This window comes from Paenibacillus sp. 01T442, from assembly GCF_056398345.1.
The window spans coordinates 1-57,671 of record NZ_JBFTPF010000013.1 but is presented as its reverse complement, the minus strand read 5'-3'; the positions used below and the strand labels follow the sequence as shown (position 1 = coordinate 57,671).

47 protein-coding genes and 2 pseudogenes (1 of these 49 running past the window's edge) are annotated in these 57,671 nt (G+C 42.4%); 6 read left to right on the top strand and 43 right to left on the bottom strand.

All coding sequences use genetic code 11. From position 1 onward, the window contains the following. A protein-coding gene (locus AC1DLM_RS13270) for a V4R domain-containing protein (RefSeq protein ID WP_477570212.1) crosses the window boundary here: on the bottom strand, positions 1 to 800 show its 5' end (the start). The gene continues 1,021 nt to the left of window position 1, outside the view; 800 of the gene's 1,821 nt are visible here — the first part of the coding sequence; it begins with the start codon at positions 798 to 800; the stop codon falls past the left edge of the window. Positions 801 to 941: 141 nt separating this feature from the next. Next, on the bottom strand, positions 942 to 2,129 hold the full coding sequence (locus tag AC1DLM_RS13265; RefSeq protein WP_441990654.1) for an MFS transporter: 1,188 nt from the start codon (positions 2,127 to 2,129) through the stop codon (positions 942 to 944). Positions 2,130 to 2,665: 536 nt separating this feature from the next. Between AC1DLM_RS13265 and AC1DLM_RS13260 the strand changes: the two genes are divergently transcribed. Then, positions 2,666 to 3,277, top strand: coding sequence for a TetR/AcrR family transcriptional regulator (locus AC1DLM_RS13260; protein ID WP_441990733.1), 612 nt, complete (start codon positions 2,666 to 2,668; stop codon positions 3,275 to 3,277). A gap of 209 nt (positions 3,278 to 3,486) precedes the next feature. Here AC1DLM_RS13260 and AC1DLM_RS13255 read toward each other — a convergent pair whose 3' ends face one another. The 9 genes from AC1DLM_RS13255 to kynU all read right to left on the bottom strand — a co-directional run bounded on the left by AC1DLM_RS13255 (position 3,487) and on the right by kynU (position 14,587). After that, on the bottom strand, positions 3,487 to 4,470 hold the full coding sequence (locus AC1DLM_RS13255; RefSeq protein WP_477570211.1) for an ABC transporter ATP-binding protein: 984 nt from the start codon (positions 4,468 to 4,470) through the stop codon (positions 3,487 to 3,489). Next, complete coding sequence (locus tag AC1DLM_RS13250; RefSeq protein ID WP_441990652.1) at positions 4,451 to 5,470, bottom strand: ABC transporter ATP-binding protein; 1,020 nt, start codon at positions 5,468 to 5,470, stop codon at positions 4,451 to 4,453. The genes AC1DLM_RS13255 and AC1DLM_RS13250 overlap by 20 nt, the downstream gene beginning before the upstream one ends. Positions 5,471 to 5,529: 59 nt before the next feature. Then, on the bottom strand, positions 5,530 to 6,441 hold the full coding sequence (locus AC1DLM_RS13245) for an ABC transporter permease (protein ID WP_441990651.1): 912 nt from the start codon (positions 6,439 to 6,441) through the stop codon (positions 5,530 to 5,532). A 14-nt stretch (positions 6,442 to 6,455) separates the two neighbouring features. Beyond that, entirely contained in the window at positions 6,456 to 7,406 is a 951-nt protein-coding gene (locus tag AC1DLM_RS13240) for an ABC transporter permease (RefSeq protein ID WP_477570210.1), read from the bottom strand. A gap of 102 nt (positions 7,407 to 7,508) precedes the next feature. After that, positions 7,509 to 9,065 carry an ABC transporter substrate-binding protein gene (locus AC1DLM_RS13235; protein WP_477570209.1) on the bottom strand — a complete coding sequence of 519 codons (1,557 nt, stop codon included), beginning with the start codon at positions 9,063 to 9,065 and terminating at the stop codon, positions 7,509 to 7,511. A 192-nt stretch (positions 9,066 to 9,257) separates the two neighbouring features. Beyond that, complete coding sequence (locus AC1DLM_RS13230) at positions 9,258 to 10,490, bottom strand: amidohydrolase (RefSeq protein ID WP_477570266.1); 1,233 nt, start codon at positions 10,488 to 10,490, stop codon at positions 9,258 to 9,260. A gap of 194 nt (positions 10,491 to 10,684) precedes the next feature. Further along, entirely contained in the window at positions 10,685 to 11,815 is a 1,131-nt protein-coding gene (gene ald, locus AC1DLM_RS13225; RefSeq protein ID WP_477570208.1) for an alanine dehydrogenase, read from the bottom strand. A gap of 30 nt (positions 11,816 to 11,845) precedes the next feature. Then, positions 11,846 to 13,207 (bottom strand): amino acid permease, encoded by a 1,362-nt coding sequence (locus tag AC1DLM_RS13220; RefSeq protein ID WP_477570207.1) that lies wholly within the window; start codon positions 13,205 to 13,207, stop codon positions 11,846 to 11,848. A gap of 93 nt (positions 13,208 to 13,300) precedes the next feature. Continuing rightward, the gene (gene kynU / locus AC1DLM_RS13215; RefSeq protein WP_477570265.1) at positions 13,301 to 14,587 is read right to left on the bottom strand and encodes a kynureninase; all 1,287 of its coding nucleotides are present in this window, start codon (positions 14,585 to 14,587) and stop codon (positions 13,301 to 13,303) included. Between the two features lie 208 nt (positions 14,588 to 14,795). On the opposite strand from kynU, the gene AC1DLM_RS13210 reads away from it, so the two are divergent. Then, positions 14,796 to 15,410 carry a TetR/AcrR family transcriptional regulator gene (locus AC1DLM_RS13210; protein WP_477570206.1) on the top strand — a complete coding sequence of 205 codons (615 nt, stop codon included), beginning with the start codon at positions 14,796 to 14,798 and terminating at the stop codon, positions 15,408 to 15,410. A gap of 61 nt (positions 15,411 to 15,471) precedes the next feature. Here AC1DLM_RS13210 and AC1DLM_RS13205 read toward each other — a convergent pair whose 3' ends face one another. Genes AC1DLM_RS13205 through AC1DLM_RS13150 form a run of 12 tightly spaced genes read right to left on the bottom strand, consistent with a single transcriptional unit; the run spans position 15,472 to position 25,365 of the window. Further along, entirely contained in the window at positions 15,472 to 16,257 is a 786-nt protein-coding gene (locus AC1DLM_RS13205) for a 2-keto-4-pentenoate hydratase (RefSeq protein ID WP_477570205.1), read from the bottom strand. Further along, positions 16,247 to 17,284: a 4-hydroxy-2-oxovalerate aldolase gene (gene dmpG / locus AC1DLM_RS13200; RefSeq protein WP_477570204.1), complete on the bottom strand. Its 1,038-nt coding sequence runs from the start codon at positions 17,282 to 17,284 to the stop codon at positions 16,247 to 16,249. The genes AC1DLM_RS13205 and dmpG overlap by 11 nt, the downstream gene beginning before the upstream one ends. Before the next feature lie 21 nt (positions 17,285 to 17,305). Beyond that, positions 17,306 to 18,190, bottom strand: a complete 885-nt coding sequence (locus tag AC1DLM_RS13195) for an acetaldehyde dehydrogenase (acetylating) (RefSeq protein ID WP_441990643.1) — start codon at positions 18,188 to 18,190, stop codon at positions 17,306 to 17,308. 24 nt (positions 18,191 to 18,214) lie between these two features. Further along, entirely contained in the window at positions 18,215 to 19,000 is a 786-nt protein-coding gene (locus AC1DLM_RS13190; protein ID WP_477570203.1) for a 2-keto-4-pentenoate hydratase, read from the bottom strand. Between the two features lie 31 nt (positions 19,001 to 19,031). Continuing rightward, positions 19,032 to 20,501, bottom strand: coding sequence for an aldehyde dehydrogenase (locus AC1DLM_RS13185; RefSeq protein WP_477570202.1), 1,470 nt, complete (start codon positions 20,499 to 20,501; stop codon positions 19,032 to 19,034). A 10-nt stretch (positions 20,502 to 20,511) separates the two neighbouring features. Then, the gene (locus tag AC1DLM_RS13180) at positions 20,512 to 20,973 is read right to left on the bottom strand and encodes a RidA family protein (RefSeq protein ID WP_477570201.1); all 462 of its coding nucleotides are present in this window, start codon (positions 20,971 to 20,973) and stop codon (positions 20,512 to 20,514) included. 14 nt (positions 20,974 to 20,987) lie between these two features. Continuing rightward, complete coding sequence (locus AC1DLM_RS13175; protein WP_441990639.1) at positions 20,988 to 21,983, bottom strand: amidohydrolase family protein; 996 nt, start codon at positions 21,981 to 21,983, stop codon at positions 20,988 to 20,990. Beyond that, positions 21,968 to 22,498: a 3-hydroxyanthranilate 3,4-dioxygenase gene (locus tag AC1DLM_RS13170; RefSeq protein ID WP_477570200.1), complete on the bottom strand. Its 531-nt coding sequence runs from the start codon at positions 22,496 to 22,498 to the stop codon at positions 21,968 to 21,970. Before AC1DLM_RS13170 ends, AC1DLM_RS13175 begins: the two co-directional genes overlap by 16 nt. Positions 22,499 to 22,543: 45 nt before the next feature. Continuing rightward, entirely contained in the window at positions 22,544 to 22,735 is a 192-nt protein-coding gene (locus AC1DLM_RS13165) for a tautomerase family protein (RefSeq protein WP_477570199.1), read from the bottom strand. After that, positions 22,736 to 23,284: an NADPH-dependent FMN reductase gene (locus AC1DLM_RS13160; protein ID WP_441990636.1), complete on the bottom strand. Its 549-nt coding sequence runs from the start codon at positions 23,282 to 23,284 to the stop codon at positions 22,736 to 22,738. Between the two features lie 13 nt (positions 23,285 to 23,297). Further along, positions 23,298 to 23,846, bottom strand: coding sequence for an FAD synthetase (locus AC1DLM_RS13155; protein WP_477570198.1), 549 nt, complete (start codon positions 23,844 to 23,846; stop codon positions 23,298 to 23,300). A gap of 40 nt (positions 23,847 to 23,886) precedes the next feature. Continuing rightward, on the bottom strand, positions 23,887 to 25,365 hold the full coding sequence (locus AC1DLM_RS13150) for a 4-hydroxyphenylacetate 3-hydroxylase family protein (RefSeq protein WP_477570197.1): 1,479 nt from the start codon (positions 25,363 to 25,365) through the stop codon (positions 23,887 to 23,889). A gap of 309 nt (positions 25,366 to 25,674) precedes the next feature. Here AC1DLM_RS13150 and AC1DLM_RS13145 point away from each other — a divergent pair, with 309 nt between their 5' ends. Both AC1DLM_RS13145 and AC1DLM_RS13140 read left to right on the top strand, forming a co-directional pair. Further along, positions 25,675 to 26,307: a Crp/Fnr family transcriptional regulator gene (locus AC1DLM_RS13145; RefSeq protein ID WP_441990730.1), complete on the top strand. Its 633-nt coding sequence runs from the start codon at positions 25,675 to 25,677 to the stop codon at positions 26,305 to 26,307. A gap of 29 nt (positions 26,308 to 26,336) precedes the next feature. Then, the gene (locus tag AC1DLM_RS13140; RefSeq protein ID WP_441990633.1) at positions 26,337 to 26,969 is read left to right on the top strand and encodes a Crp/Fnr family transcriptional regulator; all 633 of its coding nucleotides are present in this window, start codon (positions 26,337 to 26,339) and stop codon (positions 26,967 to 26,969) included. A gap of 125 nt (positions 26,970 to 27,094) precedes the next feature. On the opposite strand, the gene AC1DLM_RS13135 is transcribed toward AC1DLM_RS13140, so the two are convergent. The 13 genes and pseudogenes from AC1DLM_RS13135 to AC1DLM_RS13075 form a co-directional block, all read right to left on the bottom strand. After that, complete coding sequence (locus tag AC1DLM_RS13135) at positions 27,095 to 28,420, bottom strand: uracil/xanthine transporter (RefSeq protein ID WP_441990632.1); 1,326 nt, start codon at positions 28,418 to 28,420, stop codon at positions 27,095 to 27,097. Positions 28,421 to 28,622: 202 nt separating this feature from the next. Continuing rightward, positions 28,623 to 29,960 (bottom strand): MFS transporter, encoded by a 1,338-nt coding sequence (locus tag AC1DLM_RS13130; RefSeq protein WP_441990729.1) that lies wholly within the window; start codon positions 29,958 to 29,960, stop codon positions 28,623 to 28,625. Between the two features lie 33 nt (positions 29,961 to 29,993). After that, on the bottom strand, positions 29,994 to 31,214 hold the full coding sequence (locus AC1DLM_RS13125) for an amidohydrolase (protein ID WP_477570196.1): 1,221 nt from the start codon (positions 31,212 to 31,214) through the stop codon (positions 29,994 to 29,996). Between the two features lie 248 nt (positions 31,215 to 31,462). Next, positions 31,463 to 32,320, bottom strand: coding sequence for a methyl-accepting chemotaxis protein (locus tag AC1DLM_RS13120; protein ID WP_477570195.1), 858 nt, complete (start codon positions 32,318 to 32,320; stop codon positions 31,463 to 31,465). A 129-nt stretch (positions 32,321 to 32,449) separates the two neighbouring features. Beyond that, positions 32,450 to 33,250, bottom strand: a complete 801-nt coding sequence (locus AC1DLM_RS13115) for a pyruvate, water dikinase regulatory protein (protein ID WP_477570194.1) — start codon at positions 33,248 to 33,250, stop codon at positions 32,450 to 32,452. Positions 33,251 to 33,279: 29 nt separating this feature from the next. Then, complete coding sequence (gene ppdK / locus AC1DLM_RS13110) at positions 33,280 to 35,961, bottom strand: pyruvate, phosphate dikinase (RefSeq protein WP_477570264.1); 2,682 nt, start codon at positions 35,959 to 35,961, stop codon at positions 33,280 to 33,282. A gap of 110 nt (positions 35,962 to 36,071) precedes the next feature. Next, entirely contained in the window at positions 36,072 to 37,574 is a 1,503-nt protein-coding gene (locus AC1DLM_RS13105; protein WP_477570193.1) for a 4-hydroxyphenylacetate 3-hydroxylase family protein, read from the bottom strand. Positions 37,575 to 38,312: 738 nt separating this feature from the next. Then, entirely contained in the window at positions 38,313 to 38,465 is a 153-nt protein-coding gene (locus AC1DLM_RS13100) for a hypothetical protein (protein ID WP_477570192.1), read from the bottom strand. A 13-nt stretch (positions 38,466 to 38,478) separates the two neighbouring features. Continuing rightward, a complete protein-coding gene (ppdK, locus tag AC1DLM_RS13095; RefSeq protein WP_477570191.1) occupies positions 38,479 to 41,160 on the bottom strand; it encodes a pyruvate, phosphate dikinase in 2,682 nt (893 codons plus the stop codon). A gap of 154 nt (positions 41,161 to 41,314) precedes the next feature. Further along, positions 41,315 to 42,364 carry a type I glyceraldehyde-3-phosphate dehydrogenase gene (gap, locus tag AC1DLM_RS13090; RefSeq protein WP_477570190.1) on the bottom strand — a complete coding sequence of 350 codons (1,050 nt, stop codon included), beginning with the start codon at positions 42,362 to 42,364 and terminating at the stop codon, positions 41,315 to 41,317. A gap of 172 nt (positions 42,365 to 42,536) precedes the next feature. Continuing rightward, a pseudogene (locus AC1DLM_RS13085) lies at positions 42,537 to 42,826 on the bottom strand (phosphoenolpyruvate carboxykinase (ATP)); the annotation flags it as partial. 291 nt (positions 42,827 to 43,117) lie between these two features. Next, a complete protein-coding gene (locus tag AC1DLM_RS13080) occupies positions 43,118 to 44,722 on the bottom strand; it encodes a response regulator (protein ID WP_477570189.1) in 1,605 nt (534 codons plus the stop codon). A gap of 1 nt (position 44,723) precedes the next feature. Next, positions 44,724 to 46,493 (bottom strand): sensor histidine kinase, encoded by a 1,770-nt coding sequence (locus AC1DLM_RS13075; protein ID WP_477570188.1) that lies wholly within the window; start codon positions 46,491 to 46,493, stop codon positions 44,724 to 44,726. A gap of 320 nt (positions 46,494 to 46,813) precedes the next feature. On the opposite strand from AC1DLM_RS13075, the gene AC1DLM_RS13070 reads away from it, so the two are divergent. Both AC1DLM_RS13070 and AC1DLM_RS13065 read left to right on the top strand, forming a co-directional pair. Continuing rightward, entirely contained in the window at positions 46,814 to 47,266 is a 453-nt protein-coding gene (locus tag AC1DLM_RS13070; protein ID WP_441990622.1) for a MarR family winged helix-turn-helix transcriptional regulator, read from the top strand. An 11-nt stretch (positions 47,267 to 47,277) separates the two neighbouring features. Beyond that, complete coding sequence (locus tag AC1DLM_RS13065; RefSeq protein WP_441990621.1) at positions 47,278 to 48,486, top strand: MFS transporter; 1,209 nt, start codon at positions 47,278 to 47,280, stop codon at positions 48,484 to 48,486. 364 nt (positions 48,487 to 48,850) lie between these two features. Here the strand turns inward: AC1DLM_RS13065 and AC1DLM_RS13060 are convergent, their stop codons facing one another. The 7 genes and pseudogenes from AC1DLM_RS13060 to AC1DLM_RS13030 form a co-directional block, all read right to left on the bottom strand. Beyond that, the gene (locus AC1DLM_RS13060; protein ID WP_477570187.1) at positions 48,851 to 49,681 is read right to left on the bottom strand and encodes a carbohydrate ABC transporter permease; all 831 of its coding nucleotides are present in this window, start codon (positions 49,679 to 49,681) and stop codon (positions 48,851 to 48,853) included. An 11-nt stretch (positions 49,682 to 49,692) separates the two neighbouring features. Then, the gene (locus AC1DLM_RS13055; RefSeq protein ID WP_441990619.1) at positions 49,693 to 50,637 is read right to left on the bottom strand and encodes a carbohydrate ABC transporter permease; all 945 of its coding nucleotides are present in this window, start codon (positions 50,635 to 50,637) and stop codon (positions 49,693 to 49,695) included. Positions 50,638 to 50,882: 245 nt separating this feature from the next. Further along, positions 50,883 to 51,029: pseudogene (locus AC1DLM_RS13050) on the bottom strand (Ger(x)C family spore germination C-terminal domain-containing protein); the annotation flags it as partial. Positions 51,030 to 51,088: 59 nt separating this feature from the next. Next, positions 51,089 to 52,693 carry a response regulator transcription factor gene (locus AC1DLM_RS13045; RefSeq protein WP_477570186.1) on the bottom strand — a complete coding sequence of 535 codons (1,605 nt, stop codon included), beginning with the start codon at positions 52,691 to 52,693 and terminating at the stop codon, positions 51,089 to 51,091. After that, complete coding sequence (locus AC1DLM_RS13040; protein ID WP_477570185.1) at positions 52,668 to 54,470, bottom strand: cache domain-containing sensor histidine kinase; 1,803 nt, start codon at positions 54,468 to 54,470, stop codon at positions 52,668 to 52,670. The genes AC1DLM_RS13045 and AC1DLM_RS13040 overlap by 26 nt, the downstream gene beginning before the upstream one ends. Positions 54,471 to 54,587: 117 nt before the next feature. Next, entirely contained in the window at positions 54,588 to 55,928 is a 1,341-nt protein-coding gene (locus tag AC1DLM_RS13035; protein ID WP_477570184.1) for an ABC transporter substrate-binding protein, read from the bottom strand. 238 nt (positions 55,929 to 56,166) lie between these two features. Beyond that, the gene (locus AC1DLM_RS13030) at positions 56,167 to 57,522 is read right to left on the bottom strand and encodes an ABC transporter substrate-binding protein (RefSeq protein WP_441992467.1); all 1,356 of its coding nucleotides are present in this window, start codon (positions 57,520 to 57,522) and stop codon (positions 56,167 to 56,169) included. Positions 57,523 to 57,671: the final 149 nt, after the last annotated feature.

Genomic DNA, 57,671 nt, shown 5'->3' with positions numbered 1-57,671 from the left:
ATTTCTTTCAAGTTCTTATTTAAAGTGACATATTCCTCTTTATTTAGTCCTGAATAAGCAATTTTCTGAAAACTTAGGTCCTCAAAGGATACGGGAATTCGCAATAATTCAAATGTGGCATCGGCAATATCCTGCAAATTACTTCCATTTGAAACACTTTCAATTAACTTTTTATGAAACATCGATACCTTTTCAATATAATTCCTMTGTTCTAGCAACTGCTCATATGTATACTCAAGTTCTTCAATAATATTCATTTCATGATAGTCGTTCAGCTCAGCTTGAATAATATTTCCCCATTCTACCTTCACTTCAAATTGGCACTCGCTGTCACCCATTCCAATGCAGCTGGTTTCTTTGACAACTACATTTTGTTTGCAAATGGTTGACATGTAACCGCTCGCGTAGCCAGTTAACGTATGACATACCGGAGAATCGGATTTGCCATGATATTGAAGATGCTCTATGGCTTCAAATGAATCAATCCATTTCCCTCTTCCATTCAGCGATTTAATATTTTTCGGATCTTTCATTTCAATAAACCGCTCGGATTGAATGTCTCTGAAATGTCCCGTACTTAAATGGAGAATAGAAGCCTGCTTGATGAGAAATTCTATGGAGGAACTTATTTTCATAGCCTCTTCCGCATCGCTGACACGTAAGCTCCAGCCATAGCGAAGAAGAAAGCCTTTCGCTCTCTTGTTTCCGAGATTCTCAATTAATGCTTTGCGAAGAAGTCCAACAGCACCAGGGGTTGTTGAAATTTTCTTATTGAATAGATACATTTCCATTTGTTTCATCTTCCTCCTATGCTGCAGCTTATTCRCTTCTCATTGTTAGCTGTAACCTTCTCTTATCCAACATACACCTCTTCTGTTTCATCGGGGTTTTTGAAAAACACACAACAGAAGAGGTGTCCATTCAGATCCGTGTAACGCGTCTTACTGTCCTACTGAAACCGCAATATCCTTTTTTGTTCTCATAACAATAAGCGCCCAAATTACACACAACAGAAGAAGTCCTACTGCACTTATGGCCAATGGAAACCTGCCGATTTCTTGGTTGAATATGTTTTGTATAAGTTGATAAGCAAAAGGTCCTAGGATTCCCCCTAATCCTTGACCGACAACGACTAACCCCATGCCAGCCGAAACTGCGCCAGCAGGAGCAGTCTCCGATATTTTAGCGAATACCCCTGTGAGACCTAGCCCCATTCCAAATCCACCGATAATGCTTCCAACAAAAATTGTGCTCAAGCTTACACCTAAGTAACAAATCAACATTCCTACTCCTGTCACTAAAATAGCAACAGGCATGTTGTACATTGGGAGTGCACGTTTTATTTTTCCAAATAAAAATCCTGAGATCATCGTTCCAAAAGTAAATACAGATATTGCCAATCCAGCTTCGGTAGCACTGCCTAACTGATCGTTCTCTATGACAACAGATATGTTGGTCACATATCCATAAATCAACGCAGAAAATATGACTTGTGCCAAACAAATCCAATATACGACAGCCGGTAGTTTAGCCGGAGCAGCTGATGCAGAAGGCACTTGTTTCTTTTCAGGTTCAGGCAGCCAAAGGGCTGTTACAATGAGTATCCAAATGGGGAACATGTACGTCAGGAAACCGTAGTGCCAACCATAAGCATCCGCCAAGATTCCGCCAACTAGTTGAAAGAATATGGCTCCAATACATGAAATCGTTGCATTTCCTAATCCCATCAAGAAATCTCTTTCTTTTCCTTCGAAGAAGTCCATAACAAGATCCATTGACAGCGGTAAGGTTAGGCCGACTCCAAGTCCTAGAATACCTCTCATCATAATAATTAACGGGAGACTGTCCATAAAAGTAGGAAGTACTCCGCCGGCTATGAATAAGATCAATCCGATCATCAAAAGCGTTTTCTTTTTTATGAATTTGCACAGTTTTCCATAAAAGAGTGCTGTAAAAATGGACAAAAAACCTGGAAATGTAGCGACTAACATCACTATGGTGGGATTGAATTGAGGAAACGCATTAATAATATCTGCCATTATGGCACCTGCTACTCCTGCAGCTACATCTTGGAATGCAATAATGACAACACAAAACTTGAGCATTGTATTACTGATTTGACGAGTCATGATTATTTGTCCTCCTTATGATTAGGAAAAATCCATCTCTTGTCTTCCTTTTACAGCCATGCTCCTAAGAATTCGTGGTGAGATTCCATAAACAGGTATTTCGTGCCGTCTTCTCTAATAGAATACCTCCCTTTAGCTTTGAGTTTGCATCTTGCTCTTAGTGTACGAATTCCCTAACTAAAATTTTAGATAACCATAAAATAACCAATAAAATATAATGCAAACGCTTTCATAACCTAACTATTATTTTAGTTTACTCCATTTTTGTTGTCAATACATTTTTATTCGTAGCTCCCACTGAAAAAATGCGCAAAAAAACCGCTAAGAGAATACCTCTTCGCGGTTTGAAGACACAGGAACGCCTGTAAGTATTTTATTGATAAAAATGTTAAWATATAGATAATAGACTTCTTGTGTTTGCATGATAGATTTGGAAAAATAACAATCAGTTTTGTAGCTTTTTATATCACCTCATGCAATAATAAAATCATAAAAAGGATGATCTTTTAAAGGAAAGAAAGGAAATAAAAATGGATATGCCAAGTGATCATATGACTACAAGAAAGCTGCGCTCCCTTCAAACGAGAGAGAAATTGTTGGCTGCTGGCCGTGATATATTTATCGAATATGGGTTTCAAAAAACTACCATTTCCCAAATCATCAAAAAGGCAAATACAGGATACGGAACAGCTTATGTACATTTTAAAGGGAAGGATGAAATTTTGGTCCAACTAATGGAAGAAGTGATGGGCCGATTTTATGAGATAGCTGAACTGCCTTTTAGGCCAGAATCAAAACAAGAGGCTTATCAAATGATTGAACAGCAAGCTGGTCTGTTTCTGGAAATGGCCAATGAGGAACGGCCCATGATGCAGGTAATCGAAGAAGCCATTCGGTTATCAGAGGATGTTAACCGGAAATGGAAAGAAATCCGGGAACGCTTTATTAAGCAAATAGCACAGGATATAGCTTACTCTCAAAAAAACGGTCTGGCACGGACAGATGTAGATAATTATCTTGTAGCTAGAGGATGGTTTTTTGCCAACGAGATGTATCTTTGGGAAATCGTAAAGAATGAGTTTGGTTTTACAGTCCATCAAATTGCCCATAATCTTACAGCTATATATACGGGTGGGCTTTATCAGTAAAATCTCCATCCACGGGTTAAATGAACAATTAAACTCGAGGGGATGACCAACCTGTCCCCTCAAGGTGCCTCTATTATGGGCTTCCGCCGTTAATCGCTTCATATCCAATATTTGACCGCTGCGGTACAGAACGGTTTCAGCTGAAATCATTTACAGCCTGACATCCGCACGCCTCGGGGATTTCCTGCGATTCTCCACTATCATATATATTAATATAAATGGCAAGAAACAAAATGATTTCGGGACGTTTCTTTCTCTAAGGGAATTTCCTTCCTACAGATATCCAGTACAAACGGACATCTGGTATGAAAAATACATCCTGAAGGAGGATTTAACGGTGAAGGAATTTCTCCTTTTAGAATAATTCGTTCCTTTTTCACGTTTGGATTGGGAATGGGGACCGCCGATAACAATGCTTGGGTATACGGATGAAGCGGTGAGGAAAATAAACTGTCGGTCTGTGCTTGTTCCACCATTTGCCCCAAGTACATGACACCAATTCGGTCTGAAATATGGCGTACAACGCTTAGGTCATGGGCAACAAACAGATATGTAAGCTTCAATTCGTCTTGCAATTGCTGAAATAAATTAATAATTTGCGACTGAATGGATACGTCAAGAGCAGATACAGGTTCATCGCAGATCACCAACTTCGGGTTAACCACCAGTGCTCTTGCCAGACCTATTCGTTGTCTTTGTCCACCGGAAAATTCATGTGGATACCGATAATAATGATCGGGCTGAAGTCCCACTTTATGAAGGATCTCCATCACCCGGTCCGTTCGTTCTTTTCTCAAGCAAATTTGGTGGATAGTCAAAGGTTCTTCTAAGATCGAGCCAACTCTTTTTCTTGGATTTAAGGAAGAATAGGGATCCTGAAACACCATTTGCATCTCTTGCCTGATATTTCGCAGTTCCTTGCCAGATAAATGAAAAATATTTTTATTTTGATAGATCACTTCCCCGGTTGTGGGCTCCGTCAATCTTAATATCGTTCGTCCTAGGGTACTTTTTCCGCACCCGGATTCACCAACTAAGCCAAAGGTTTCCCCTTCATACAATTGAAAGGATACGTTATTTACTGCCTTGACTTCCCCTGTAGACTGACCCAATGCTCCTTTTACAGGAAAGTATTTTTTTAATCCTTTGACCTCGAGCATCGGGTCGATTTGTTCAGTCAATTTTTTTAACATCGTACCGATCCTCCAGTTGGGCTATCTTTAAATAATGCCAACACCTGACTTGTTGATTGCTTTGATGTTGGGTTAATTCAGGCATTTCTTCTCTGCAGAGCACGTCTGCATAAGGGCACCGGGAAGCAAATCGGCATCCCTTAGGAACGTTGTACAAGGATGGCACCATCCCCTCAATAACATGCAGTTTTTGTGAGCGGTCGCCATCTAATTGTGGAACTGACTTCATTAACCCCTGGGTATACGGATGAAGCGGATGAGCGAAAAGACTTTTCACATCCGATTCCTCGACGATTTGCCCCAGATACATGACCGCCACACGACTGCAAATTTCTGCTACCACGCCTAAGTCATGGGTGATTAAAATGATCCCCATATCCAGTTTTTTGTTTAACTCCATCATTAAATCCAAGATCTGGGATTGGATGGTGACATCCAATGCAGTCGTAGGTTCGTCCGCAATTAATAATTTTGGCTGACAAGCGAGTGCCATCGCGATCATGACACGTTGCCTCATTCCGCCGGACAACTCGTGAGGATATTCGTTCACTCTCTTTTCAGGTGCCGGTATCCCGGTCAGTCTTAACATCTCAACAGCCTTATCGTACGCTTCCTTCTTTGATACCTTCTGGTGAAGCATGATGGATTCAGCAATTTGATAACCAATCGTGAACACCGGATTGAGCGAACTCAATGGATCTTGAAATATCATCGAGATGTCGTTGCCTCTGACGTTTTGCATCTCCGAGGTGGATATCCGCAATAGATTTTTTCCTTTGAAGTTGATTTCCCCTTCGTATTTAACCGTTTGTTTTTCTTCAAACAACCGTAGAATGGACTGGGACGTGACACTTTTCCCGCATCCGGATTCACCAACCAGCCCTAAAATTTCACCTTCCTCAACATGTAAGGTAATCCCGTCTACTGCGGTTACTTGTCCTTTTTCCGTATAAAAATGAGTCCTGAGTTCTTTAACTTCCAAAAGGTGCTGTTTTGCCATAAAGTTCCCCCTTGATACTTCTATAATATTTTTAAAGGGTTATCCTTATACGTTCCCAATTATTTTTTTGCTTGATTCGTGTGAGGATCCAATAAGTCGCGTAACCCGTCCCCAAACAGATTTAATCCAAGTACAGACAATATAATCGTAATACCTGGAAACAGCGTCAACCACCAAGCATTAAAGATGACCATTTTCCCATCGGAGAGAATATTGCCCCAACTTGGTGCCGGTGCCGGAACCCCTGCTCCTAAAAAGCTGAGAGCCGCTTCAATGATAATGGCATCGGCAAAAATAAACGTGGCTTGCACGATTAACGGGGATAACGTATTTGGTGCAATATGTAGCCAGATGATTCGCCAAGAAGGCGCTCCCAATGCCTTCATCGCTTCAATATAAGTCTGTTCTCTCACTACTAAAGCGGCTGACCGCACAGCACGAGCGATATGTGGCGTAAAAACGATACTTAGCGCAAGCACGACATTTTCCGTCTTAGCCCCAAAAGCGGCCATCAGGGCTATAGCTAACAAGATGCCAGGAATCGCCATTAATCCGTCACAGATTCTCATCAACACACTGTCTAGCGATCGGTAATAACTTGCATACAATCCAATCATCATTCCCAACAGAGAGGCAAGAAAGGCAACGAAAAAGCCAACTCCCATTGATACCTGTGCTCCATAAGCAATTCTACCCAACAAATCCCGACCGAAATTATCCGTTCCCAGCAGATGTGCCAAACTGGGAGCCTGCAGACGATTGGTAACTTCCATCGCATACGGACCTTTTGGAGCAATGAGAGGGGCAAAAAAAACAAGAATAACTAAAAGTATCATAATGATACTCCCAATCAGTACTGATTTATTGGAGAAAAAGCGGCGGATCAACAAATTCCGCTGCTGTTTTTTCAGGTCTCTCTTAATTCTAAGCAGCTTTGTATTCCCATCGAGGCTTCGTTGAATTGCTCCCATAACCACTCCCCCTTCTATTTTCGGTTTAATCTTACTCTCGGATCGATAACTCCGTATAACAAGTCTATGGCCAAGTTAATAAACATGTAAGAAAAGGTAACGAATAACACCGTTCCTTGGATCACGGAATAATCGCGTCGCAAAACCGAATTGATAATCAGTTGACCGATTCCCGGGATATTAAAAATCGTTTCAATCACGGCAGCGCCTGCAATCAACCCCCCGAATGTTTGGCCAATGACGGTCAGTATCGGAAGAAAAGCATTTCGCAACGCATGTTTATAAACGACATGGCGTTCCTTTACACCTTTTGACCGGGCTGTTTTAATAAAAGCAGAATTTAGTACCTCTAACATCGAAGACCTGGTCATGCGGGCAATTAATGCTGACTTCATCGTTCCTAATGCAAACGCAGGCATGATCAGATATTGCAGATGTGTCCACAATCCCCTGCTTAACGGTTGGTAACCGGCCACCGGCAGCCATTTCAAATAAACGGAGAATAGTAACATTAAGAATAAACTAAGCAAAAAACTCGGAATGGAAATCCCCAATAACGAGAGTCCCATGAATATTTGATCCGCTGCTGAACCTCTCTTTCTTGCTGCCAGGATCCCCATAGGAATGCCAATCATGATAGCTAAAATCTCTGCCAAAACGGCAAGGGAAATGGTTGGTCCCAAGTGATCAAATATAGCTTTCGTTACCGGTTCTTTCAGAAAGAAAGATAACCCTAAATTCCCTTGAAAGACACCGCCGATCCATTTAAAATACTGTTGGTATAAAGGAAGATTAAAGCCGAGCGACTGACGTAGTTCATCAATTTGCCGCTTGCTCGCATCTTGCCCCAGCATAACGGAAACCGGATCGCCGGGTGTTAAATGGATGATTAAAAACACGATAATCGATACGATAAATAATACAGGGATAAGAGAGAGTAAGCGCTTTAGTATATAAAATTCCAAAAAAACAACCCCTCCTTTTCGATGAAGCATTTCTCGGTGTTAGTGAATTCTCCACCCTTGCTCCTAAGAGCAACAGGTGGAGAAGGTAAAGTACGGTATAGGTTATTTTAAAACTTTCGTATTCCAAAAAATCATTCCGTCAAAAGGTTTATACCCTTGTACCTTATCAGTAGTAGCATCAAAGAAAGCAAAGTTGGCCAACTTAACACCTGGCAGGTAATCCCAGATATATCCATGCAATTCATCCCATAACTTTTTCATTTCTGCTGGGGAAGCGGCTGCATTGATGGCTTGAAGCGAAGAGGCGATTTTGGGATCATCTGTCCATCCGTAATTTTGGGGTTGAAGAATTCCCAGTTCACCAGGAGTCGCTCTGAAAAGATCACTTACAACCAACATGTCCCATTTCGTTGGATCTTCCCGTTTTGTTGAGTATGAAGCAAAATCACTAACATCAAGTTTCACCTTCATTCCAACCTGTTCCAGCTGCTCCTTAATTACTACTGCTGCATTGTATACATACGGGTAATCTTGAGTTGTCGCGAGTCTGATCTCTTGACCATTATACCCGGCTTCTTGCAAAAAGCGTTTTGCTTTTTCCGGATCCTTCTGGTTATACTCTTGCTTTCCTGCCTCCGTAACCCAGAAATCATGAGGCATATACTGATAATTGAGCTTGTAGAGTTCTTTATTTGAGAAAGCAGCCATTAATATTTTATCCGCATCCAGCGCAGCATTAACTGCCTTTCTCTCTTTAACATCAGTGAATACACCCTGTTTTTTATTAAAATAAATAGAAAGGGCTACATTGGTTTCAGTGATCACTTTCACATTAGAGGTTCCCTTTAACCGTTCATAACTGTCATGCGGCAGGGCCGCAGCGATGTCGTATTGTCCAGTTTGAAGCCCCGTCTCACGTGTAGAAGCATTCGTCACAATGTCAAAATATAAATCGCCCACCAAAGCTTCTTTTTTACCAGCCAACCCGTCAGCAGGAGCATTCACGGCCTTATACTCATTGTATTTAGTCAGATGAATATATTGATCCTTTTTCCACTCTACAAATTTAAAAGGTCCAGTACCGATAATCTCCGACACACCTGTCTCTTTTGCCGCTTCAATGACTTCTTTAGGCATAACCGCCGCAAATTGTGTCTGAGTTGCCAGTATCGTCAGGGCCGCTGCTGAGGGGGCTTTCAGTTGTAATAGAACGGTATCGTTACCTTTAGCTGCGAACGAAATTTCGCCTAAAGTTTTTGCTGTTCCGGATTTCTGTTTCCAGCGGTCCATGGAGGCCACTACATCTTCCGCTGTCATCTCTTTGCCGTTATGAAATTTTATTCCTTTTCTCAAATGAAATGTATACGTTTTTCCATCTTCACTCTTTTCGAAGGATTCAGCCAACATCGGTTCCGGTTGATATTTGGAATTTAAAGTCATAAGGGACTCAAAAATATGTCTGCCTGCATATTTCGTTGCTGCTGCTGTGGTCATGAGCGGATCCATCGTAGGCGGTTGCGCATTGAATGCTACTCTTAACTCGCCGCCGCTTTTGGAGTCACCAGCTTGTGGGTTGCTTTCTTTGGCATTGCTACAGCCTGCTATGGCTAACACTAACGCGATAATCGTGATTAGTTTCCCGATCTTATTAACCTTCATTTAATGAAACCTCCTCAATTTGCATAAACTTGCCAATTGACAGACATACATTAATAGGGTGTTCCGTTGCGCTGATGTCTCTGACTATTAAAAAGAAGCGTCTGCCTACTTTTTCAAAAAATGAGATCGCTTTTATCTGAACGTAGTAATGACCACACCATGTGCCAATATCAAGTCAATCTTACACTCTCCCTATGAGTCTAGTGAGCCTGAAACCAGTTGTCCTTTATACATCACCGCGCGACGTTTTGCTCTTCGCGCCACCGTCTCCGCAGTACAGCTTGCTTCTACAAACACCACGTTAGCCTCATCCCCAACCTGCGGCCATACTCGCGTGCCCGTTGAATCTAATGTCGTCTTCCCATCAGTGATATACCGGATGGACTGGGAAAGAGGATACTCACTATTCCAGCGATTGACTTGCGCCAAACGGCACAAACGCTCCAAAATATCCCCGTTCCCGAAAGGACTCCAGCTATCAAAAACGTTGTCATGCCCTACCGCTACAGTCACTCCTTTTTCCTCTAGAAGGGGGACGGGAGGAAGAGTCCACGGGCCTATATGGACAGCTGTGATGATGGTGATCCCAGCAGCGGCAAGCATGGCAGCTGCTTCCTCCGCTTCCCTCTGTGTAACACCGCCAAGTCCAAACGCGTGACTGATTGCCACTTTTCCCTGCCAACCTGCTTCCACTGTAAGGGCCGCCAGTCGCTTCATCGTAAATAATCCAAGATGACCGGGATCATGCAAATGCAGATCAATTCCTGCACCAGCCTCGACTGCCAACTCCATCATTTGCTGAAGGGAAGCTTCGATATCTCCATCAATATTTGCTGGATCTACACCACCGACTATGCTTGCACCATTTCGCAGTGCTTCCCGCATTAATGATTGTGATCCTGAGCGAAGCAAACCATGCTGCGGAAAAGCAACAATCTCATAGCTAAGCTTTCCTTCAAAGGAAGATAAGGCTGACTTTACTCCTTCCAAGTGTTTCAATCCAATCTCAGGATAGATATCAACATGAGTGCGAATATGAGTGGACCCAGCCTTAAGTATGGTCTCAATGAGATTCTTTGCCCTTTCCTCTGTCGTAGTCGGCAAGGTAGGAAAGAGTTTTTTATCAAGCTCGAATCTCTCAAACAAATTTTTGACCGGTACAGGAGCACGCCAAGGTTCGCCTAACAGGGTTTTATCCAAATGGCAATGCTTTTCGACAAAAGAAGGCAACAGAAGCAGTTTCCCAGCATCTTTCGTTGATATTCCGCCACTCTGCAGTTCTTCTTTTGCCGAAGCAATCTTACTGATTTTCCCATGTTCAATAAGCAAGTGAACCAATTCGGTTTCTGTTCCCACTACCTCGCCATTCTCATATGTATAACCACTCTCCAATCGAACATTCTTAAGCCAATATACAGCCTCCAAATTCCCCATCCCCATTCTTCCTCCTGTTAAATAAATAATGACTACATATTTCGGTAATTCTATATGTAAGCCCTTTCATTTAAAAGTATATTACGAATATGACATCATGTCAATGACATGATGTCTGTTAAATTGAATCATCCTTAAAAGTAAAAATACCACGACTAATTAGCCGTGGTACCTTGAACGATTACCTATAACTCAACCATTTCCCCAAAAGCATCTTCTACTTTTACATAATCGTAACCAAGATCTTTGGCAACCGCTTCAAATGTAATTTCACCATTTGCTGTGTTTACGCCAAGTCTTAAAGCTTCGTTTTCGGAGATTGCTTTATTTACACCTTTGTTTGCGATCTGTAATGCATACGGCAGAGTGACATTCGTTAAAGCGATGGTAGAAGTCCTCGGAACTGCACCAGGCATGTTGGCTACAGCGTAATGAACGACGCCATGCTTGACATAGGTCGGATTGTCATGTGTTGTGATGTGATCGATCGTCTCAACGATTCCACCTTGGTCGATAGCAACATCAACGATAACAGAACCAGGCTTCATCGTCTTTACAATTTCTTCCGATACCAGTTTTGGTGCTTTTGCACCAGGAATCAATACCGCGCCAATTAAAAGATCAGCTTCAGCGACTGACTGTGCGATATTGAAGGGGCTCGACATCAATGTTGTAATTTGATTGCCAAATATATCATCCAATTGACGCAGCCGATCAGCGCTTAAGTCGATGATTGTTACATCAGCACCGATTCCAATTGCCAATTTTGCTGCGTGCGTACCTACGACACCGCCGCCAATAATGGTCACTTTCCCACGGTTCACACCAGGGACGCCTGCAAGGAGAATACCTTTACCCCCATTTGATTTTTGTAAAAATTGCGCACCGATTTGTGTGGCCATCCGACCAGCTACCTCACTCATTGGCGTAAGCAATGGCAAAGTGCGGTTCACCGAAACAGTTTCATAGGCAATTGCAAGAACTCCTTTTTCTTTAAGTGCCTGAGCCAAAGCCGGTTCAGTGGCTAGATGTAGGTAAGTGAATAAAATCAAGCCTTTACGAAAATAGTTATACTCACTCGGAAGCGGCTCTTTCACTTTCATAATCATATCTGATTTTTCCCATAACTCTGCCGAATTATCAATAATTTCCGCACCGGTATTGATGTAATCTTCATTCGTAAAACCGCTGCCTGTACCAGCGTTATTCTCAACTAATACTTTATGCCCAGCACTTACGAATGAAACGACTCCAGCTGGCGTTAAAGCGACACGGTTTTCGTTATTCTTAATCTCCTTAGGGATACCAATTATCATAAAAAGCCCTCTCCTTCTGTTTTCATAAAATTATTTTACATGTTGCTTTTTTTTCATAACCAAATACGCAATTGATAAAAATAGAAGCCAAGGAATACCGAATTGAAGCATGATTTTGAAATCGGTAAACCATGCTGTGATCATTAAACTCAATAAGAGAAGTCCCCCCAATATCGTCAAATATGGAAAACCCATCATTCTTACCGGCAATTTGCGTCCTCCCCGTTTGTCCCATTTCTTACGGAAAAATAAATGGGAGAGGAAGATGATTAACCAGGTAAAAAGTGAACCAAACATCGATATCCCCATCATAAATGCGTAGGAAGATCCAGGCAGCAGCGCATTTACAACAGCTGCAAAAATAATTCCAGTTGAGGAAACGATAAGTGCAGTTGTTGGAACCCCTTTTTTAGACAGCTTCCCCATTACGGCAGGCGCAAACTTTTCTTGCGATAGTGAAAACAACGTTCTTGAGGAAGCATACAGCATCCCGTTCATGGAAGATAACGCGGCTGTTAACACGATAAAATTCATGATGCCAGAAGCGCCAGGTATATTTAAGATTTCCATGACTCTAACAAATGGGCTTTTTTCAATTCCTGCCGATTGCCATGGAACAATCATCAACATGATCGCCAAAGTTACCACATAGAAAGCAGACAATCGGAAAACAGTTGACCTTAAGGCTTTCGGTACAGCTACATCCGGCTCTTTGGCTTCACCTGCAGTAACCGCGACCAATTCAGTACCTATGAAGCTAAAAAGAGAAATAAAGACGGCAATCCACATTCCTTTAAAACCAAATGGCAGGAAACCTTTATGATCTACCAGGTTATGAGCGCCCACATTTTCATAGCTGGAAGTCCCAAATAGAACGTACGCACCAAGAAGGATAAATCCAACAATTGCACTAACCTTGATCATGGAAAACCAATACTCAAATGATGCAAATGCATTAACACTGGTAGCGTTTACATATATGAGCACTGCGGTAAATATAATGATCCAAGTGATACCTGGGACTCCCGGATACCAGTATTTCATATAGACTGCAATTGCACTTATTTCAACCCCGATCGCAAGAACCTGAGCAATCCAATAAGAGTACCGAACAAGAAAGCCTACCATGGGATGTAGATAGAGATCCGCAATCGTTCCAAAAGATCCTGAAGTTGGATGGGCAACCGTCATTTCTGCCAAACAACCCATTAATAATAAAACGATAAACGCACCTATGGTATAGCTCAGCAATACACTTGGTCCTGCAGTGCCAATGGCTAGTCCGCTTCCAAGGAATAACCCCGTCCCAATGGCCATCCCCATTGCGATCATCGAGAGCCGACTTGAAGATAACTCCCGTTTTAATCCCTCGCCGCTATTTTTAATTTCCATTTATTTCATCCCCTTCTTTAACCATCAGGCTTTGTCCAACCATATCTTGTTCAATGCCCTCAGAGGGAAAAGCCCCTCCCACTGCTTTTTGCTTTATGCCACTACTTCACGTTCATTTTTAAATTTCTCATATTGTTTTTCAGTCATAATCTTTTTAAGGGTTTGAACCACTTCCCAAACTTCCTCATAGGACGTATAAAGGGCAACAGGTGCAAGACGAATGATGTTAGGCGCTCGAAAATCCGGAATGATGCCATTTTCCTTCAATGATTTACAAATTCGTGCCGCTTCGTTATGCTCAAGGCTTACATGCCCGCCGCGTCGTGCATCCTCTCTTGGCGTTCCTATGAAAAATCCCATATCCCCTAATTCACTCTCAATTAAATTCATTAAATATTGATTGATTTTAAGTGATTTTTGACGAATATTTTCTATTCCTGCTTCCGCAAAAATTTCCAATGACCCAATCAAAGGGGCAACGCTAAGCACATGAGGAGTTCCTATTTGGAAAGCTCCCGCAGAAAGAGCAGGGGTTAACGTGTGCTCCATATCGAATTGCTTCTCTTTAGCAGAACTAAACCATCCGGCGAGTCCGGGCATTTTTCCAAAATGCTTTCGATTCACAAACAAGCCTCCGACACCGCCAGGTCCTCCGTTCAAATGTTTATAATTACACCAAAACGCAAAATCTACACCCCATTCGCTAAATGAGTGTGGAATCGAACCTGCCGAGTGGCAAGCGTCAAACCCKATTAAAATCCCTCTACGGTGTGCTTCAGCCGTTAATCGTTTAATATCCAATATTTGACCGCTGCGATAAAGTACGGTGGGCAAAACGATCAAAGCGACTGTCTCGTCCATGGCTTCCATAATGTCATCTTCTTCTAAAAAGCGTCCGTCGCGGCTTTTCACACGAATCAGATGTGTATCGGGGTTATTTCCATGTATCCGTAACTGGCTTTGTAGAGCATAAATATCGGATGGAAATGTGAGTTCATCCGCTAAAATTTTTGTGCGTAAACCTTCTGGATGATAAAACGTAGATACAAGCTGATGCATGTTTACGGTTGTAGAACCTGTTACAATGACTTCTTCTGCTGAGCCTCCTACTAACGGAGCAAGCTTCTTGCCTAGATTCTCTGCCATAAAGAACCATGGATGTTTTCCCTCTGTCCAGCCGTCGATTCCATATTCTTTCCAATCCTCTAAAGATTCCAAGAGAGTCCTTTCCGCTCTTTTCGATAGTAGTCCTAATGAGTTCCMATCCATATAAATGGAGCCTGGCTTTAAATAAAACTCTTCTCGAAACCGTACCAGAGAATCTTCCTTATCCAATTCTTTTGCATATTTTAAAGTTCCTTCAAAGTTTTTCAAATGCATCAAGATAATCCTCTCCTTTACAAAATGAATGTGATAAAGCGCTTTCTTGATTGAATATGACGTAATGTCAATATTATTATCGCTCTAAATATGACACGGTGTCAATATTATTTTTATGCTAATTTTTTACATGAATACCTTATGGCTTCCCTTCCTTTTAAATGAAAAAACATATATGCTAGAGATATTGAATAATGGGGGAATAAGAATGGATCACCGCAATATAGAGGATAAAAGACATTTACGATCGATGAAAACACGGATGAAGCTTTTAGAAGCCGCTAGGGAAGTCTTTCTTCAAGAAGGTTTTCAAAAAGCAACGATCTCGCAGATGATTAACAAAGCGAGTATTGGATACGGAACGGCCTATGTTCATTTTGGAGGAAAAGAAGATCTTTTGATCGTATTGTTGGAGGATGTTATGGAGCGATTTTTTGACATTGCGGAAATCTCCTTCCTGCCCAAATCGAAACAAGAAGCCGTAGAAATTATTAACAAACAAGCCTACGCTTTTCTAAAAACTGCGGAAGCCGAGCGGGATATGATGCAAGTCTTTGAACAAGCAATCGGGGTTTCTTCGTTAGTCTCGGATAAATGGAAAGCTATTCGGGAAAAATTTATTGGGCGTATTTCCACGGACGTTGCCTATTCCCAACAAAATGGGTTAGCTAGATCGGAATTAAATCATGAGATTGTGGCACGAGGCTGGTATTTTACGAATGAAATGTACCTATKGGAAATTGTCCGGAACGAACATCATGGTTCTGTTGAAGAGGTCGCAAGAACGATTACTTCTGTCTACGTCACAGGACTTTATATATAGTCGGACCAATAGCCCAGACACCGTATGACCGGTTCTGGGCTTGTTACATTCAAACAAATAATTAAGCTTTAACAGTAAAGTCAATCGAACCAAGACCATCCCATTTTGCAGAGACAACATCGCCCTCAAACAGCTGGTGTGCTCCGGTAATTCCACCAGTTAAAATGATCTGGCCTGCTTTCAGCTTACGGCCTCTGCGGGCAAGCATATTAGCCAGCATGGCGACCGAATTAGCCGGATGTCCGAGAACGGCAGCGCCTGCACCCAAATCTTTCATTTCTCCGTTAATAGAAAGGGTGACCCCGACCAAATCCAGATCAAATTCAAGCGGATTTCTCATCGTGGAACCAATGAATACTCGTGAGGAAGAAGTGTTATCTGCAATAACATCCGGCAAAGTGAATTGGAAATTTTGATATCTACTATCAATGATTTCTAATGCAGGAACGACATAATCTGTAGCGGCCAACACTTGTGCTCCTGTAATTCCAGGTCCCTCGATATCCTTGCCAAGAATAAAAGCAATTTCCGCTTCTACTTTCGGATGTATCAATTCGCTTAGCGAAAGCTCTCCGCGATCAAGAGCCATATAATCAAAAATGTAGCCGTAAATCGGCTCGTCTACATTCATTTGCTTCATTTTGGCCATGCTGGTAAAACCCATCTTCAATGCAAAAATTTGATGCCCTTGCTCAGCCTTAATAGCAACGATTTCATCTTGGATACGGTATCCATCATTTACAGATAGCTCAGGATATTCGGCCGTCAGCTTAATGACTTCATGCTTGTTCAATTCAGCATCCACAAGCTTTTCGGCAAGAGTTCTGTTAATTTGATCAGAAAGCAAATTGGTTCCCCCCTCTAGAGTTACGCTTAGCGATTTCTGCAGCTATGTCAATGATCATATCCTCTTGCCCACCAACAACATTACGCTTTCCAAGTTCCATTAGGATATCGCGGGAATCAATTTCAAACTTCTTCGCTGCACGCTCCGCATGCAAACGGAAGCTGGAATATACGCCGGCATAGCCGAGAACCAGGCTGTTTTTAGTGATTTCCTGAGGCACCTCCAGAATAGGCGCTACGATATCTTCTGCCAAATCCATCATTTTGTACAGATCCACACCCGTGTTAATGCCCATACGCTCCAACACGGCGATTAACACTTCGGTTTGCGTGTTGCCAGCGCCTGCGCCTAAACAGCGTACACTGCCGTCAATACGTGTGGCGCCTTCCTCAATTGCCGCAAGCGTATTGGCCATAGCCAAGGATAAATTGTTATGACCATGAAATCCTACATCAATACCAACGCTTTGCTTCAGAGCCCGAATTCGCTCCGCAACTTCTTTGGGCAGCATCGCTCCAGCTGAATCAAAGATATACACGGCATCTGCCCCATAGCTCTCCATCAATTTCGCTTGCTCCACAATTTTACTCGGTGATGCCATGTGAGACATCATCAAGAATCCGATCGTCTCAAGCCCTAGTTCCTTTGAGCGAGCAATGTGCTGAGCAGAAACGTCTGCCTCCGTTACATGGGTTCCAATGCGCGCCATGCCTACACCTAACTTTGCAGCGGCATTTAAATGTTTAGTCGTACCAATTCCCGGCAGAAGCAATACAGCAATTTTGGCTTGTTTGCAAACGGAAACAGCTGCTTCAATCAGTTCCATTTCATCCGTTCGGGACAATCCATATTGCAAGGATGAACCGGCAAGTCCGTCCCCGTGCGTCACTTCAATGTAAGGAACGTTTGCTTCGTCAAGTGAGCGGGCTACATTGACCACTTGCTCCACTGTGTATTGATGATTGATCGCATGGCTACCGTCACGAAGGGCCACTTCCGTGATGAGAATATCGCGGTTAACACTCATCGTCTCCTTCTCCTTTCTTATTTAGGCTGTTTCTGCAGTGAGGGATTTGGCAAGTTCCTCAGCCACTTTCACTGCTGTAGCTGTCATAATATCCAAATTACCCGAGTATTTTGGGAGGTAATCGCCAGCTCCTTCTACTTCAAGGAACACGGTTACTTTGTTTTTATCAAAAATAGGTTCCGTGCGAAGTCGATACCCAGGCACATACGATTGGATGTAGGCAACTGTCTGTTCGATTGACTTCACAATGTCCTCTTCATCGAGTTGATCCGGGTCTACCAATGCATATACCGTATCTCTCATCAAAATCGGTGGTTCAGCAGGATTCATGATAATAATCGCTTTTCCTTTTTTCGCTCCGCCAATGCTTTCAATACCGTGGGAAGTCGTTTCCGTAAACTCGTCAATATTGGCGCGAGTTCCCGGACCAGCGCTTTTACTTGAAATGGTGGCGACAATTTCGGCGTAGCTCACTGGGCTGACCTTATTAATCGCATGAATAATCGGAATTGTCGCTTGTCCACCACAAGTAATCAAGTTAATATTTGACGCATTCAGATGAGCGCCAAGATTAGCGCTCGGAACGACATAAGGTCCAACTGCGGCCGGTGTTAGATCAATCGCTATTTTCCCTGCTTCCCGGAGAGCCTTGGCATGTCGAATATGAGCCTTTGCAGACGTAGCGTCAAACACGATATCAGCAAGCTCTGGGCTTTGCTCCAAAAATTGCTTCAGTCCTCCAGCGAACACTTTATATCCGTGATCTTTCGCACGGCGAAGTCCATCCGATTCGGCGTCAATCCCGATCATTGAAGTTAATTCAAGTACATCCGATCTGCTTAACTTCATCATTAAATCAGTGCCGATGTTCCCAGAGCCCAGAATAGCTACCTTTATTTTAGACATTCTACTCTCCTCCAAATCATTCAGTTAAGATGTGAACCTGACGCCAACTTCCCCTAGATGAGCAATACGTGCGCTGAAATAATCACCAGGAGCCGCATTGGCAGCTGCAGACAGCGCTCCGGAAAGGATAACCTCTCCGGCTTTTAACGTAATGCCGAATTCAAACAATTTATTAGCAAGCCACGCTACACAAGTTGCCGGATTGCCTAGCGCCGCGGCGCCAACGCCGGTATTAATCAACTCTCCGTTTTTATATAAAGCCATACCCGCCATGACAAGATCAATTTGATCCGGCTTGACTGGACGTCCACCGAGAACATATAAACCGGAAGATGCGTTATCGGCTACGGTATCCTCTAGCTTGATTTTCCAATCCGCAATGCGGCTGTCAACAATTTCCAAAGCTGGAAGCGCATAATCGGTTGCCATAAGGACATCATGCGCAGTAACCCGCGGACCTACCAAGTCGCGCTTCAGGACAAAAGCGATTTCAGCCTCCGCTTTCGGCTGAAGAACGCGTGCAAACGAAATTTCTCCGTTATTTTCCACTGCCATATCATCTAACAAATGACCATAATCCGGTTGATCTACGCCCAATAACTTTTGCATAGCCAGTGAAGTAAGCCCAATTTTCTTGCCTACAATTTTAGCGCCGTCCGCAACTTTGCGTTCGATTGTTTTCAATTGAACGTGGTATGCTTCTTCGACGGTAATGTTGGAGTCCAAGGACGTCAACGGTGATACCCCGTGTCCTATTTTTACAGCCTTTTCCAAGTAATCAGCAAATCGTGTAATCTTCACCAAATCCAAATTCTCTTCCTCCTCCAAGTTGAAGCTCTTTCTATAGTTTCATGGTAACTGTCTTTGCTTCCGTATAAAATTCGAAGCTGTGACGACCGCCTTCACGACCGATTCCGCTTTCTTTCGCTCCCCCAAACGGAGTGCGCAAATCGCGAACATACCAGCAGTTAATCCACAATAGACCGGATTTCACTTGATCGGCAACGCGGTGAGCGCGTCTCAAGTCATTCGTCCATACGACTCCGGCTAACCCATAGATAGAATCATTGGCAATTTGAATCGCTTCTTCTTCTGTTTTAAAAGGAATAATGACAATGACCGGACCGAATATTTCTTCTTGAGCCACTCTCATTTTGTTGTCTACATCGTAAAATACGGTTGGCTCGTAGAAATTGCCCTCTCCGAGGGTTGTGATTTTCTTACCGCCATAAGCCAGTTTAGCACCTTCGCTGAGGCCGATCTGCACATACTCATCAACCGTATTCAAGTGACTACTTGATACGAGCGCGCCCATATCCGTCTCTTCATCAAGCGGATTACCCACTTTAATCTGTTTAACAGCCGCAACGAATTTTTCCAGAAACTTGTCGTAAACACTCTCTTGAACCAATAGTCTGGAGCCCGCTAAACAAATTTCCCCTTGATTACGGAATATGGCTTCAATGGATCCTTTAACCGCCTCATCCAAATCCGCGTCCTCAAACACAATATTAGCTGACTTCCCTCCGAGTTCGAGTGATACTGGGATAAGCTGAGAAGCTGCATTTTTCATTACTGTCTTTCCAGTCGTTGTTTCACCCACAAATGAAATGCGGCGCACATTAGGATGAGTGGTCATTGCAGTCCCAACAGTTCCGCCAGGACCTGTAAGAATATTTAGAACGCCGGGCGGCAACCCTGCTTCATTCGCTATTTCGCCAAGCATAACAGCGCTGAGCGGCGTGTAAGAAGCCGGTTTCACGATAACGGTATTGCCTGAGGCGAGCGCCGCGGAAGCTTTCCATGTCATTTGCATAAACGGCAGGTTCCAAGGAATAATGAGGCTTGTTACACCTGCGGGCGCATATTTGGAATAAGACATGAACTTATTCATATCGTAGTGTTCGTGCACCATGTATTTGGCCATTTCGGCAAAGAAACGCATGTTCCAAGCCGCTCGCGGGATGTCAAAGCCGCGGCTTTCTTTAATCGGCTTACCGACGTCAAGCGTCTCCACCATCGCCAATTCATCCACCCTTTCCAGGATGATATCGGACATTCTGCACAAAATTTTCGCTCTATCTTCGACCGCCATTTTGCTCCAAACACCGCTTTCGAACGTGCGATGAGCCACGTCAATCGCTTTGTTCACATCCTGCTCGTTTGCATTCGCCACAGTCGTTAGCTTTCGATTCGTCGCAGGATCAATCGTATCGAATGTCTCACCTGAGATTGCGTCTACATATTCACCATTAATAAACAACTTTGCGGCTCTTATTTTTACCTGGTTGCCTTGTATCGTCTGACTCATTGGAAACCTCCTATTCTTCGACTTCTAGAATCATTTCAACTTCAACTGCATTATTGAGCGGCAGCTGCGCCATTCCTACAGCCGATCGTCCGTGCTTTCCTTTTTCCCCGAATACGTCTACAAGCAAATCAGATGCGCCGTTCATCACCTTCGGTTGATCTGTAAAATCAGGAGAGCTGTTTACAAAGCCCAGGATTTTGACGATCCGCTTTACTTTGCTCAGGTCCCCAACTTCTTGCTTAACGACTGTGAGCAGATTGAGCATACACTGTTTTGCTGCCGCGTAGCCTACCTCAATGGTCACATCTTCGCCGAGCTTTCCGCGATATTCATTCGTTCCTTGACCAGCCGTAAAAATCAAGTTTCCTGTGCGTACGCAGCCTACATAATTACCAACCGCTTTACGCGGATCAGGCAGTTTAAGACCCAGTTCTTGTAATCTTTTTTCCGGCGTAACATTTGAATTTGTCATAGCTCTCACCTTGTTTATTTAATGTTTAAAAATCGTAATGCGTTTGCCCCGAGCATAGCTAATCTTTGCTCTTCCGGAACATCCAGCGTGCGGTCAATGACTTCCCCAGGCGGCACTTCTCGTAACAAAAACGGATAATCTGATCCCATCAAGATGCGATCGTAGCCAAACTTGTCAACCAAATATTTGACATTCCCCGGATCGTTGACGAGCGAGTCAAAGTAAAAATTATCTGTGTAATGGCTTGGCGGATTCGAAATGAGTCTCAAATGCGGCCATACATGCCAACCCTTATCAAGACGAGGCAGAATGTATGGAAACGAACCCCCGCCGTGTGCAAAACAAATTTTGAGTTTCGGGAACTTCTCAATGACCCCGCCTAAGATTAAACTTGCGGCAGCCAGAGCCGTTTCGCTCGGCATCCCGACGGTGTACATGAGATTGTGACGGGGCATCCGCTCTTTGCCCATTGTCTCCCATGGGTGGACAAACAATGGTACATTCCATTGCTCACACATTTGGAAAAATTCAATCAGTGAAGGATCATCTAAGTTGTTGCCGTTGACATTTGTGCCGATTTCGATTCCTTTTAAACCAAGTACGTTTATGCAGCGATCCATTTCACGTATAGCCACTTCCGGATTTTGCAGCGGAACCGCTCCCAGTCCGATAAAACGATCCGGATATTGGCTAACTGTTTCTGCGATGAAATCGTTCTGAATTCGGGCCATCGCCTCTGCTTCTGCTGCAGGAGCCCAATAGGAGAACGTAACAGGAATAGGAGACAGCACTTGCATATCTACATGTTCCCGCTCCATATCGTGTATTCTCTTAACGGGGTCCCAACACTGATCCGTGATTTCACGGAACACTTTACCTGCAACCATAATGTTGGCGCCGCATGTGCATGTTCGCTGAATCGTGGGCCAACGCCCACCCCCATATTTTTCATTAAAGTCAGGAAAATCTTCTGGAATAATATGCGTATGGAAATCTACTCGCATATCCATTCACTCGCTTCGGGAGCCATCTCATGTCCGCATTTATCGCACTTTCTCAGATCTTCATTGCCGTTAAAAGCCTGGATCGCTTCTTTGACTTGAATTTCAATATTCGTCAATTGAACGGTAGTACGGTGCATCAGATGATCGCATTTTTCGCAGAACCAAACGAAACTTTCCAGCTCACCTTCAGGTCTGCTGCGTTCAATAACGAGACCAATCGTGTCCGCGATCCGGTGCGGAGAGTGGGGAACGTTAGGCGGAAGCAGGAACATCTCTCCCTCTTTCACAGTAATAACCTCGCGCTTGCCATCCTTATTAATGATTTCGACGTAGCAATCTCCCTTTAGCTGATAAAATACTTCTTCCGAAGGATCGACGTGAAAGTCGCGACGTTTGTTAGGACCTCCAAGAAGCATAACCATCAACTCTGTGTCTTTCCATATGACTTTGTTGTTCACCGGAGGTTTAAGCTGATCTTTGTTTTCCTCGATAAATTTCATCAAATTAATAGGTTTAAGCATTTCGAATCACTCCTCTGATTTATGGTTTGGGTAAGTCTTCCCTGCTCAAGATCGTTTCTTTTCCACCGTTTTCCCTGCAATTCCCCAGTGCGTTAACGGAATATCATATAGTAAAACCCTTACGCTTTCAGGTGAAACCTGCAGCGTTTCGGACACCGTTTGAGTGACACGTGCAATCAGCTCGTCTTTTACTTCTTGATCTCTACCTTCTAGGATCTTCAACTCAATTATCGGCATTTAAACAGTCCCTTCTGTTTTCAACGCCTTTTGCATAAAGACAACCTCTTGAGCCAAATTTGCGATTCTTTCCAATACGTCAGCGTCAACAATTTCGTTCTGTTTATTGAAATGATCGTTATTCGCATAGACATAACCTGGAGCAACATAAGCTCGGAAATAACCGGCGATCGGCTTCAAGTGATTTTCAATCACTAGAAAATGCTGATAAGTCCCTCCTGTAGCGGCAAATCCCATTACTTTGTTACGAAGAACCTGCGGAGGAATATGATCAAACAGATTTTTCAGAACCCCTGTGATAGACCCCTGAAATATTGGCGTACCGATGATATAAAAGTCAGCTGACGTGATCATGTCGATGACCTTTTGAGTATCATCCTCATAGGCGGAGAGAGCACGTCCGTCAACGAACGAAACTTTGTAATCTCTCATATCCAACAGTTCAACTTCAATATCAGGGTTTTGTCTTTTAACCTCATCAAGTGCTTTTTGCACGACGATGCTTGTTTTTGCGCCAATGATTGTTCCAGATATACCCAATAGTTTCATTCTGACTCACTCCTCAGCAGGAAATTGTGTGCGCATGCAGCCAACCTAGTAAATTAAATGATTGCTGAATCTCACCATCCGAAATCAATTGGCGTATTCGCGTAGACGATATATGTTTTCMTTCAGAACAGCAAATAGGCTGCATCATTCGAACCTTGAAATACCGTTCAAGTAGAGTTATATCCCCTTCGCGGTTTTTTCCGAACCGAAAATCTTGGCCAACGATAATTTCCAGTGGATTCAGCTTACTTAAATTTTCAATGAAATCAGATGAACTTCGGGAGGCATACTGTTCGTCAAATTGGGCAACTACCGTATGCTCGATGCCCAGTCGGGCAATCCGATCCAGCTTTTCTTCCATTGTCGTTAACATACGAGCCCCTGAAAAGAAAGTGCGAGGTGGGAGATCAAAGGTATAGACGACACTAGGTGCACCCAATATCTCGCTTCTTAGCAGCACTTGTTGTATGACGGCTTGATGCCCCTGATGCACGCCGTCAAAAGCACCGATTGCAATAACCGAGCCCGGTAAAGTTAAAATTCCATCTGCATGTGATTGCACGCCTCCACCTCATTCCCTAAAAATATCAATCATTTATTAACTAGTTCTGCCCATAGGCCCCTGGAATCTGCGACACGTCTAACGCTTCTTCTACCATTGCAAATGAATGAGTTTTTTTGTAGTTGTTGTAGAAAATGGCTTTTTTGCGAATCGGATCGCCTGTGTAATAACGTTCGTATTGGAGCAGCCGTTGGCCGAACGCCTCGCCGCATAGATCCCATGCCAGCTTAAACAGATGGATACGATCCGTACCGGAAATTCCTTCACGACCGCCATAATAGCGTTCCATATCTTCCGCTAATTCAGGATTTGTCAAATCTCCTTCCGTCGGAGACATGAGCAATCCACCTGCACCAATGATTTGCATCACCTCAATCGCGCGCGGATAGAACGTCGGCAGCAGCCCGCGAATCGTTTCAATTGGATTATATCCAGGAACCAAATCACCGGATGGTAAAGTTTCATACTCTAACTCCGCAACTCTTAGCAAAGCTCTAATCGATTCCACAGACTGAGCTAATTCGCCCAAATCATTTTGAACGTTCAAGTAAGCATCTACACCGATGGAGTCGGCCACTCGCATTGCCACTTCAGTAGCGAACTGAAGCTTAATCAAGCCTCTTACGCCGGTTTGGTGCGACGGTTGCTGTCCAAGCCCTGCTTTTGGATACAACAAGTTCGCCGCTTCCACGTTGTTATACAAAAATATGCGATCCCAAGGAACCAATACGTCGTTAAAAACGAGCAGTGCATCCATCTCTTCGAATCGTGACGCCAGCGGATGATCGGCTAAGCAGCGCGTTCCATCTTGCATAGGCTCGCGGCATAGAATGCGAAGCCCCGGCGTATCGATTGGGAGCGCAAATGCTAGCGCATAACGCTCATCGCCAGGTTTAAATCCAGGGAACGAATACACGATGACTTCATCCGTAATCGGCGAAAGAGTGGCCAACATCTTGGCTCCTCTGACGATCAACCCCTCAGGTGTTTCTCTAACAGCGCCCAAGTGAGTGAAGGTGTCCTGCTGTTCATGCGATGTCTTACTGCGGTCATTTTGCGGGTTGATAATCGCGTGTGTTAAAAATAAGTCGTTATCCCGTACATGACGGTAGTAATTTTTGGCATTTTCCGCCCAATCCGGGTTATATTTCGCCAAAAAGTCTGCATTGCTATACAGCGAAGTGACCACGACATTGAGAAAATCCGGCGTTCTTCCCATCAAACCAAATGTTACTTTTGCAAACTCCTCAAATACTTGTCTCCGCGCTTGTAAATGTTCCGGTTTTTTCGGGACTAAGAATGCGTTGTTCACTCGTTCCCCGGTTTCTTCACAGATGTGTGTAATGCTGTCTTGGCGTGCTGGGTCATGCTGCATGTCATACAGCTTTGCTATTTCATGAATAGGTTGCTTGAATACAACATCTTCATACAAATTAGTCACTCTTCTTCCCGATAGCCATACGTCCGGCTGTCGAGCTTTCAATGCCTCAATATACTGAGTGCCAGTACGAATTCCCATTCGCTGTTCCTCCTTTATCGTTGTAAGCTTGATGCTTATGCCTGAATTATAATACCCGCCAGATAAAAGGACTGTAAGGCAATTAACGTTTTTTACGCTCTTTTTGAAAACGGATTCATCGAATAAGAAAAGAAAGACTTCAACAATGATCGACACTTCTTTGCATAAATATGATCCTTTTCCCTCTTGTTTCCGGGAGCTGTTAAGCATTTAACGTTTTTTCGGTTATTTTTTACCACGTTGTTGTAAACACTATTATTCATCCCTTATAATTGAACTGAAAACGGTTGAGCCAGAGGAGTGATGAATTTGGTAAGCCAGTTTGAACTGATGGATCAGTGGAAGCAGGTTTTAAAGTACGGTAATAGACAGTTTTTTAAAAAGAAAACCGTCATCTATCGCCAAGGTACTGTCGGAGATGGTTTTTATTATCTGCACAGCGGCATCGTTAAAATTGCTGCATCCGGCTCAACAGGGAAAGAACGCATGCTAAATATTGTCGTTCCCGGACAGTTGGTTGGTGTTCATGCGATTGATCAGCAAACCCATTTTACAACGGCAATAACGGCCAAAGACTCCGTGCTATATCATTTTTCCAGTGAACAGTTTAAAGAACTGTTGACAGAGCAGCCTGAGTTAATCCATCTTGTTACTCAAACGATCATACAAAAAATGAGCATACTTTTATTTACCATTAATATGAAAGCGCTTTCTGCTGAAGGGCAAATGGCCATCATTCTATTAAATCTGTTTAATGATTTCAAAAATTACGAAATCCCACTGTCACAACAAGAGCTTGCCAATTGCACGGGCTTAACCAGAATCACTATTTACAAAATCCTTCGGCAATGGAAAGAAGGAGGAATCATCGAAATCAAGGAACGTAAATTTATGATCAAACGACCCGATCTACTAAAAGGCATCATCGAGGATCGTTCATGACACTTTGATCCTCGGGAAAAGGTGGCCAAATGATAAACCTTCGTTATAAATTAGAGCCCTATTTATCGTATGCTCAAGTCCTTCATTTCAAAAAAAAGGACATCATTTACCGTCAAGGTGAAAGCGGAAAAGGCTTTTATTACTTGGAACAGGGCGGAGTAAAAATCGTTCTCCTGTCGGATAGCGGTCATGAACGTATTCTGGACTACATTCCAATAGGAACAATACTCGGGGAGCACGGCGCGAGCAAGTCCCCTTATCTAACGTCTGCTTTTGCTACTTCTCCCTCTATTTTGTATTATTTTTCCGATGAAGCATTAACCAAGATGTGCAAGGATCATCCAGAAGCAGCAATGATATTCACAAATTCTCTTATTTACAAGGTCAGATTGCTCGCTGAGCTCATCGCCTTTCATGACAGCCCTGTTGAGCAGCAAATGGCACATTATTTGCTTAAACTCATTCAGATCCACGAGAATGAAAATATTCCAATTGATCAAACTTCACTCGCCCGCTACGTCGACACGTCCCGAATTACAGTGAACAAAATTGTTAATAATTGGAAAAATTCAGGAATTATTAATTTCTCTCACCCCGGCACGATCCACATTACGAATATTAACAGGCTTAAAGAAATCACGAATAATTCGGAGCACATGTAATTACTTTCACATTAACCTCGTAATAGACAAATGCAGCCCGCCTCTTCACAGAGGTCGGGCTGCATTTTATTTGTTATCATCTACGCCGTTTCAAACTCCAGATCCCGTTTCTACCATTACTTTTATCATTCATTGACCTTGACTCCTAGCCCTTCCGCCTCTGGCGTATCATATCGTGACCAATCAACCGTTAATTCAAGAAAGATTGCCAGCAGGACACCCATCAACAGTCCGTTGCCGACAATCGGGCGTATGATTCCAGGAAAAACTGAAAAAGCTTCAGGCGGCACGTTCAGGATTGAAATTCCAAGCAGCGCAGGTGCCGAAATCCGGTAAACGGTTATTGCATTAAACGTGAACCCTTGCAAATTTCGAAACGCAGAGCCGAACAACTGAAAATAAATGACGAAGAGTACTGCATTTCCGACGCTAACCGGCATCGTCACAAAAAAAGTATCAAATCCCGGGACAAACCCGATTATGGCAAATAGTACTCCTCCTAATACGAGAACCGATCTGTCCAATATTTTGGTGCTTTCTAGAAACCCAATAGACGATGTAAAAGGACCGTAAGGCACCAGCCCAAACAACCCGGATAGAACCGTGTGAAATCCTGTAAAATGGAATGATCTCTTATACTGCGAGTCCGAACTAACAGTCCTATAAAGCTTTTCTGCTGCCTTAAGAGACGCAATTGTATTGGTCATATTAATAAGCCCCGCAAGCATAGCTGCAATCAAAACACCAACTTCCAAATGCGGATTTCCCCATGGGAACAGAACAAAATCGAAATTGTTGCCTCCGATTTCGACTCCGGTTGTAGTGTTGGGAAACAAAACGCGGTAAGCCACCCAACCAGCAAGCATACCGATCAAAACTGAAAAGCTTCTTACCTTCCCCCTACCCTTCACTCCTATCCAGCTAACTAAAAATATTACCGCAATGGAGAGTGCGGCAACCGGCATATCGATTCGGCCTCCGCTCAATCCGATCATGCTTTTAAAAAAAACGATAATCAATTGGCAGGAAAGAAGAAACAAGTACACGAACATGACGATTTGTGTAAACACTTTTTTCAGCACTTTGCCGAAGCCGATCGCCCCCAGTATCGAAGTGACCACTCCGGAGGCGATAATCCCTACTGTAAGCGCTCCCCCCATTTGTTCTAAGGTCATTCCCATGGACGGAGCTGCAGCAGCAAGACTCAAAATAAGTCCCCACCAAAGGCCGGAAGGCCCCTCCATCAAGGCGTACCGGTGTCCGAAGGCTGCTTGTAGCATGCTCGCAATACCGGTAACGACGAAAGTGACTTTCACCACGGAAGCAGTAAGTTCCGGGGAAAAACCGAATGCGGTACTGACTGATAAGGGCACCACAATCGTATTGGCAAACAAAAAGAAAAACCATTGCACACCCGCCAGCCAAAACGATGCCGAGGTCAATTTGTACACGTTGCTACCTCCTTTTACAAGCACCACATTTCCCACCTTCATTATAATTTGGATTCCAGAAGGATCATGTAAACTAATTAACGTTATAGGCTATTAATGAAAGCGCAATTATTCCCTGTAAAAAACCAACGAAAAAAAACAAGCTGACACCTGTTGTATACAGTTGGCAGCTTGCAGTTTATATAGAAAATGAAATAACGAGTTAAATTAATCTATCCTTTTCAACGGGTACAAGTAGGATAGAAATTGAAGCGATTAACGCTGCGAGAGAAAAAATATAAAAATTTACACTGAAATCCACTTTCCATGCCAATAGAAGTCCCCCTAGAATAGGCCCACAGGAGGCACCGATTCTGCCAACACCGGATGCCCAACCCAAAGCGGTTGAACGTGCGTGTGTAGGGAAGTATTTTGTAAGGTAGGCATTCAAAATAATAAGTATTCCAGTTGAACCTATTCCCGCGATCCCGATGAGTGGATAGAGCAAGAACGTAGGGGGCTTTAGACTTAATAAAGCGATACTTATCGCCGCTGCAAAATAGGCTATGCTAATGACCCGTTTTGAGCCCCATCGGTCTGCTGCTGCACCAGCCCCGAGTGCGCCGAAAATGGCTGTAAAGTTTAACATTAATAAAAGTGACAAACTGGAGCCAAGAGGGTAACCAGCCTGGACCATCATTTTAGGCAGCCACGCACTTAATCCGTAAACTAAGAGTAAGCCCATGAAAAAAGTAACCCAAAAAAACGTGGTTGTTCGTAAATACGGTTTGGAAAATAAGAAACCAATAGCACCCAATTTATTTTTTGAATCTTTTGTGTTTTCTACTTGATGTATCGTAGGTAGATCGATCTGATATTTCTTACAAATGGCTTCTGCTTCTTGTTTACGATTACGTGCGACCAGAAAATTGAGTGATTCAGGTAGCTTCCAAATGAGGAAAGGCACCAGGACGATAGGGGACAATCCCAGCCAGAACAAAAATCTCCAGCCGTAGTCATTTAGGAAAAATAAGGAAGCTAATGCTCCTAGTACGCCTCCAAGAGGATAACCGGAAAACATAATGGCATTCATCAGCGAACGACGACGAACAGGCGCGTATTCAATCGTAAGTGTGGTTGCAATCGGCATAGCCCCGCCTAATGCAATCCCTCCTGCAAAACGGATGAATCCTAACATTTCCGGTGAAGCAGCCATGGCTGATAAACCCATAGTAATAGAAAAAATACCAATACAAGTGATGAGAGTCCATTTGCGGCCGATGAGGTCCGACAACGACCCAACGACAACGTTCCCAATGATCATTCCGATCAGCGCGTAACTGCCAATGAGCCCGGCTTGAACAGGTGATAACCCCAATGACTTATCCGTTAATAAGCTTGACATGACCGCACCGTAAATACCTAGATCATATCCTTCAGCCATAATCGTTAGAAAGCAGCAGAAAACGACTAAAGCAGTTAATGATTTTGCAGTTCGCGTTGGCTTTTGCAGAGTATCAGCGGTCTCTGATTTTCCGTTTAGAGAGAGATTTTCATTCATGTTCAATATAAAACCCTCTTTCAAATTTTTTTTTTAAATCGAACTGCGAATCATGTTTCCTTTAAACATGACAGCTACACGCGTGGATCTTCTCGCAACGGTTTCCGCCGAACAGGTCGCATCCACCAAGACGAGATTTGCGTCATCTCCAACGGCTGGCCAAATCCGTTTGCCATTTGGGTCCAGAGTGGTTTTTCCACCTGTAATGAATGCAAGTGCTTTCGTAAGTGAACCTTCATCAATCCAACTGTATCGTTCAACAAACCTGTTTACTTTATCAACAATATCGCCGTTTCTAAAAGGGAACCATGAATCATAAAATCCATCGCATCCCAGTTCAACCTTCACCCCATTTTCATGTAAAAAAGGTAGCGGCGGGATCTGTCTGTTGATTAATACAGTTGATATGATGGAGACGCCTAATTCGGCAAAAAAATCGATTGTTTCAGCTGCTTCTTCGACAGAGACATCACCCAAGGCAAAAGCATGGCTAATTGCCACACGGTTATGATAACCTGCCTCTTTCGTCATGGCGGCCAACCGTTTCATCGTAGTCATGCCTAACTGGGATGGATCATGCAAATGGACATCGATGTCGGCATTAGCCTGTACAGCAATTTCCATCATTTGTGCAAGCGACTGCTCCATATTCCCATCCACTCCGGCCGGATCAAGGCCGCCAACAATCGTTGCTCCTTCCTTCATAGCCTGCTTCATCAAATCAACCGATTGCGAGCGTAGCAGACCATGCTGCGGAAAAGCAACAATTTCATACGTCATTTTGTCGCTAAATGTCTCCAGTGCTTTACGTACTTCCTCCAAATGCTTCAACCCGACATAAGGATCAATATTAACGTGAGTGCGGATATGAGTGACACCAGTCGAAGAAATAAACTCCAACATGCCTTCTGCCCGCTGTTTAACTGTATCCAACATAATAAGGTTCTCTTTCGCTTCAAAATCCAATCGTTCAATCAGATTTTTCACGGGTTTGCATGATTTCCATCCGTATCCCATGTAGGTTTTGTCCAAATGAATGTGTTTTTCAACAAAGGAAGGAAGGGCAAGTAGTCCCTTTGCATCTTTTCTCGGAAGATCGGTTACAAGCGGCAGATCGGCCGACATCATATTGGCGATTTTGCCGTTTTCAATCAAAAGATGACACACTTGCGAACGTGTATGAATAATACCGTCTTCATCCTGCTCAAAACCACTGTCCAAGCGTACATGTGTCAACCAGTAAGCAGAAATCATATTCTATCTGTCATCCCTTTCTGTTTGAGGCATTCGTGTACTTATTCCCCCATAAAATTGAAAAGTTGTTAAAACAGCAGCGCATAACCCAATTTAGTTAAACATATCCCCTTCCTCCTTTCTTATATTTCCTCTCCTTCTAATTGGGATACTTATAATTTATTATAGGTTGTATTTTTAACGGTACGTGTTAACTAGTTAACGTTTTAATATTAAATGTAAGCGCTATTATTTTTTGTCGTTTTTGATTACCTCTTTTGCGAAATTTCAGAAACAGTTACTAAATGCTGTGCTTCAGTACTAATTGTTTCGATCGCTAGCGATATCTCTGAAACTTGTTCAAATTGATTGTGAAATAAGTGTTTCGATCCCTCAAAAAGTTTCCTTAAGTTCACAGTTTCATTTGTTAAATCATTAAGAATGCTTTCGATATGTCTGGATGACTCTTTGGAATCATCAGCCAACTTTTGTATTTCTTTAGCCACGACGGAGAAGCCTCGGCCCTGTTGGCCTATATGGGCTGCTTCAATAAGTGCGTTCAGACCTAGTATTTTGGTTTGGGTTGAAATCCCTGCTATCGTGGAAACGATTGAAGAAGTCCGGTTAATTTGCTCCTGTAAATTATTCATATATTCAAAAATGACTTCATTTTTTTCGAACAGAACTTTTGATGTTCTCATAATCGCAGTTGAGTTTGCATTCGTTTGCTGCACAAGGGCAAACAGATGCTCTGCAATATTCATTAGCCTTTTTTGTTTGTTCAAGCTGACTCCGAATACGATGGAACCGACGATGTATCCATTCTCAAAGATTGGTATTCCACCACCACAATACACTACTCCATAAACAGATTGATCAACAATGTTGAATTTTTCCTTCTTATTCTCTATTATTTCTTTAGCCACACTGCCTTGTTTAAAAGCTTCGTTCACTACGATGGGGAATTTTAGTGAATGACCAGGGAAATAAGCAACAAATTTCTCCATATCTGTAATGCCCATCGTAACATCTTCCTCAAACAAACAAATCATTTGAAACCAAATAGGTGCTGTAGCAAGTAGATGAGAGATGATATCTGATTTTTGATGAGAATTCATTTGGTCCATTGTCATGTCCTTTCATCAGTAGATGTCCATCGATAACGTATTTGAAATAGGTATTACTTAGCAATAAAAACAAACCGAACCCCCTATTTCACGTAGGGTTCCGGTTCTATGTTTACCAACCAAAATGTATTACATGGCATCCAATATGATGGCAGCCGTTTCCTCAATTGCCTTTTCCGTGACATCGATTACTGTACATCCAAGCTGCTTATACAAGTCGAAGGCGTATTCCAACTCTTCCGCTACTCTTTCTATGGCAGAATATTTAGCGCCAAATGGCAAACCTACCGCTTTCAACCGTTCCGTTCGGATCTTAACGAGCTGGTCCGCGCTCATCGTCAAGCCGATTAAATTGTTTTTGTTAAGTGTAAACAAGCCTTCGGGCGGTTTCACTTCCGGTACTAGTGGATAATTGGCTACTTTGTACCCTTTATGCGCCAGAAAAATACTAAGCGGCGTTTTCGATGTTCTTGAAACCCCCAGAAGAACAATATGTGCTTGTCTCAAAGCACTAGTATCCTTACCATCATCGCAATTGACTGCAAATTCAATGGCTTCGACCCGCTTCTGATAGTTTTCGTCCATTTGGTGAAGCAATCCCGCTTGCCTTTTAGGAGAATCCTTGAAAGTATCAATGAAAGCTTGCATGACAGGCCCAAGGATATCGATACTTGTTACGTTTAAGCGAATCGCTTCTTGACGCATCATCTCTCTTAATTCCGGAAGAACAAGCGTGTAAACTACAAAACTCCCCAACCTGGAAGCTTCCTCCATCATACTTCGGATTTCTTCCTCCGTTCGCATTGTTCCAAAACGTCTTACATGAACTTTGCTAGCGTTAAACTGACGAATTGTCGCTTGAACGACGGTATTTGCCGTTTCCCCAACCGAGTCAGAACAAATGAATATGGTATGGACTATCTCCCCCACCCGTGACACCTCCAAGCATCTCTGCCGCATCAAATGGCATTAGCTACCTTACATTCGTTGGGAACACCATGTTCGATGAACGCTTGTGCTGCGGCGATTCGAGCTAAAGGAATTCGGTAAGGGGAACAGCTAACATAATCCAATCCGATCAAGTGACAAAAGAAAATTGACTCTTTATCTCCGCCATGTTCCCCGCAAATCCCCGTTTTAAGCGATGGCTTAACAACACGGCCCACGTTTACGGCTAAGTCAATCAATTGGCCGACTCCTTCCGTGTCGAGCACCTGAAATGGATTATGCGGCAAAAGCTTTTGATCGACATAATGGGTTAAAAACTTTCCTTCCGCATCGTCACGGCTGTATCCAAACGTCATTTGCGTTAAGTCATTGGTGCCAAAAGAGAAGAAATCCGCGTGTGCCGCAATTTGGCGCGCAGTAAGAGCAGCGCGTGGTACTTCTATCATTGTCCCGACCTTATACGGACATTCTCGAAGCTTTTCTTTCCCCAGCACCTGCATCGCAACGAACTCAACAAGTTCTCTGAAAATTTTCAGTTCACTTGCATGACTAACGAGTGGAATCATGATTTCCGGATGTACGCTGATGCCATTGTCGATACAACCAGATGCTGCACGGAAGATGGCCTCAATCTGCATCTCATAAATCTCCGGATAAACAATTCCCAATCTGCAGCCTCGTTGCCCTAGCATGGGGTTTGCCTCGTGCAGAGCTTGCACTTTCCGAAGAAGGTGAGCCACCTCATCTCTTTCCTCGTCAGAGCCCTCTTTATCATACATCAGCTGGGCTTGTCTTCTCTGAAGATCTGCGAGGTTTGGGAGAAACTCATGTAGTGGCGGATCGAGCAATCGAATCGTCACCGGGAGGCCGTCCATTTCATTAAAAATGCCTTCAAAATCCGACTGCTGCATCGGAAGCAGTTGGGCAAGAGCCTTCAAACGCTCCTCCTTATCTTCCGCAAGAATCATTTGTTGAACGACTGGTAATCGCGCTGATGAGAAAAACATATGTTCCGTCCGGCATAGCCCGATCCCTTCTGCCCCTAATTCTCTCGCAATTCCCGCATCGTGCGGATTATCCGCATTCGCAAACACTTTCAGTGTGCGAATCTCATCCGCCCACTTCAGCATAACGAGAAGTTCATTTGTCATCCTAGCTTCATGTAAAGGCATGTTACCGCTAATGACGCGTCCCGTTCCACCGTCCAGTGTAATCCAATCGCCTTCTTTCACGATCTTGTCTCCAACCATCATCTGTTTCTCATCAAGTACGATTCGAATGTCTTCGCAGCCGCAAACGCATGGCTTGCCCATTCCCCTTGCCACTACAGCAGCATGGCTCGTCATCCCTCCACGGCTCGTGAGCACCCCTTCTGAAGCGATCACGCCATGAATATCTTCCGGCGTCGTTTCCATTCTAGCAAGAATGACTGTTTTGCCCGCACGGCTCCATTCTGCTGCCGTGTCGGCGCTAAACACCAGCTGTCCCACCGCTGCACCCGGCGAAGCAGGAAGTCCTTTTGCCAAGACATCCTTTACTGCATCTTCATCAATACCTCTGTGCAGAAGCTGATCCAAATGGGACACTTCGATACAGCCAACGGCCTCCTGCTTGGATAATACACCTTCATGGACCAAATCGACGGCAATTTTTAATGCGGCTTGGGCATTTCGTTTCCCGTTTCTTGTTTGTAATAGGTAAAGCTTATTATTTTCAACCGTAAATTCGATGTCCTGCATATCTTTGTACTGCTTCTCAAGCTGCTTGGATGCCTGGAATAACTGCTCATAAATTAGAGGCATCTCGTTTTTCAGCGCAGCAATGGCCAGCGGTGTTCTTATACCTGCTACGACATCTTCACCCTGAGCATTGATCAGGTATTCTCCAAAAAATGTATTCTCACCCGTAGAAGGATTTCTCGTAAAGACGACGCCGGTGCCGCAATTACCGCCCATATTGCCAAAGACCATGCTCTGCACGTTAACGGCTGTCCCTTGCTCATCTGGAATCCGATTTATTTTACGGTAAATTTGAGCTCTTTGATTGTTCCAAGACTTGAATACGGCTTCAATGGCCATTCGTAACTGCTCGTACACGTGCTGAGGAAAAGACTGGCCGGTTTTAGCTAGAATGCACTTTTTATAATCTTCAATCAGATCCTTCCACCCCGCAGCAGTAACATCATGATCTTGGAGGGCGCCCTCCTTCTCTTTCAAACAGTGGAGCAGCTGCTCAAAATGGTAGGATTCAATGCCGAGCACCACGTTTCCAAACATCTGCATCAAGCGGCGGTAGCAGTCGTAAGCGAACTTTTCATTGTTTGTAAGCGTGGCCAATCCAAGGACAGTTATATCGTTAAGTCCGAGATTCAAAATGGTATCCATCATCCCCGGCATTGAGCTTACCGAACCAGAACGTATCGAAACAAGAAGCGGATTGTTTGCATCACCGAATATTTGCCCTTTCTGACTCTCTAACTGCTTGAGAGCTGTTTCGATTTGTTCAAACTGTTCCTCCGAGATCCGATTGCCTATCTTAAAAAAAGCTAAGCAGGCTTCAGTCGTAATGGTGAATCCTGGCGGTACGGGAAAACCGGCACGCGTCATCTCAGCAAGATTAGCTCCCTTTCCTCCCAGCAAAGCTTTCATTGAGGCACTTCCCTCTTGAAAAGGTACCACTTGTTTTTGTGTCATCATTTGTTTGCCTCCTTATTTTTATCCATACAACAAAACCCATAATATAGTCCTATCGGTTGCCATCCGAACAACATACGGATTGCGTTACTCAACCTTTATCTTTAAACTTAAAAAATCAATTGCTTATTGTTGATGAGTTTCTTCGACGCTTGGGGTATAGCAGGAATATCCAATGCATCATTTACCAACGCGAAGGAATGAGTCTTTTTATAATTATTGTAAAAAATGGCTTTTTTACGTATCGGATCACCTGTGTAGTAGCGCTCGTATTGAAGTAACCGTTGTCCGAACGCCTCGCCGCACAGATCCCACGCAAGCTTGAAGAGGTGGATACGATCTGGACCAGAAACTCCTTCTCGACCGCCATAATAACGCTCCATATCTCCTGCTAATTCAACATTAGTCAGATCAGCTTCCGTCGGAGACATCAGTAATCCACCTGCGCCGATAATTTGCATCACCTCAATCGCGCGCGGATAGAACGTCGGCAGCAATCCGCGAATCGTTTCAATTGGATCATATCCAGGTACCAAATCACCGGAAGGCAGCGTTTCATACTCTAATTCCGCAACCTTCAGCAGCGCTCTTAGCGTTTCCACCGACTGGATCAATTCGCCCAAATCGTTTTGCACGTTCAAGTAAACATCCACACCGATGGAATCAGCCAATCGACAAGCTACTTCTGTAGCAAACTGAAGCTTTATCAAACCTCTTACACCAGTTTGGTGCGAGGGCTGCTGTCCCAAACCTGCTTTTGGATACAGCAGGTTCGCCGCTTCCACATTGTTATACAGGAATATGCGATTCCAAGGCACCAATACATCGTTAAATACAAGTAATGCATCCATCTCTTCAAAGCGTGATGCCAACGGATGATCCGCAACCGGACGGGTTCCATCTTGCATAGCCTCACGGCAAAGAATGCGAATGCCCGACGTGTCGATAGGAAGAGCAAATGCAAGCGCATAACGCTCATCGCCTGATTTAAACCCTGGGAAAGAGTACACAATGACTTCATCCGTGATCGGCGATAGCGTTGCCAGCATTTTAGCTCCACGAACAATTAGACCTTCCGGTGTTTCTTCCACAGCACCCAAATGCGTGAACGTATCCTGCTGTTCGTGCGACGATTTGCTGCGGTCATTTTGCGGATTTATAATCGCATGTGTCAAGAATAAGTCATTATCCCGAACATGACGGTAATAAGTCTTGGCGTTTTCCGCCCATTCCGGATTGTATTTTGCCAAAAAATCCGAATTGCTGTATAGCGAAGTGACGACAACATTAAGGAAATCCGGCGTTCTTCCCATCAATCCGAATGTTGCTTTGGCAAAGGCTTCAAACGTCGCTCTGCGTGCCTTCAAATCCTCAGGTTTTCTAGGAACCAGGAAAGCGTTGTTCACCCGTTCTCCAGTTTCTTCACAGATGTGCGTTATTTTATCTTGATAATCCAGATCATGCTGCATATCATATAACTTCGCAATTTCGTGAATCGGTTGTCTGAATACAGCTTCATCGTACAAATTGGTCACTTTTCTCCCCGAGACCCATACCTCCGGCTGGCGAGATTTGAGCGCCTCAATATACTGAGCGCCAGTACGAATTCCCATTGTAATTCCCCCTTAAATGTATCTTCTTTACACTTCTTGCAAGGTGATTCAAGAGCTTATGTTTAGAGTATAAGAGCAACAAGATAATTGAACTGTAAGGCAATTAACATTTTCTGCGTTTATTGAAACCGGATTCATTTGGTGTAAAAAAAGACCCCCGAATCCAAACAAATGCAGCCTGCCTTCAGAATCAATTTCGATTCCGAATCTCAGCCAGCTGAGCATCCTTCATCTGATTGATTGCCTTCCCATCGAGCACATAATCTCCGTCATCTGCAATATCCAAGCTGCAAGGACACATCCTTACGTGTTTTCTTCAGCGAGCGAAGATTTCGACACTTTATCAGCCATTGACTTGTGTTCGTCTCCATAACACTCACCTGACAGTGGCACTGTTTGGTAAATACAAATATCAATATCGTCATGAACCCTCGTTACTTTACCTTAATAGCAATGTCAATTACCCAACCACCTGATATAAACCAAGGTTTCTGGAAATTCTTCATTTCAGACATGATAAAATCTAAATCAGGATGAATAAATACTCCCCCAAAAAATTGCTGAATAATAATTCTAACAGGGAAGACACTAATCGTTGCATATCCACAAACAAAGGAGCTAAGCACGTATTTCAGCGCTTAGCTCCTTTGTCATTCAAGTATTCGTTTTTTGACAATTAATACATGCATTCCAAGATAATACCTGCTGTTTCTTCAATGGCTGCAGCTTCCTCCATCATCAATTGGATTTCATGCTCCGTACGCATGGTCCCAAGCGTTTTACATGAACTTGGCTGGCGTTAAACTGACGAATTGTCGCTTGAACGACGAATTTTGCCGTTTCACCAACGGAAGCCGAATATACGAAAATCGTACGGACTTTCTCCTCCACCCGTGAATTCCTCCTAATTTACAATAGCTACATCACTAAATATTGCTACGCTGTGTAGAATAAATGCTTGTGCTGCAGCAATTCGTGCCAAAGGAATTCGGTAAGGCGAACAACTTACATAATCCAAACCGGTCATGTGGCAAAAGAAAATCGACTCTTTATCTCCGCCATGTTCTCCGCATATGCCTGTTTTTAAAGATGGTTTAACTAACCGACCCGAATTCACGGCCAACTCAATTAATTGTCCGACTCCTTCAGTATCGAGGACCTGAAACGGATTATGGGGTAGCAGCTTCTGATCGACATAATGGGTAAGGAATTTCCCTTCCGCGTCATCACGGCTGTACCCGAACGTCATTTGTGTTAAGTCATTGGTGCCAAAAGAGAAGAAATCAGCATGAGCTACGATCTGGCGCGCTGTAAGTGCTGCACGTGGTACCTCGATCATGGTGCCAACTTTGTATGGACAATCTCGAAGGTTGTCTTTCCCCAATACCTGATGCGCAACGAAATCAACAAGCTCTCTCAATATTTTCAACTCATTGGCATGACCCACGAGTGGAATCATGATTTCAGGAAGCACCTGGATCCCCCTGTCGATACAGCGTGAAGCTGCGCGGAATATTGCTTCAATCTGCATATCGTATATTTCCGGAAATACGATCCCTAGTCTACATCCCCGTTGACCTAGCATTGGGTTCGTTTCGTGGAGCGATTGCACTTTGCATAGAAGGTTCGCAAGTTCATCTCTCTCCTCATCTGAGCCCTCTTTCTCATACGTCAGTTGAGCATGTCTTTTTTGCAGCTCTTCGAGGTTGGGCAGAAACTCATGCAGTGGAGGATCAAGCAATCGAATCGTTACCGGGAGGCCAGCCATCTCCTCAAACATACCTTCAAAATCAGACTGCTGCATAGGAAGCAACTGAGCAAGAGCCTTCAATCGTTCCTCTTTATTTTCTGCCAAGATCATCCTTTGTACAACAGGAAGACGGGTCGGCGAGAAAAACATATGCTCTGTTCTACATAACCCGATGCCTTCTGCTCCAAGTTGTCTTGCGATTTTCGCATCGTGCGGATTATCCGCATTCGCGAACACCTTCAGTGTACGAATTTCATCTGCCCACTTTAGCATAACGAGAAGCTCATCCGTCATCTTGGCTTCAAGCAATGGCATAGCACCGATAATGACGCGACCCGTTGCTCCGTCCAATGTAATCCAATCACCTTCCTTCACGCTCCTGGTTCCAGCCGTCATCCGCTTCTCGTGCATCTCGATACGAACTTCTTCACAGCCGCATACACACGGTTTGCCCATTCCCCTTGCGACAACTGCAGCATGACTCGTCATTCCACCACGACTAGTGAGCACGCCTTCTGAAGCGATCACGCCATGAATATCTTCAGGTGTCGTCTCATTTCTAGCCAGTATCACCGTCTTACCGGCACGACTCCATTCTGCTGCCGTATCAGCGTCAAATACTAGCTGACCAACAGCTGCGCCTGGTGAAGCAGGAAGTCCCTTTGCCATCACTACCTTGATCGCTTCTTCATTTATACCTCTATGCAAAAGCTGATCAAGATGCGACACTTCGATGCGACCAACGGCCTCCTGCTTCGTCAATACACCTTCGCGAACCAAATCGACCGCAATCTTAAGCGCAGCTTGCGCATTTCGTTTACCATTTCGTGTTTGTAGCAGATACAGCTTATTATTTTCCACTGTAAACTCGATGTCCTGCATGTCTTTATAATGCTGCTCAAGCAGTTTGGAGGCCCCGAACAACTGCTCATAAATAGCGGGCATCTCGTTTTGCAGCGTTGCAATCGCCAGTGGTGTTCTAATTCCTGCTACGACATCTTCCCCTTGCGCATTGATTAAGTATTCACCAAAAAATGTATTCTCCCCAGTGGACGGATTTCTCGTAAAGACAACGCCTGTACCGCAATTGCCGCCCATATTACCAAATACCATACTCTGTATGTTAACCGCTGTCCCCTGCTCATCTGGAATTCGATTAAGCTTGCGGTAAATCTGTGCTCTTTGGTTATTCCACGACTTGAATACAGCTTCAACGGCCATACGCAACTGCTCGTATACATGCTGCGGGAAATCCTGACCTGTTTTCAATCGAATGCACTTTTTGTACGCTTCAATGAGTGATTTCCAACCTTCAGACGTAACATCTTGATCGTGTTCTACGCCTGTTTCCTCTTTCAAACGGTGTAACAGTTGCTCGAAATGGTAGGACTCAACGCCCAGAACGACATTCCCAAACATTTGCATTAACCTGCGGTAGCAGTCGTAAGCGAACTTTTCATTGTTCGTGAGCGAAGCTAATCCTTGGACCGTTATATCATTGAGGCCGAGATTCAGAATCGTATCCATCATCCCCGGCATTGAGCTTACGGAACCTGAACGAACGGAAACAAGCAGTGGATTACTTGCATTTCCGAATGTTTGTCCTTTCTGTTTCTCTAATTGCAGGAGTGCTGTTTCGATCTGTTCAAACAGTTCTTCTGAGATGCGATTGCCAATTTCAAAAAAATGTAAGCAAGCCTCGGTTGTAATCGTAAAGCCAGGAGGCACGGGTAGGCCGGCGCGTGTCATCTCAGCGAGATTGGCTCCTTTTCCACCGAGTAAAGCTTTCATTGAAGCATTTCCATCTTGGAAAGGTACGACTTGTTTCTTTGTCATTTTTTAATTTCCCCCCTGTTTTTTTCGTTACAGTTAATTGAATCACACAAAATATAGAATTTTTTATAACCTTCCGTTGGTAACGTTGCAATCACTTCATTACATGATTTACAAATGATTACRCCTAGATCATATCGATGAATGGCTGCCAATGTTACATGGTTTGTGTTAGACATTTTGCTTCCCCCTTTAGTTGTGTGCTCTCCGCACGTGACATATAAGATACTAAATCAATGACTCGATTTGCATAACCCCACTCATTGTCATACCATGCAAGCAGCTTGATTTGGTTATCCTGTGTCATTATGCTAAGACCGTCAATAATGGCTGACTTCTCATTGCCAATATAGTCCACAGAAACAAGCGGCAATTCATTGTAGTCAACAAATGCTCCCATTTGTCCGGCTATCGCCTGTTTGATGGAAAATTTCACTTCATCGACACTTACTTCTCGGCCGACTATGACTTGCAGGTCCAGCAGTGAAACATCTTGTGTCGGCACACGTACGGAGATGCCTTGTACATGGGATGCGAGATGAGGAATAACATCGATAAGTGCCTTTCCTACCCCAGTCGAAGTCGGAATAATAGAATTCGTACATGCCCTAGCACGACGAAGGTCTTTATGCGGGTTATCCATATGATTTTGATCATTCGTATACGCATGGACCGATGTCATCCACCCCATCTCAACACAAAAAGCCTCATCCAGAATATGCAGAATAGGTGCGATACAGTTAGTCGTACAAGAAGCTGCAGAAAGTAAACGATGCTGCTTGGGATCATACCGATCTTCATTCACTCCCATGACAACAGTCAGATCCATGTTCGTACCCGGTGCAGTAATCAGAACCTTCTTTGCTCCACCAAATAAGTGGCGTTCAGCGCCATGCCGATGATTGAACTTTCCAGTTGCATCTACGACTAACTCAACGCCATAATCTTCCCAGGGCAGTAAATCGGGTTCTCTTTCACAGATGACAGTAATTCGCTGACCGTTAATACTAATTAAGTTGTCATGTAACACTTCGATTTTCGCGTCCCAAGTGCCATGAACCGAATCATATTTCAACAAATGGGCCAACACATGAATGGGGCTTGTTGAGTTGATCACTTTCACTTCGAAATCCTGCATATTATTGGAAAATGCTTTTCTCAAACACAGCCTACCGATTCTACCTGTACCACTTATGCCAACTCGCATCTTCAACCACCTAACCTTCAATTAGTATGTCATAAATGTATCATATCAGTAAATAATGTACAATATATAATTCTATTTTGTAATAAAATCAACATGTTCTCTATTATTAATCTTACATATATGACGTCATATATAAAAGATATCGTATTCTACCCGAATGAATATCCCTGCCACCAAAGATCGGATCAGCAGTAAACATCGCTTGCTCGATACTTCCATTCAAAGCAGCAGTTATCATCGCACGAGTGAAAGTTAAATTCATCCGATACCTACACCATAGGGACCTCCGGACCATCCCGTGTTAACCAAATATACTTTAACTTGGTGATTCTCGATTTTATCTCCCAATAGCCTTGCGTACACAGTTGGATGGAGCGGAAGGAAAGGCGCCCCAAAGCAAGTGGAAAATGTCGCCTCTGGTTCCGTTACACCTCTTTCGGTACCTGCCAACTTGGAATCGGAAATTGAATTAGTTCGAACAATCGGAGTTTCTTTCGCTAAAGAACCTCTCGTTCCAATGATTTCCTCGGTTTCCGTTCCCATCCTGAACTTTTCCAACCATTTCCAAAACCTTTGGACACAAATCATAATAGAGCTGCGAAAAAGCCTGCTCCATTCAAAAAAACGCCAGATAGCGGTTTCTTCCGCTATACTGGCATTTTTACTAATCATGTGTGCGACCCCTTTGGGAATCAGGCCTAATTATTGATTATCATTTAAGCTGCATCAATCTAATAAAACGGGCGCTAATCGCTATACTTTTTTACGGTATTCAGCAGGTGACATGCCAGAGAAGGCACGAAATAATTTAAAGAAATAGCTGCTATTATCAAAACCAAGCTCTTCTGAAATTTGTTCAACACTTTGAGCCGATGTATCAAGCAATTCACGAGCCCTTTCCATCTTACTTCTCGTGACAAATTCTATAAATGTTTCTCCAGTCTCCTTTTTGAAAATACGGCTAAAGTGCGACGAATTAAGATCTAATCGTTTAGCCATTTCCTCCATACTGATTTTTTCATTCAAATGCATCATCACATAACGTTGCGCCGCGACAATTTCCTTTCGGCTAGATTGATCTTGGTGCAATCTCACGTTTTCCATTTTTTCAACCAAAAATTCAATTAACCACTCACTAAGATGATTAATCGTATCGATTGCATATACCGTTTGTTGCAACACCTCTGCACTATAATTCGTTAGAAAATGCTGCATGACAGTGAACTTCAGTTCTATGTCTGTAACTATTTTTAACACCCAACTACGAACGGAATCCATAGGATACTTATTTGCATCAATTTGAGCAATCCACCTTGCAATTGTTTCTTTTACATATTCAACATCGCAATTAAAAATACAATTTTTAAAGCCTTCCAGAGCCGCTGTATAATTTACAAATATATCGTCCTTAGTTGTCTCAATTTGCTGCAATTTTAAAATTCGATTTTCCCCTGAATAAAAGTGGAAAGTTTTTGAATTTAGTAATAGTGTGGTCTGTTTCTTTAATTCTAACATCGTATTGCAAACTTCACCGAAATAAAAAGAAGTTCCAATTTTCATATAAAGATTTATTGAATTTTGAATTTTTTGTAATTCCTTATTTATTTCTTCCGATATATTCCTTTTAATTGACTTAGGATAAGGATATAGGACAAAGTAATGTCTCTCAGTGAGTGTTATGACAACATTCCCCTCGAATTTGACAGATTCGTTCAGTGCATTATCAATTACAAATTGAAGTTGGTGCCCTCCTCCAAACCTCGTTGCTACATCCGAAAACCGTTCTAGCAAGCAAAGTACAGGTAAATAAGGAGTTCCTTTCAATGATTGAATKCCGATATTTTCTGCTTTCTCTACCCACTCAGTCTCATTCCAAATAGGTTGATCTATCAAAGAACGCAAAAATTTTGTTCTTACCGATGAGAGGGTTTGAAAAACTACATCCTGCAGTTTTTGCCGGTCACGCAGCATCGCTTCTTCTTCGTTTAACTGTTTAATAAGTTGGCGTAGAATATCTACCAACTGTTCAATACGTAGAGTTTCTTTTAAAATATAATCATTTACTTTCAACTTTACTGCCCTTTGAGCAAATTGAAAGTCTTCATGGCAGGACAAAATGATAGTCTTCAAGCTAGGATTGATTTTTCTTGTTTCTTCAATTAAATCCAATCCATTCATGATCGGCATACCGATATCGGTAATTAGAATATCAGGTTGAGAACTTTTGCAAGCGTTTACCGCTTCCTCTCCATCAGAACAAGCTTCAATAAGCTCCAAACCGAGTTCTTGCCAAGGGATTTTTGCCGTCAAGTATTCAATAACAGGCATATGATCGTCAGCGATAATTACTTTATACATATCATTTATTCTCCATTTTTGAAATCGGGAGGATAAGTACGATGCTGGTACCAAGATTATTTTCACTTTGTATAGTCATTTGAAACCGCTCCCCGTAAATTAACTTTAGACGTTCATAGACATTAGATAGCCCTATACCGGATATCTGCTTGCTGCCGTTATCAGCAGATCCTTCGATAATCTGTCTTTTGTTAAGTATTAATCGTTCCTGTAAAGAACTCACCGTTTTTGTATCCATACCAAGCCCATTATCCTTAACMGAAATCTGCAAGGTTTCTTCCACTTTGTCTACATTTATCGTAATACATCCGCTTTTCCCAGTAAAACCGTGCTTATACGCATTTTCAATAATTGGCTGTAGTATAAATCTTGGCACAGTCTCCGGAAACAGCTCAGGATTCACATGGATACGAGGAACGACTGGATGCCGCATAGTAAAGTTCATCAATTCCATATATTGCTTGGACATTTCAATCTCAACAAGCAATGATACAAACTCCTGATGTGTGGAAATGGTAGAACGCAATAGAGTTGATAAAGATCCGATTAGCTCGGCGTTCTGCTCGTCGTCTTTCATTAGAAGCTTCAAACGAATCGAGCTTAGTACATTGAACAAAAAATGAGGATGAATTTGCGCATGCAGCATCTCTATCTCTGCCTGCCGCTTAAGCTCTTGCTCAAGTTTGACTTGTGCGAGCATCTGAAGTATGCGGTCAAGCATAAGATCAAAAGCACGCCCTAGACGTCCAACTTCATCCCCTCCTCTTACATTAGATCGCACCTCTATATCCCCAGCTTCAACTTTAAGCGCAACTTCACCAAGTACTTGAATTGGTTTTGTAAATTTCCGAAGCAAATAGGCGAGAATGATGATAAATCCAACTAGAAAAAGCACCTGTAAAACCAAACCAGACCTAGAAATGTTGTTTAATTTATCGGTTAATTGTTCGTACGGAGACAGACTGACCAGGGTCCAACCCGCATGACGCAGAGGTTTAGATACATAGAGATGAGATTTCCCATCTAAGCTAATAATCTCAGATGATTCAACGACATTTTTTTGAATTAGGTTTAAAAAATTATCCMCAATGTAATCCTTATCTCCGTGGGACAGTATACGGCTATTCGTATCCAACAGAAAAATGTCCTCGGAGAATTTGTCAAAAATATTACTGAATGCATTCTCCGAGCGGCTTACGATTAAATAAGCAATCGGATTCGCAGAATTATCCATTAAAACTCGAGCTGTCATGATCACGTAAGGATTCTCTTCTGCCTGGGATTTCAAATAATTAGGTTGGACGCCTAAAAAAAGCGTGTCTAAAGCTGACAAGCGAGACAAATCATCAAACCAGGCTTGTTTTCTAAAATTTGAAGGATCAAACTCATAATACGAATAACTGGAAAAATAGCGTCCATCTCTTGTTAGTAAGGTGAGCTGTACATCCGGTTTATCGCTAACCAATTGTTCTAATTTTTCCRTTACCGACTTCGTTAATAATGGACCATACTTACTCTGAATCAAGCTCTTGAGCTCCGAATCAAATTGAATCATGTTTGATACAGCAACCATTTCATCCATTACTTTATTGATTTGACCCTGCACATTTTGTAAAATCTGGTTTGAACTTTCTAACGTATGTTCTCGAATGATTCGCTGTGTAAAAACGTTTGTAATAAAAAGCATGATAATGGTTGGCAATATCAAACAAGCGATTGATGTAATAATTAATTTTTTCCTGAGTGACAGATTTCGGAAGAAAAATAACATGATAAGCTCCTTTTTAGAGTAACGGACCATTATTGATGAAGGAATTTTTTAGATCATATTACTTGAGAAAACATGTACCGTCTCTCTTGGTTAAAGCAGCCTTTTAGTTTTAACGAAATGATTTCCAATTATTCTGAATCATACGATACGCCAAACTACTATACCATCAATTATTTTGACATTTTAAGAAATATTTTTTCTGAAGCAGTGGTTATCAGTCAATAGGCGTTCACGACTATATCTTTACATCGTTAGTTGTTTGGTATATAGTTGTCGTAACAACTAATATATAGAATCAGGGAATGGGGGCACAAATATACATGACGAATCAGATCAATGAACTGAACCGATCAATCGGATTTATGATGGGTACGACCTATCACAAGTTATCTGCCTTATTACAGGGCAGGCTGAAGGAGTATGGAATTACACCCGAGCAGTGGTCCGTCCTCTATCAGGTTAACCGAGATGACGGCCTGATTCAGAAGGAAATTGCTGAGCTCACTAGCAAGGACAAGCCGACGACCACTCGAATTCTCGATCATCTAGAGCAAAAAAGGCTGATCAGCAAGCGGATTGGGGAGAACGACCGCCGTTCCTTCGCGGTCTATATCACAGATAAAGGACGAAAGCTGATCCAAGAGACAATCCCAATTGAGAAGCAAGTTACGGTGGAGATCAAGCAGTGCATTTCCGAGGAGGAATACGAGGGGCTTATTTCACTGCTCTTAAGAATTAATAATCATGTGAATAAATTAGCGGATAGAGAGTAGGGGTATACACCATGCAGCAGCTTGAACAGTCATCCAGACTATGGACGAAATCCTTTATTTGCTTAACGATTGGCGCGTTATTGTTATTCCTTAATCTGCAGATGTTGCTGTCTTCCTTCCCTGCCTATGTGAAGAACGAATTTCAAGCGGGGGATCTTACAGTTAGTCTAGTCACAAGTGTCTTCGCGATTTCCGCGATAGCAGCCCGTTTCATGACGGCATGGTTAATGAAGAAAATGAATCGTAATGTTATCCTATATATCGGTTTAGCCATTGCAGCACTTATAACCGGTTTGTATGTCATAGCGGATTCCATTGGAGTATTGCTAGTTATGCGTGTTGCTTACGGAATTGGGTTCGGGATGGCGAGTACGATAATCCCGACCTTGGTGTCGCAGATTATTCCAGGCAAGCGAATGGGTGAAGGGATTGGTTATTTCGGTTTGTCTACGAGCTTAGCGATGTCTATCGGACCGATGATTGGCTTAAACGTGATGCAGCAATCCGGTTTCGTAACCTTGTCCATGATCGGCATGTGGACCGTGCTAGCGGCTATCCCGCTTCTGCTCTTCTCTCGATCGGTACCGCCGGAAGCTCGTAAATCGACTGAAGCGCACAAAGGTGCAGCGGTAAAGATCCCTTTTAACAAGCAATTATTGTTTCCCGCGTTCCTTAATGTGATTACTGCAGTCACTTATAGCGGTCTGCTAAGCTTCATCGCCCTGTTTGGACAATTTAGGCATCTAGAGCAGGTCGGCTTGTTCTTCTTGTTCAATGCGGTTACCATTATTATCGTTCGTCCGATCTCCGGTAGAATATTCGACAGCCGGGGCCATGCCGCGGTTCTTATACCCGCAGCGATCTGTCTCGTGGCAAGCTTAACCGTGCTCTCCTATGCGACATCGATGAGAATGCTCATTATAGCCGCGTTATTGTACGGACTTGGCTTTGGAGCAATTCAGCCTACTCTTCAAGCTTGGATGCTGCGTTCCTCTAAGCCAGAGCAATACGGGATGGCCAACAGCATGTTCTACAACTCCACGGACTTTGGCGTAGCGGCAGGAGCTTTAATTCTGGGTGCAATTTCAAGCATATCGAACTATGCGATCATGTATCGTTACTCCGCGGGATTCATGGTCCTATTCCTGATTGTGTATGTCGCTGTTCGAGTGGTTTCGGCTAATCGTAAAGATGGTATAGTAGAAAGCAGTCAGGAATGAGATGGATCAATCGGAACAAATGTTATACCGTAATGAATGGTTTGACTGGCAATTGGAACATGATGCACAATGGCTGCGACCCGAGAGGCTATGTTATTCATGCGAACATACAAATATGAAATAAAGAAAAGGAACATATCATCTATGTTCCTTTCAATGTTATTAATAGGAAGATATAACATTAAATACGCGAATTCCATAACTCGCAGAATGCATCAACTTCGCTTTTTCCTTTACATAGCGATTCCCTTATTATCTTTTAATCGTTTCTTGGATGATGGTATGACGTTTTGAACCCMTGCTTCTTCAATCACCATAGTTCGCAGACTCCATATTTTCTGATATCTGACAATTGTCTTGTTTATCATCCCTTCACACTACCCATGGCAACGCCCTCAATAACATGTTTCTGTCCAATGATGAAAATGATCAACAATGGTAAAATGGCGGATACGGCTCCAGCCATCATGAGCGAATAAAACTCGCCATTCGCATCAGCAAACTTACGCATACCGAGCTGTAATGTAAACAATTGCTCAGACCGGATAAAAATCAACGGATTCTGGTAATCATTCCAAGTCCAGATAAATCGCAAGATCATATAAGTCGCCATTGCCGGCTTGACAAGCGGAATTGTAATACGGGAAAAGATGGTCCAGTGATTCGCACCGTCGATCCTCGCTGATTCAATAATTTCATTATGAATACACATGAAAAACTGCCGTAGCAGGAATGTCCCAAGAACCCCGGAAGCACCGATTAGGATTAGACCAATGTGACTATCGAATAATCCCAACCAACGTATCATAATAAATTGCGGCACCAGAATCGCCTGACTTGGAATCATGAAGGTTACTAGTACTAGAACGAAGAGAATATCACGCCCTTTGAAGCTCACCTTTGAGAAGCCATAGGCTGCCATACAAGAAATCAGTAATGAGAACAGAGTTGTTAGTACGGATACTTTCAAGCTGTTCCAATAATACATTGTAAAAGGCAGCGCCCCAGCCCAAACCTCTGTATAATTTTCAGTTGCTCTCCATGTCTTCGGAATCCATTGAATGGGATAAGCCAGTACTTCCAGTTCAGGTTTAAATGAAGCTGAGAGCATCCATAAGAAAGGCAAAGCGAAAAATATTCCACATATTGCCATAAGTATAGTAACTATTGTACGATCAAAACGAATTGATTTCATTGGAACACCCCTTAGTAGTTTACCCATTTCTTTTGACCTACCCATTGAATAAGAGTAATCACTAGAATGAAGAGAAGTAGTACGATACCCATCGCAGAAGCGTAACCGGACTTCAAATTAATAAATGCAGTTTCATATAAGTAAAATACGATAACGGATGTGGATCCCGCCGGTCCTCCGTTCGTCAAGATCATGATTAAATCAAATGCCTTGAAGGAAGCAACCAAACCCGTTATTAACAGAAAGAAAGTCGTTGGTGAAAGCATTGGTAGAGTGATGGAGAAAAATTGACGAATTGGTGAGGCCCCATCTATATCAGCTGCCTCATACAAATCCTTGGGTATGTTTTGCAGTCCAGCCATAAAAATAATCATATTGAAACCCAAAGACGACCATACCAAGATAATCATTACGGAAAGAAGCGCATAATTCGTGTCCGCGAGCCACAATGGAGGATGAGCAATTCCGATTGACTTTAAGAAACCGTTAATCGGACCATTCGTTGGGTGGAATAACACTCTCCATAACACGGCGACAGCAACAAAGCTGGAAATAAACGGCATAAAGTAGATTACCTTGAAAAAGGTCTTGAAGTACGTTACTTTATTAATAAGCACAGCCAATATTAACGAAAGAAAAAGTGACACGGGTACAACGGCCATCAACGCAATGTTATTTTTCATGGAGTGAATGAACTCCACATCTTGGAACAGTTTTTGGTAATTGGCGAACCCGACTGATTTGATGCTTCCTAGACCCGATATAAAATTCCAATCGGTGAAACTAATGATACCGGAAAGAAGAATGGGTATAATCGTAAGCACTGTAGTCGTAATGAGCATTGGTCCAGTAAAAAATAAACCAGCCCATACATCATTGAGAGAACGCTTTCGGGAATAGCGTAGAACCTTGTTAGATTCGGTTCCAGTGGAGTTTTTTATCAAGCCTTGTTTCAAATCGATCACCTCATGTTGTTTGGTTATGCTTTCATTATAGGGAGCAGAAAGAGCAAATACATCCAAGTATTTTTTCTTTTCAGGAAAATATTTGCGCGCTTTATGTGACAGCCAACACAAATAATCGCAGATCGAGTGATCGGCGATTCATACTTGACCCCCAAGTAACTTTTTTATGATTCCTAGAACCCATCCGGCACATAAAAATGCTATATAAGCAATTTTCACATTTTTGGAAGATGCCCTCACTTTAGACCGTTCAAACAGATATATAATAACCACAACAAGCGAATCGCCAAATAATCACCCCAATTATTCTTTGATTTTCTCCACTCTTCAGGGTATTTTCTATGAAAAGCTTCTCCAAATTTGAAAATGTCCATTTTCTTTTTTTTTTTGCACTTTCTTTAAGGCAATAAATAATTCCCTATTTATAACAAATTATGTATACTCACTTAAATCTGCGAAAGTTAACCGGTGACATCCCTGAGAATGCTTTAAACAATTTAATAAAATAGCTGGTATTCTCATATCCAAGCATTTCAGCAATTTGCTCTACATTTTTTTCGGATTGTAGTAAATACTCCTGTGCTCGTTCCATTTTAGATCGTGTTGTGAATTCGATGAAAGTCTCTCCCGTTTCAAGTTTGAAGATACGACTAAAGTGGCTCGCGTTTAAAAATAGCATGTGAGCAACCTCCTCCATCACGATTTTCTCTGACATGTGCGTCATTACATATTGTTTAGCTTCAATGACCTCTTTTCGCTGGCTTTCGTGCTGGGTTTTTGCGACGTAATGTATTTTATCTAAGAGAAAATACATAATATAGGAAAACAATTCTTCCAATGATTCCAACTCCAAGATAGTGTTATGAATCATTTCTGTTGAATAGACCTTTTGAAAAAGTTGGATTGATCGATACTTTAAATCAATATCGGATAAAAGCTTAATCACCCACCCTCGTACTTCCTCTGCCTTAAACCGATAGGTTCTAAGCATTTTTTCCAAATCAGCTAATATTCCAATCATTCTATCTTTACTGCCTTCTGCAATTACTTGTTTTAGATCATCTGATGTTTGAGAGAAATACTTATAGATATCATCAGTAGAGCATTGAAACTCCTCCCATTTAATGATACTCATTTCATTGGTATAAAACCGCTGATCCTTACTGTTCGTTAAGTCCTTCAAGCGCTGTTTGATTTCTTGCGGTGTATGAGCAGGCGCCGAAATCATGAAGGACAGGCTGATTCTTAAATATCTCTCAAAATCCTCCTGGATTGCATTAAGATTAAAGAGGGTCTCATCGTCTTCTTTAGCTATAGGCTTTCTTAGTAGAGGAACCAATAAAACGATTTCATTAACACCGCACTGAAAGCTCACACCTATTCTTTTTGTATCGACCAAATTATCGAAACCGTTCTCAAAAACAAACTTGAACAATTCGACCGATTGATATCTTTGTTTCAATTCACGATACCTGTTTACGAAACAGAGTACGGGTAAATATCTATACTTGTCCAAATCGATTCCAAACTCATACGCTTCAGCCATCCAACGTTTAGTATCATGTATCGGATTAATAAGAGTGGAGCGAATAAATGTTTCCTTTAAGATAGAATTATTCTGGTCTAGAATCGCCTTTAAACGCACTTGATTTTCTCGTATTTTTTCTTCTTGTTCCAATTGCAATTGTGTTGTTTTTAGAATTTCAAATATCGTCTCCGGCTCCATTGTTTCCTTTAGGATATACTCCGTGACGTTTAACTTGACAGCCTGTTGGGCATATTGAAATTCGTTATAGCACGACAGAATAATAACTTTCAAATGAGGGGCTAGCTGCTTTGCAGTCTTCGTTAGTTCTAAGCCGTCTATATCTGGCATGCCAATATCTGTAATGAGAATGTGCGGCATATCAACCTTGCAATGATCCAACGCATCACTACCGTTTTGATGCATGCCAATAACCTTCATTTCTAACGCTTCCCAAGGGATGATTTGGGATAAAAACTCAAGTACAGGATAGCTGTCATCGACGAGAATCACTTTCCACATTGGCATTTCTTCCTCTTTCCGGAATAAATAATTTAACTACTGTGCCCTTCCCAGGTTGACTTTCAAGATCCATTTGAAAATGACCTCCGTAGACCAAACTCAACCGTTCGTATACATTGATTAAACCAATTCCATGCATACCTTTACGGTTTTCTTCTTGGACATAACTGCTTCTGAAGCCGAATAGGAGTTTTTTTCGCAATCCCTCCAATTCATTCGTCGTCATTCCATTTCCATCGTCTTGGATGCAAATTAACAGTTTCTCTTTTTCTTTCCATGCCTGGATTCGAATCACTCCCTCATTTTGCTTTAACCCATGGATTAATGCATTCTCAATAATGGGCTGTAGAATGAAACGCGGCACCATCTCATGCAATGTTTCGGAACTTAAATCGATCTCATACTGAAATAGATTCTTTGATGTGAAGCACATTAATTTCATATAATCCTCTACAATGCCTACTTCATCTTGTAAGTGGACAAATTCATGCTCATTATTGATCGTTTGGCGAAGCAGATGTGTTAAAGAACGGATGATGCTAGCATGCTCTCGATCTCCTCGAAGCATAATCTTGAGTCTAATGGCATTCAAAATATTAAATAAAAAATGCGGGTTAATCTGTGCCTGTAACATAGCAAGCTCCGCTCTTCTCTTCATTTCTTGCTCGTAAGTAATTTGTTTCACCATCGACCTGATGCTATCTAGCATATGGTCAATCGAACGACCCAGTTTTACGAATTCATCTGGTCCCTTAATATTAGATCGGACTGCCAAATTACCTGCTTCTATGCTGTTTGCTACTTGCACTAAGCGAATGATCGGTTTTGTAAACCGGCGCAATAAATAAATAAGAATGAATAAAAATAAAATAACAAAGCCGATTTCTAGCAGAAAGTTGGATTGGAAAAGAGCGTAAATTGGGGATGTAGCTTTCATGTACGGAGTCAAACTGACTAGCATCCAACCGGCAAGAGGAAGATTATGTTTGACGAGAATTTGTTCCTCTCCACCGAAAGTGATCAAGGAATTCTCAGCTGATTTATTCAACTCCTCGAATTGCGAATATGTCTCTCCTATCCGATCCAAACCCGATATGATTTTCCCTTCATTTGAAAGCAACATAATATTTTGGCTTTCACTGTATTTTGTAATGATGGAACGAAGTTGCAATTCATTTACGCTAACAATAACGTAGGCATACGGTTCTGAAGATACATCACGCAAAGCACGGGCAACGGTTACCATATAAGGATTACGCCCACCTTCAGATTGTATATACGTAGGATGTACGCCGACCCAGAGCGTATCGAAAGTGTCCATCTGCTCAAGGCTCGGATACCAGAGTTCGCTTTTAAAGCGTATAGGATTATATTCATAAAAACTGTAATTTGAATAATAACTGGAACCAGGGAGCAATATTGTAATATATGTTCCAGGACTATTTGAAACTAGTGGATCCAGTTTCTCCTCTACCTTCTTTTGCATTTCAATCAATTTGCTACCTTCCGATTTAGGATTCTTCAATAAGGATTTCATTTCCACATCAAATTGAATGTTATTCGTAATCCTAATCATGTTGTCCATAATATTTGTCATATGAGCCCCAGTAACTTGTAAGGATTCCGAAGCAGTTTGAACTACACGTCCCTTGATTAAATGGATTGTAAAGAGACTAGAGAGCACTATAATCGCCCCGACAGGAATCACTAAACAGAGCAATGATGTTATAATGATTTGTTTTCGTAAAGAAGATTTTAAACCCTGCAGCCATTTCATGACTCATACACCGCTTCCTGCTGGGATTTCCAGATTTCCATAAAAATAATGTTATACTTGGAAAACCAAAATCAACGGCAATCTCAGTTCGTTTGAGAAGACCGTTGATTTTGATTTTTATTGGCTGTTATTCTTTATTATTTCCCGTACTTTTTGAGATGCGTTATTAAGGGCGGTATTCTCATCTGCATCACCAAGTAAAAACTTTTCGACTTCTTTAATATAAGCCTTATCAACCTCATCGCTATAAGGCATCGGAACATTGAATTTCTGCGGAATGCTATTTTTCATCACGTACAATAAAGATTCCTTATCGACTTTATCCGGTGCTTTGGAAGAAGCAATCTGAGCATCGATGATTCTGTTTACATCCGCTTTTTTCCACGAAGGGATATATTTACTCTGAAGCTGAATTCCTTCTGTTGTGTACCAACGTATGAATTGGTAAGCTTCCTCTTTATGCTTTGATTTCGAGTATACAGCCATGAGATCTCCGCCTGAAATTGTTGATGTTGGGTCATTCTTGTTCACTTTCGGATAAGGAGCGAAAACTGTTGTGAAGTTAGCAGGCACTTTATCCGTCCCACCAGCTTCAGGAATCATAAAATCGCCTGTGAGAATCATACTCGCTTTTTGATTGAAATATTGAGGCCTGTAGCTTAATTTTTGGCTAATTGTTTCTGAGTACGGTGTTGCCGATCTGTCCACCACTTCTGCTTGCTTGCGGATATCAAGCGACTTCTCTATTAGTGGGTTATCCAAATTTAAAGTCTTGCCGTCAGCCTTATAAAGGAAGAAATTGTCCATCTGATTGATCTGAGCCAATTGATAGTAAATAGAAAATGTATGGAAGTAGGTTCCATATCTCTTATTCGCTCCCTCGCCTTTCGTTAGCTTCTTCGAATACTCAAGGAATTCGTCCCAAGTCCAATCCTTAGGAACCGGCAAGCCTGCTTCGTCCAAATGATTTTTGTTCAGCATAACAAGGAAAGAAGTTTTCTTTGCGGGAAGAGCATAAGTCTTATCCCCGATGGTAGGATCTATATAATACTCATCTGATACCTTATATCCATCTTTAGCAATGTAACTGTTAAGCGGCTCCAGCATATTTATTGCGGCTCGCTGAGAGTAATGTTGCGCTTGAGAAAACATCATGACATCAATTTGATCGCCTGATGCGGCAGCGAGATCAAGTTTTTTTAGATACTCAGTACCATTGTTATCCCCAGCGGTTACTGCTTCAATCTTAATGTTCGGATATTTTTTCTCGAACTCTTTGTAGACAGTTTTCCAATTATCTTGGTCTTCGTTATACCAAAAATGGAATTTCAGTGTTACTTTTTCAGCTTTCTTGTCGGTAATCTCTGGATTTTTAACATTTGGACTATTCGCACACCCGCTAAGCAATCCTGCTATGATTGTAATAGCAGTTATACTACGAACTGTTTTATTAAGCATTGTCAATCCCCTTTTTTCCTTAATAACATCCTCATTTTCTCCTATTATGAAAACGGGTGGATTTGGTTATTTAAGAATCATACGTCAAATTTGTTTCATATACATTCAACAAATTTTGCAATTAAAAAAAATTTTTTTCCGTAAGACTTTTCTAGTGTGTCTGCGAGAAAGACTCTTATACAAAAAAAATCAACAGCCAACTCAGTTAGCCTGAGACGACCATTGATTTTATATTTGTTTATTTGCTGTTATTTTTTATGACTTCTTGCACCTTTTGAGAAGCATTTTTAATAGCAGTATTCGCATCTACTTCGCCAAGCAGAAATCTTTCCACTTCTTTAACGTAAGCTTTGTCAACTTCATCGCTAAAGGGCGCCGGAATGCGGAATTTTTGTGGAATGCTGTTTTTCATCACATACAATAAAGAATCCTTATCGACTTTATCTGGTGTTTTGGAAGCTGCTATCAGGTTATCGATGGTTTTGCTAACATCGGCTTTTTTCCATGAGGAAATATATTTCCCTTGCAGCTGAATTCCTTCTGTTGTGTACCAACGGATGAATTGATAAGCTTCCTCCTTGTGCTTCGACTTTGCATATACAGCCATAAGATCAGAGCCCGATGTTGTTGTGATCGGGTCGCTCTTGTTCACTTTAGGCAAAGGTGCAAAAACGGTCTTGAAATTAGCAGGTACTTTATCCGTTCCGCCGGCTTCGGGAATCATAAAGTCTCCAGTGATAATCATACTCGCTTTTTCATTAAAATACTGAGGCCTGTAATTCAGTTTTTGACTGATAACTTCTGCGTATGGTGTTGTAGATTTGTCCACCACTTCCGCTTGCTTGCGAATATCAAGCCATTTCTTATTTAACGGGGTATCTACATTCAAAGTCTTACCATCCTCCTTATACAAGAGGTAATCATCCATCTGAGTCATCTGAGCAAATTGATAGAATAGAGGGAATGTGTGAAAGTAGTTTCCATACCGCTTATTCGTTCCCTCACCCTTGGTCAGTTTTTTTGAATAATCGAGGAATTCATCCCAAGTCCAATCCTTAGGAACCGGTAAACCCGCTTCGTCCAAATGATTTTTATTCATCATAACAAAGAAAGAAACTTTTTTAGCAGGAAGTGCATAAGTCTTGTCACCAATCGATGGGTCAAAATAATATTCGTCCTGCACTTTATATCCATCTTTAGCAATGTAACTGTTAAGGGGCTCAAGCATATTGATAGCAGCGCGCTGCGAGTAATATTGTGGAGCAGAGAACATCATCACATCAATTTGATCGCCGGATGCGGCAGCAAGATCAAGTTTTTTCAAGTACTCAATTGAATTGTTGTCCCCAGCCGTTACTGATTCAATCTTGATGTTTGGATACTTTTTCTCGAACTCCTTATAGACGATTTTCCAATTGTCTTGATCTTCGTTATACCAAAAGTGGAATTTTAGAGTTACAGGCTCGACTTTCTTGTCTGTCACTCCTGGAGTATTGCTGCCAGTAGCAGTAGTACCCGTACTTGTAGAGCACCCGGCAAGCAATCCTGCAATGATTGAGAAAGTTGCAATACTACGAACTGTTTTTTTGATCATCGAATCAATCCCCTTTTTCATTTTTAATTCCACTATACACTGCATTTTAATTAACTGTAAGCGGATACAAATGAATTATAGTACAGATCAATTCCATTAACATGCAACCAAATGAATTATAGTACAGATCAATTCCATTAACATGCAAC

Coding starts and splice junctions, on each gene's coding strand:
- AC1DLM_RS13265 (WP_441990654.1), bottom strand. CDS start 2,129: ATGACTCGTCAAATCAGTAATACAATGCTCAAGTTTTGTGTTGTCATT.
- AC1DLM_RS13260 (WP_441990733.1), top strand. CDS start 2,666: ATGCCAAGTGATCATATGACTACAAGAAAGCTGCGCTCCCTTCAAACG.
- AC1DLM_RS13255 (WP_477570211.1), bottom strand. CDS start 4,470: ATGTTAAAAAAATTGACTGAACAAATCGACCCGATGCTCGAGGTCAAA.
- AC1DLM_RS13250 (WP_441990652.1), bottom strand. CDS start 5,470: ATGGCAAAACAGCACCTTTTGGAAGTTAAAGAACTCAGGACTCATTTT.
- AC1DLM_RS13245 (WP_441990651.1), bottom strand. CDS start 6,441: ATGGGAGCAATTCAACGAAGCCTCGATGGGAATACAAAGCTGCTTAGA.
- AC1DLM_RS13235 (WP_477570209.1), bottom strand. CDS start 9,065: ATGAAGGTTAATAAGATCGGGAAACTAATCACGATTATCGCGTTAGTG.
- ald (WP_477570208.1), bottom strand. CDS start 11,815: ATGATAATTGGTATCCCTAAGGAGATTAAGAATAACGAAAACCGTGTC.
- AC1DLM_RS13220 (WP_477570207.1), bottom strand. CDS start 13,207: ATGGAAATTAAAAATAGCGGCGAGGGATTAAAACGGGAGTTATCTTCA.
- dmpG (WP_477570204.1), bottom strand. CDS start 17,284: ATGAGTGTTAACCGCGATATTCTCATCACGGAAGTGGCCCTTCGTGAC.
- AC1DLM_RS13195 (WP_441990643.1), bottom strand. CDS start 18,190: ATGTCTAAAATAAAGGTAGCTATTCTGGGCTCTGGGAACATCGGCACT.
- AC1DLM_RS13185 (WP_477570202.1), bottom strand. CDS start 20,501: ATGAGTCAGACGATACAAGGCAACCAGGTAAAAATAAGAGCCGCAAAG.
- AC1DLM_RS13180 (WP_477570201.1), bottom strand. CDS start 20,973: ATGACAAATTCAAATGTTACGCCGGAAAAAAGATTACAAGAACTGGGT.
- AC1DLM_RS13175 (WP_441990639.1), bottom strand. CDS start 21,983: ATGGATATGCGAGTAGATTTCCATACGCATATTATTCCAGAAGATTTT.
- AC1DLM_RS13170 (WP_477570200.1), bottom strand. CDS start 22,498: ATGCTTAAACCTATTAATTTGATGAAATTTATCGAGGAAAACAAAGAT.
- AC1DLM_RS13165 (WP_477570199.1), bottom strand. CDS start 22,735: ATGCCGATAATTGAGTTGAAGATCCTAGAAGGTAGAGATCAAGAAGTA.
- AC1DLM_RS13160 (WP_441990636.1), bottom strand. CDS start 23,284: ATGAAACTATTGGGTATATCTGGAACAATCATTGGCGCAAAAACAAGC.
- AC1DLM_RS13150 (WP_477570197.1), bottom strand. CDS start 25,365: ATGGGAATTCGTACTGGCACTCAGTATATTGAGGCATTGAAAGCTCGA.
- AC1DLM_RS13140 (WP_441990633.1), top strand. CDS start 26,337: ATGATAAACCTTCGTTATAAATTAGAGCCCTATTTATCGTATGCTCAA.
- AC1DLM_RS13130 (WP_441990729.1), bottom strand. CDS start 29,960: ATGAATGAAAATCTCTCTCTAAACGGAAAATCAGAGACCGCTGATACT.
- AC1DLM_RS13125 (WP_477570196.1), bottom strand. CDS start 31,214: ATGATTTCTGCTTACTGGTTGACACATGTACGCTTGGACAGTGGTTTT.
- AC1DLM_RS13120 (WP_477570195.1), bottom strand. CDS start 32,320: ATGGACCAAATGAATTCTCATCAAAAATCAGATATCATCTCTCATCTA.
- ppdK (WP_477570264.1), bottom strand. CDS start 35,961: ATGACACAAAAACAAGTGGTACCTTTTCAAGAGGGAAGTGCCTCAATG.
- AC1DLM_RS13105 (WP_477570193.1), bottom strand. CDS start 37,574: ATGGGAATTCGTACTGGCGCTCAGTATATTGAGGCGCTCAAATCTCGC.
- ppdK (WP_477570191.1), bottom strand. CDS start 41,160: ATGACAAAGAAACAAGTCGTACCTTTCCAAGATGGAAATGCTTCAATG.
- gap (WP_477570190.1), bottom strand. CDS start 42,364: ATGCGAGTTGGCATAAGTGGTACAGGTAGAATCGGTAGGCTGTGTTTG.
- AC1DLM_RS13070 (WP_441990622.1), top strand. CDS start 46,814: ATGACGAATCAGATCAATGAACTGAACCGATCAATCGGATTTATGATG.
- AC1DLM_RS13065 (WP_441990621.1), top strand. CDS start 47,278: ATGCAGCAGCTTGAACAGTCATCCAGACTATGGACGAAATCCTTTATT.
- AC1DLM_RS13060 (WP_477570187.1), bottom strand. CDS start 49,681: ATGAAATCAATTCGTTTTGATCGTACAATAGTTACTATACTTATGGCA.
- AC1DLM_RS13045 (WP_477570186.1), bottom strand. CDS start 52,693: ATGTGGAAAGTGATTCTCGTCGATGACAGCTATCCTGTACTTGAGTTT.
- AC1DLM_RS13040 (WP_477570185.1), bottom strand. CDS start 54,470: ATGAAATGGCTGCAGGGTTTAAAATCTTCTTTACGAAAACAAATCATT.
- AC1DLM_RS13035 (WP_477570184.1), bottom strand. CDS start 55,928: ATGCTTAATAAAACAGTTCGTAGTATAACTGCTATTACAATCATAGCA.
- AC1DLM_RS13030 (WP_441992467.1), bottom strand. CDS start 57,522: ATGATCAAAAAAACAGTTCGTAGTATTGCAACTTTCTCAATCATTGCA.